At 65.8% G+C, this 55712-nt stretch carries 49 protein-coding genes and 2 pseudogenes (2 of these 51 running past the window's edge); 23 read left to right on the forward strand and 28 right to left on the reverse strand.

Annotated features, from left to right (window positions below; translation table 11 throughout):
- From AC25MA_RS06675 to AC25MA_RS06685, 3 genes and pseudogenes are all read left to right on the forward strand, one after another.
- Window positions 1–1143: the 3' portion of a CoA-acylating methylmalonate-semialdehyde dehydrogenase gene (locus AC25MA_RS06675; protein ID WP_486971895.1), read on the forward strand. 354 nt of this gene lie to the left of the window's left edge; only the last 1143 of its 1497 coding nucleotides appear in the window; its start codon lies off the left edge, out of view; it ends in the stop codon at window positions 1141–1143.
- A gap of 302 nt (window positions 1144–1445) precedes the next feature.
- The gene (locus tag AC25MA_RS06680; protein WP_486971896.1) at window positions 1446–3080 is read left to right on the forward strand and encodes a BCCT family transporter; all 1635 of its coding nucleotides are present in this window, start codon (window positions 1446–1448) and stop codon (window positions 3078–3080) included.
- Between the two features lie 100 nt (window positions 3081–3180).
- Window positions 3181–3336, forward strand: a pseudogene (locus AC25MA_RS06685) (transposase); the annotation flags it as partial.
- A 327-nt stretch (window positions 3337–3663) separates the two neighbouring features.
- Here AC25MA_RS06685 and AC25MA_RS06690 read toward each other — a convergent pair.
- Together AC25MA_RS06690 and AC25MA_RS06695 are read right to left on the reverse strand one after the other, a co-directional pair.
- Complete coding sequence (locus tag AC25MA_RS06690; protein ID WP_062364360.1) at window positions 3664–4320, reverse strand: response regulator transcription factor; 657 nt, start codon at window positions 4318–4320, stop codon at window positions 3664–3666.
- Entirely contained in the window at window positions 4317–5741 is a 1425-nt protein-coding gene (locus tag AC25MA_RS06695; protein ID WP_036985830.1) for a sensor histidine kinase, read from the reverse strand. Before AC25MA_RS06695 ends, AC25MA_RS06690 begins: the two co-directional genes overlap by 4 nt.
- A gap of 181 nt (window positions 5742–5922) precedes the next feature.
- Here AC25MA_RS06695 and AC25MA_RS06700 point away from each other — a divergent pair, with 181 nt between their 5' ends.
- Window positions 5923–7545, forward strand: coding sequence for an acyl-CoA synthetase (locus tag AC25MA_RS06700; RefSeq protein WP_062364358.1), 1623 nt, complete (start codon window positions 5923–5925; stop codon window positions 7543–7545).
- 99 nt (window positions 7546–7644) lie between these two features.
- Window positions 7645–9414 carry an acyl-CoA dehydrogenase C-terminal domain-containing protein gene (locus AC25MA_RS06705; RefSeq protein WP_028689349.1) on the forward strand — a complete coding sequence of 590 codons (1770 nt, stop codon included), beginning with the start codon at window positions 7645–7647 and terminating at the stop codon, window positions 9412–9414.
- Between the two features lie 147 nt (window positions 9415–9561).
- Here AC25MA_RS06705 and AC25MA_RS06710 read toward each other — a convergent pair.
- Window positions 9562–10428, reverse strand: a pseudogene (locus tag AC25MA_RS06710) (tyrosine-type recombinase/integrase); the annotation flags it as partial.
- 153 nt (window positions 10429–10581) lie between these two features.
- Complete coding sequence (locus tag AC25MA_RS06715) at window positions 10582–11496, reverse strand: LysR family transcriptional regulator (RefSeq protein WP_028689350.1); 915 nt, start codon at window positions 11494–11496, stop codon at window positions 10582–10584.
- Between the two features lie 207 nt (window positions 11497–11703).
- On the opposite strand from AC25MA_RS06715, the gene AC25MA_RS06720 reads away from it, so the two are divergent.
- The 6 genes from AC25MA_RS06720 to AC25MA_RS06745 all read left to right on the forward strand — a co-directional run bounded on the left by AC25MA_RS06720 (window position 11704) and on the right by AC25MA_RS06745 (window position 21136).
- Window positions 11704–12726, forward strand: coding sequence for a zinc-dependent alcohol dehydrogenase family protein (locus tag AC25MA_RS06720; protein ID WP_062573758.1), 1023 nt, complete (start codon window positions 11704–11706; stop codon window positions 12724–12726).
- A 191-nt stretch (window positions 12727–12917) separates the two neighbouring features.
- On the forward strand, window positions 12918–14318 hold the full coding sequence (locus tag AC25MA_RS06725) for a hypothetical protein (RefSeq protein WP_028689352.1): 1401 nt from the start codon (window positions 12918–12920) through the stop codon (window positions 14316–14318).
- Between the two features lie 116 nt (window positions 14319–14434).
- Window positions 14435–16090, forward strand: coding sequence for a VRR-NUC domain-containing protein (locus AC25MA_RS06730; protein ID WP_486971897.1), 1656 nt, complete (start codon window positions 14435–14437; stop codon window positions 16088–16090).
- The gene (locus tag AC25MA_RS06735; protein ID WP_486971898.1) at window positions 16087–18342 is read left to right on the forward strand and encodes a helicase C-terminal domain-containing protein; all 2256 of its coding nucleotides are present in this window, start codon (window positions 16087–16089) and stop codon (window positions 18340–18342) included. The genes AC25MA_RS06730 and AC25MA_RS06735 overlap by 4 nt, the downstream gene beginning before the upstream one ends.
- Window positions 18343–18421: 79 nt before the next feature.
- The gene (gene pgm / locus AC25MA_RS06740) at window positions 18422–20059 is read left to right on the forward strand and encodes a phosphoglucomutase (alpha-D-glucose-1,6-bisphosphate-dependent) (protein WP_062364347.1); all 1638 of its coding nucleotides are present in this window, start codon (window positions 18422–18424) and stop codon (window positions 20057–20059) included.
- A gap of 189 nt (window positions 20060–20248) precedes the next feature.
- On the forward strand, window positions 20249–21136 hold the full coding sequence (locus AC25MA_RS06745; RefSeq protein ID WP_486971899.1) for a pirin family protein: 888 nt from the start codon (window positions 20249–20251) through the stop codon (window positions 21134–21136).
- 95 nt (window positions 21137–21231) lie between these two features.
- On the opposite strand, the gene AC25MA_RS06750 is transcribed toward AC25MA_RS06745, so the two are convergent.
- Together AC25MA_RS06750 and AC25MA_RS06755 are read right to left on the reverse strand one after the other, a co-directional pair.
- The gene (locus AC25MA_RS06750) at window positions 21232–21648 is read right to left on the reverse strand and encodes a RidA family protein (protein WP_028689357.1); all 417 of its coding nucleotides are present in this window, start codon (window positions 21646–21648) and stop codon (window positions 21232–21234) included.
- The gene (locus AC25MA_RS06755) at window positions 21648–22964 is read right to left on the reverse strand and encodes a flavin-containing monooxygenase (RefSeq protein WP_069017755.1); all 1317 of its coding nucleotides are present in this window, start codon (window positions 22962–22964) and stop codon (window positions 21648–21650) included. The genes AC25MA_RS06750 and AC25MA_RS06755 overlap by 1 nt, the downstream gene beginning before the upstream one ends.
- A 286-nt stretch (window positions 22965–23250) precedes the next feature.
- Here AC25MA_RS06755 and AC25MA_RS06760 point away from each other — a divergent pair, with 286 nt between their 5' ends.
- On the forward strand, window positions 23251–23928 hold the full coding sequence (locus AC25MA_RS06760) for a DUF1028 domain-containing protein (protein WP_486971900.1): 678 nt from the start codon (window positions 23251–23253) through the stop codon (window positions 23926–23928).
- On the forward strand, window positions 23921–25081 hold the full coding sequence (argE, locus tag AC25MA_RS06765; RefSeq protein WP_486971901.1) for an acetylornithine deacetylase: 1161 nt from the start codon (window positions 23921–23923) through the stop codon (window positions 25079–25081). Before AC25MA_RS06760 ends, argE begins: the two co-directional genes overlap by 8 nt.
- Before the next feature lie 55 nt (window positions 25082–25136).
- Here argE and AC25MA_RS06770 read toward each other — a convergent pair whose 3' ends face one another.
- Window positions 25137–25574, reverse strand: coding sequence for a carboxymuconolactone decarboxylase family protein (locus AC25MA_RS06770; protein WP_062364339.1), 438 nt, complete (start codon window positions 25572–25574; stop codon window positions 25137–25139).
- 196 nt (window positions 25575–25770) lie between these two features.
- Here AC25MA_RS06770 and AC25MA_RS06775 point away from each other — a divergent pair, with 196 nt between their 5' ends.
- Together AC25MA_RS06775 and AC25MA_RS06780 are read left to right on the forward strand one after the other, a co-directional pair.
- On the forward strand, window positions 25771–26229 hold the full coding sequence (locus AC25MA_RS06775; RefSeq protein WP_028689362.1) for a nucleoside deaminase: 459 nt from the start codon (window positions 25771–25773) through the stop codon (window positions 26227–26229).
- A complete protein-coding gene (locus AC25MA_RS06780; protein ID WP_028689363.1) occupies window positions 26226–27419 on the forward strand; it encodes a cyanate transporter in 1194 nt (397 codons plus the stop codon). The genes AC25MA_RS06775 and AC25MA_RS06780 overlap by 4 nt, the downstream gene beginning before the upstream one ends.
- On the opposite strand, the gene pdxR is transcribed toward AC25MA_RS06780, so the two are convergent.
- From pdxR to AC25MA_RS06830, 10 genes are all read right to left on the reverse strand, one after another.
- Complete coding sequence (pdxR, locus tag AC25MA_RS06785) at window positions 27412–28845, reverse strand: MocR-like pyridoxine biosynthesis transcription factor PdxR (RefSeq protein ID WP_028689364.1); 1434 nt, start codon at window positions 28843–28845, stop codon at window positions 27412–27414. The genes AC25MA_RS06780 and pdxR overlap by 8 nt on opposite strands.
- Window positions 28846–28996: 151 nt before the next feature.
- On the reverse strand, window positions 28997–29338 hold the full coding sequence (locus AC25MA_RS06790) for a hypothetical protein (protein WP_279152971.1): 342 nt from the start codon (window positions 29336–29338) through the stop codon (window positions 28997–28999).
- Window positions 29339–29503: 165 nt separating this feature from the next.
- Window positions 29504–30760: a glycolate oxidase subunit GlcF gene (gene glcF, locus AC25MA_RS06795; protein WP_307945434.1), complete on the reverse strand. Its 1257-nt coding sequence runs from the start codon at window positions 30758–30760 to the stop codon at window positions 29504–29506.
- A gap of 9 nt (window positions 30761–30769) precedes the next feature.
- A complete protein-coding gene (gene glcE / locus AC25MA_RS06800; protein WP_247284425.1) occupies window positions 30770–31816 on the reverse strand; it encodes a glycolate oxidase subunit GlcE in 1047 nt (348 codons plus the stop codon).
- Window positions 31816–33315 (reverse strand): glycolate oxidase subunit GlcD, encoded by a 1500-nt coding sequence (gene glcD / locus AC25MA_RS06805; protein WP_232853316.1) that lies wholly within the window; start codon window positions 33313–33315, stop codon window positions 31816–31818. Before glcD ends, glcE begins: the two co-directional genes overlap by 1 nt.
- A 6-nt stretch (window positions 33316–33321) precedes the next feature.
- Complete coding sequence (locus AC25MA_RS06810) at window positions 33322–34542, reverse strand: M20/M25/M40 family metallo-hydrolase (RefSeq protein WP_028689368.1); 1221 nt, start codon at window positions 34540–34542, stop codon at window positions 33322–33324.
- An 82-nt stretch (window positions 34543–34624) separates the two neighbouring features.
- Window positions 34625–35275, reverse strand: a complete 651-nt coding sequence (locus AC25MA_RS06815) for a TIGR04211 family SH3 domain-containing protein (protein WP_028689369.1) — start codon at window positions 35273–35275, stop codon at window positions 34625–34627.
- A 216-nt stretch (window positions 35276–35491) separates the two neighbouring features.
- Complete coding sequence (gene ppnN / locus AC25MA_RS06820; protein WP_028689370.1) at window positions 35492–36865, reverse strand: nucleotide 5'-monophosphate nucleosidase PpnN; 1374 nt, start codon at window positions 36863–36865, stop codon at window positions 35492–35494.
- 154 nt (window positions 36866–37019) lie between these two features.
- Window positions 37020–38219 (reverse strand): nicotinate phosphoribosyltransferase, encoded by a 1200-nt coding sequence (gene pncB / locus AC25MA_RS06825; RefSeq protein ID WP_028689371.1) that lies wholly within the window; start codon window positions 38217–38219, stop codon window positions 37020–37022.
- The gene (locus tag AC25MA_RS06830) at window positions 38216–38866 is read right to left on the reverse strand and encodes a nicotinamidase (RefSeq protein WP_028689372.1); all 651 of its coding nucleotides are present in this window, start codon (window positions 38864–38866) and stop codon (window positions 38216–38218) included. Before AC25MA_RS06830 ends, pncB begins: the two co-directional genes overlap by 4 nt.
- Window positions 38867–39009: 143 nt before the next feature.
- On the opposite strand from AC25MA_RS06830, the gene AC25MA_RS06835 reads away from it, so the two are divergent.
- The gene (locus tag AC25MA_RS06835; RefSeq protein ID WP_028689373.1) at window positions 39010–39711 is read left to right on the forward strand and encodes an NUDIX hydrolase; all 702 of its coding nucleotides are present in this window, start codon (window positions 39010–39012) and stop codon (window positions 39709–39711) included.
- 57 nt (window positions 39712–39768) lie between these two features.
- On the forward strand, window positions 39769–40164 hold the full coding sequence (locus AC25MA_RS06840) for a hypothetical protein (RefSeq protein ID WP_028689374.1): 396 nt from the start codon (window positions 39769–39771) through the stop codon (window positions 40162–40164).
- A gap of 3 nt (window positions 40165–40167) precedes the next feature.
- Here AC25MA_RS06840 and AC25MA_RS06845 read toward each other — a convergent pair whose 3' ends face one another.
- A complete protein-coding gene (locus tag AC25MA_RS06845; RefSeq protein ID WP_028689375.1) occupies window positions 40168–40785 on the reverse strand; it encodes a LysE family transporter in 618 nt (205 codons plus the stop codon).
- Window positions 40786–40873: 88 nt separating this feature from the next.
- On the opposite strand from AC25MA_RS06845, the gene AC25MA_RS06850 reads away from it, so the two are divergent.
- Complete coding sequence (locus tag AC25MA_RS06850; protein ID WP_088852099.1) at window positions 40874–41140, forward strand: Pathogenicity locus; 267 nt, start codon at window positions 40874–40876, stop codon at window positions 41138–41140.
- An 80-nt stretch (window positions 41141–41220) separates the two neighbouring features.
- Here AC25MA_RS06850 and AC25MA_RS06855 read toward each other — a convergent pair whose 3' ends face one another.
- From AC25MA_RS06855 to AC25MA_RS06875, 5 genes are all read right to left on the reverse strand, one after another.
- A complete protein-coding gene (locus AC25MA_RS06855) occupies window positions 41221–42636 on the reverse strand; it encodes an efflux transporter outer membrane subunit (protein ID WP_279152976.1) in 1416 nt (471 codons plus the stop codon).
- Window positions 42633–45812: an efflux RND transporter permease subunit gene (locus tag AC25MA_RS06860; protein ID WP_279152977.1), complete on the reverse strand. Its 3180-nt coding sequence runs from the start codon at window positions 45810–45812 to the stop codon at window positions 42633–42635. Before AC25MA_RS06860 ends, AC25MA_RS06855 begins: the two co-directional genes overlap by 4 nt.
- 12 nt (window positions 45813–45824) lie before the next feature.
- Window positions 45825–47066 carry a multidrug efflux RND transporter periplasmic adaptor subunit MexE gene (gene mexE, locus AC25MA_RS06865; protein ID WP_069017747.1) on the reverse strand — a complete coding sequence of 414 codons (1242 nt, stop codon included), beginning with the start codon at window positions 47064–47066 and terminating at the stop codon, window positions 45825–45827.
- Window positions 47067–47239: 173 nt separating this feature from the next.
- On the reverse strand, window positions 47240–47833 hold the full coding sequence (locus AC25MA_RS06870) for an eCIS core domain-containing protein (RefSeq protein ID WP_062364313.1): 594 nt from the start codon (window positions 47831–47833) through the stop codon (window positions 47240–47242).
- The gene (locus AC25MA_RS06875) at window positions 47820–48383 is read right to left on the reverse strand and encodes a TetR/AcrR family transcriptional regulator (RefSeq protein WP_028689381.1); all 564 of its coding nucleotides are present in this window, start codon (window positions 48381–48383) and stop codon (window positions 47820–47822) included. The genes AC25MA_RS06870 and AC25MA_RS06875 overlap by 14 nt, the downstream gene beginning before the upstream one ends.
- Before the next feature lie 89 nt (window positions 48384–48472).
- Here AC25MA_RS06875 and AC25MA_RS06880 point away from each other — a divergent pair, with 89 nt between their 5' ends.
- Both AC25MA_RS06880 and AC25MA_RS06885 read left to right on the forward strand, forming a co-directional pair.
- A complete protein-coding gene (locus tag AC25MA_RS06880) occupies window positions 48473–49204 on the forward strand; it encodes an SDR family oxidoreductase (RefSeq protein ID WP_028689382.1) in 732 nt (243 codons plus the stop codon).
- A gap of 27 nt (window positions 49205–49231) precedes the next feature.
- Window positions 49232–49831 carry a 2-hydroxychromene-2-carboxylate isomerase gene (locus AC25MA_RS06885; RefSeq protein ID WP_062364310.1) on the forward strand — a complete coding sequence of 200 codons (600 nt, stop codon included), beginning with the start codon at window positions 49232–49234 and terminating at the stop codon, window positions 49829–49831.
- Between the two features lie 120 nt (window positions 49832–49951).
- Here AC25MA_RS06885 and AC25MA_RS06890 read toward each other — a convergent pair whose 3' ends face one another.
- The 4 genes from AC25MA_RS06890 to AC25MA_RS06905 all read right to left on the reverse strand — a co-directional run bounded on the left by AC25MA_RS06890 (window position 49952) and on the right by AC25MA_RS06905 (window position 53437).
- Window positions 49952–50497, reverse strand: coding sequence for a cupin domain-containing protein (locus AC25MA_RS06890; RefSeq protein WP_062364308.1), 546 nt, complete (start codon window positions 50495–50497; stop codon window positions 49952–49954).
- Between the two features lie 79 nt (window positions 50498–50576).
- Entirely contained in the window at window positions 50577–51782 is a 1206-nt protein-coding gene (locus tag AC25MA_RS06895) for an MFS transporter (RefSeq protein ID WP_028689385.1), read from the reverse strand.
- A gap of 78 nt (window positions 51783–51860) precedes the next feature.
- A complete protein-coding gene (locus AC25MA_RS06900) occupies window positions 51861–52394 on the reverse strand; it encodes a cytochrome b (protein ID WP_182322649.1) in 534 nt (177 codons plus the stop codon).
- Window positions 52391–53437, reverse strand: a complete 1047-nt coding sequence (locus AC25MA_RS06905) for a catalase family peroxidase (protein ID WP_486971902.1) — start codon at window positions 53435–53437, stop codon at window positions 52391–52393. The genes AC25MA_RS06900 and AC25MA_RS06905 overlap by 4 nt, the downstream gene beginning before the upstream one ends.
- Window positions 53438–53570: 133 nt before the next feature.
- On the opposite strand from AC25MA_RS06905, the gene AC25MA_RS06910 reads away from it, so the two are divergent.
- Window positions 53571–54089 carry a sigma-70 family RNA polymerase sigma factor gene (locus AC25MA_RS06910; protein ID WP_028689388.1) on the forward strand — a complete coding sequence of 173 codons (519 nt, stop codon included), beginning with the start codon at window positions 53571–53573 and terminating at the stop codon, window positions 54087–54089.
- On the forward strand, window positions 54086–54838 hold the full coding sequence (locus AC25MA_RS06915; protein ID WP_241411048.1) for an anti-sigma factor family protein: 753 nt from the start codon (window positions 54086–54088) through the stop codon (window positions 54836–54838). Before AC25MA_RS06910 ends, AC25MA_RS06915 begins: the two co-directional genes overlap by 4 nt.
- A gap of 34 nt (window positions 54839–54872) precedes the next feature.
- On the opposite strand, the gene AC25MA_RS06920 is transcribed toward AC25MA_RS06915, so the two are convergent.
- Window positions 54873–55106, reverse strand: coding sequence for a hypothetical protein (locus AC25MA_RS06920; protein WP_028689390.1), 234 nt, complete (start codon window positions 55104–55106; stop codon window positions 54873–54875).
- A 415-nt stretch (window positions 55107–55521) separates the two neighbouring features.
- Between AC25MA_RS06920 and AC25MA_RS06925 the strand changes: the two genes are divergently transcribed.
- Window positions 55522–55712 carry the beginning of a LysE family translocator gene (locus AC25MA_RS06925; protein WP_062364300.1) on the forward strand. 442 nt of this gene lie beyond the right edge of the window, so only the first 191 of its 633 coding nucleotides appear in the window; it begins with the start codon at window positions 55522–55524; the stop codon falls past the right edge of the window.

Here is a 55712-nt window from a genome sequence, read left to right on the forward strand (position 1 = left end):
AAAGGTGAACACAGCAAGAATGTCGGCCCGAACATCGATGCCTGGAGCGAGTTCCAGCCCCTGGGCGTGGTGGCAGGTATCACGCCGTTCAACTTCCCAGTGATGGTGCCGCTGTGGATGATCCCGGTGGCCATTGCGGCGGGCAACTGCTTCATCCTCAAGCCTTCCGAACGCGATCCAAGCTCCACGTTGTTCATTGCGCAACTGCTGCAGGAAGCGGGCCTGCCCAAGGGTGTACTTAATGTGGTGAACGGCGACAAGGAAGCGGTCGATGTCCTGCTGCGCGACTCGCGCATCCAGGCAGTCAGCTTCGTAGGTTCGACCCCGGTGGCCGAGTACATCTACGCCACCGCTACGGCTCACGGCAAACGCTGCCAGGCACTGGGTGGGGCGAAAAACCACGCCATCGTCATGCCTGACGCCGATATCGACAATGCGGTGAACCAGCTGCTGGGCGCGGCGTTCGGTTCCTCCGGTGAGCGTTGCATGGCCCTGTCGGTCGCCGTTGCGGTGGGTGACGCGGCAGCCGATGCGCTGATCGCTAAGATGAAAGAAGCCATGAAGAACCTGAAGGTAGGGGCTTACAACGACAGCACGAACGACTTTGGCCCGGTGATTACCCGCCAGCATCAGCAGAAGGTGGTCGGCTACATCGACAGCGCCGAAGAGCAGGGTGCTACGGTGGTTGTCGATGGTCGTCAGCCAAACGTTGCGGGCTATGAGGAAGGCTTCTTCGTCGGCGGCACCCTGATCGATCACGTCACCCCAGACATGCAGAGCTACAGGGAAGAGATCTTTGGTCCGGTTCTGCAGGTCGTGCGTGTCAACAGCATGCAGAAGGCCATGGCGTTGATCGACAAGCACGAGTACGGCAATGGTACGTGCATCTTTACCCGTGACGGTGAGGCTGCTCGTTACTTCTCCGACAACATCAAGGTGGGCATGGTCGGCATCAACGTGCCGCTGCCAGTACCTGTCGCGTACCACAGCTTCGGCGGTTGGAAGCGCTCGCTGTTCGGTGACTTGCATGCCTACGGGCCGGATGGCGTGCGGTTCTACACCCGACGCAAGACCGTTACCCAACGCTGGCCGTCGTCAGGTGTTCGCGAGGGCGCTGAATTCTCCATGCCGACCATGAAGTAACGCATGTACAGGAGGTGTGCCTGGCTGCCGCCAAGCACACCGTTTCGTATGACACCGATGATCAATGATCGTCGTACTGCCGAGTGATGGTGTGCTGTTTTGTGGTGCCGCTGAAATAATAATTAGATAAAGCTAGAGGCGAATATGAATAATAAGCACAATATATGTTCGGGAAAGGCGGGTGGCCTTTCATTTCTTCAAGGGACGAGGTCTGTTCGAGCAAGGTTTGCAGTTCGTGCTTGACCTATTTGTATTCAACAGGTGTTTGGTGTTGAGTCGAACGTTCTGAGGAGGTATGCCAAATGAGTACGTTGAAAGAAGGTGCGTCGATGGATGGGCGGGTGTTTTGGCCATCCATTGCAGTGATACTTGGCGTCACCGTTCCGCTTATTGCATTTCCCGAGGCTGGAAATGCAGTGATCAATCAAATGTTTGCGTTTGCCACCGGAAAGTTTGGCTGGCTCTACTTGGTTTCAGGCCTGATGACGGTCGCGTTTCTGCTGTGGATGGCGTTCGGGCGCTATGGAAATATACGCCTTGGACGAAAGAGCGATGCGCCAGAATTTTCCTACTTCAGTTGGGTCGCCATGATTTTTTGTGGCGGTATCGGCATCGCCATTGTCAACTGGGCCTGGGTTGAGCCGATTTATTATTTCAACGGCCCTCCTTTGAATGTCGCGGCTCACAGTCGGGAAGCGGCAGAGTGGGCGTTGACTTACGGACAGTTCCATTGGGGCCTGACCCCGTGGGCATTCTATTGCCTGCCAGCCTTGCCGATTGCCTATTCGATGTATGTACGGCGCCAGCCAGGGGTGAGATTGTCCGTGGCTGCCCGTGGTGTGCTGGGTGAGAAGTCCAACGGGTGGCTGGGCCTTACACTGGATACGGTGGTGGTGTTCGGGATCGTGGGTGGCGTGGGCACCTCCCTCGGCCTGGCCGTTCCGCTGGTTTCGACCTTGGCGGGCGACATCTTCGGTATTCAGCAGTCCTTCGCATTCGACATGGGGGTCCTGGCACTCTGGACACTGATGTTCGGCATGAGTGTGTGGTTCGGGCTGAGCAAAGGGATCAAGATACTCAGTGATATCAACGTCTACCTGGCGTTTGCACTGCTGTTGTTCGCGGCCGTCGTGGGTCCCACGCTGCTGCTGATCAATGGCTGGGCAAACAGCTTGGGCCTGATGATCAATAATTTCATTCACATGAGCTTGTGGACGGATCCGGTTGCTAAGGGTTCGTTCCCTCAGGACTGGACAATCTTCTATTGGGCCTGGTGGATTGCCTATGCACCCATGATGGGCTTGTTCGTCGCCCGAATTTCCCGGGGGCGAACGATCAAGGAACTGATTCTGGCCGAGCTTGTGTGGGGCAGCCTGGGGTGCTGGGTATTCTTCGCAGTCTGGGGCGGGTACTCACTTAATCTGCAACTCAGTGGTGAGTTGGACATCAGCGCTATCTTGACCGCGCAAGGTATCCCTGCGGCGGTGCTCGCCATTTTGAAAACCATGCCCTATTCGGGTATTGCTATTGCAGCGTTCGTGCTCCTTTGCTTTGTGTTCCTGGCGACAACGCTTGATTCGGCGGCCTATGTGCTTGCTTCGGTGACATCGAAAGAACTCAGTGGTTATGAGGAGCCTCAGCGCTGGCTGCGAATTGTATGGGCGCTGTTGCTGGCGGTCATCGGCATCGGGCTTCTCAAGGTGGGCGGGTTGAAGGCTGTGCAAACATCTACCATCGTCGTCGCACTGCCATTGATTCCCGTACTTGGCGTACTGGCTTGGTCACTGCTTCGCATGATTCGTGCAGATCTTGGGCATGCACTAGGAACGACCGAAGTTGTTTTGGACGACGCGCTGACGCTTGACAAGACTCCTGAAATGGACATGCGACAGACTGCTGATACTGTTTTGATTACGATACACCCAGAGGCTAGATAGCAAGGTTTCTATTTTTCTGCTTACTAGGAAGAACTCAGAATTTTCTGGGCTCTTCCTTTCCACCCAGCGTATGTATGCCGGACTCTAAGAATTCTGTTAACAGCAGCGGAACGCTATCGAACGGCTATTTGGTTGGTTGAAGGAGCTCCGCCGCCTGGGTACACGCTATTGCAAGCTAGCGGAAGGCTTCGTAGTGATAATTATGTTGGCTTGCTGGCGGCGGTGTTTACGACATTACTTTTCGTACAGCGCATAACAAGCGTGCGCGAAGCCCCTAAAGACTTTCAGGGTCGCCGAAGAACATTTGGACAGGTCTCTAGCGCGGGTTTTGCGGGTAGAAAAATCAGAAATTTACCCCCAAAAATACCCGCGATACCCCCAGTAGAATGCGCGATCGAGAATGGCGATTTCTGACAACTTTCGTACAGGCGCTCGCTGGACTTCAGTGTACCTCCACGGTTGAGTGGTCGAAGACGGGACAAGGCGGAATTCCTATTGGAATGCATTTCACGAAGGGCTGCTATCGACCCTTTGCAGCTGTTCGGGGTATCTACGAAACCGAGGTCGATTCAGTTTGTACAAATCATCCGAGCTCACTGATATTCTCGTCTGGCTTGACACGAAGACTGAGTGCATCGATCTGCCCACAAGCAATGGCCATACCGACAAGCGCTGGCAAGCTCTCGGCCTGCATTCGTTTCATCACGCGGCTTCGATAGAGATCGATGGTCTTGGTGCTGACATCGAGGTGTTCGGCAATCTCCCGGTTGCTGAACCCCTGCACCAGCGGGATGAAGACATCCTGCTCTCGCGGGGTGAGGGCGTTGATGCGCTCCTGAACCGAGGCAAGCTCCGTCATGCCAGCCAGTGAGCTCCCTGCTTGCTGCAGCGCTGCCTGAACGCTGTCCAGCAACAGTTGATCGTTGTAGGGCTTTTCGATGAAGTCGCAGGCACCGGATTTGAATGCGCGCACGACAATCGGCACATCGGCATGGGCGCTGACAAAGATGACCGGGGTCTTGATATCACGTTTTTGCAGCGCTTCCTGTACAGCCAGCCCACCCATGCCAGGCATGCGCACATCAAGCAGTACACAAGCCGGCCCGCTCAGGTCTGCCGCATCCAGAAAGGCCTGGCCGTTCGTGAAAGGCACGGCCTCGAGGCCTACCGACTCCAGCAGCCAGACCGTCGAGTCGAGCATGCCCTGATCATCGTCGATCACATAAACCCTTGGCTTCATCGCCGGTTGTCGCTCCTGAGGTTATTGGTCGGCAGGCGGCAGCACAGCACCAGACCACCTGACTCATAGGCACGCGCATGCAGGTTGCCACCAAAGCCTTCGACAATACTTCGGCTCATCGACAGGCCAAGCCCAAGCCCCTCGGGCTTGCTGGTGATAAACGGGGTGAAGATCTCATCGAGGCGTTCAGCAGGGACACCGCATCCCTGATCTGCCACTTCGATCTGCAGCCAATCGCCTTGGCGCTCTGCCGTGAGAAATATACGTGATGGTTGGCTGGAATGCTGCTCACGATTGGCCTCGATGGCGTTGCGCAGAAGGTTGAGCAGGACCTGCTCCAGCAGTACCCGGTCGGCGTTCACCCTCGGCAACTGCCCGCCCAGGCGTTGCTCGATACGCACCTGCGCGCCAGCCGCTTCCCAGGCGCACAGGCGCATGGCTTCCTCGATCACTTCGCCAATCTCCAGTGCCTGCAGCTGGCGTGGACCCTTGCGCAGGAAGGCGCGCAGGCGACGGATAACCTCGGCGGCATGGGTGGCCTGGGCGTTGATGCGCTGTAGCCCCTGCTCGACCCGGTCCCGCGCCTGGGGATCGTGCTCCAGGTTGCTCAGGTAGCGCAGGCTGGCATTGCTGTAGTTGAGCACCGCGGCCAGTGGCTGGTTGATCTCGTGGGCGATACCCGAGGCCAGCTCGCCCAGGGTGGCGACCCGGGCGCTGTGGGCCAGGGTTTCCTGGGCCTCGATGCGCAGAGTGATGTCGCGGGACACGGCGACGATCTCCACCACGGCGCCGGTGTAGGTCTCGCGGATCGCCCTGCAGGCGATTTCGAACCAGCGATAGCGGCCATCGGCATGCCGCACGCGACAGGTCATGGTGTGGTAGCCGTCCGCGTCCAGCGCGGTGCCGGCCTGCAGCAAGGCCTGGAGGCGCTCGCCCGGGTGCAGAAGACCACGCACGAGGCTGCCGCGCAGTTGTTCGGGCCACAGCCCGAGCAGGCGGAACGCGGCAGGGGTGGCATCGAGAAAGCGTCCGTCCGGGCTGTGCCGCGAGATCAGGTCGGTGGTGTTCTCGGTGATCAGCCGGTACAGCCTTCGCGCGCGACTGGCTTCGCGCTCGCCACCGCGTTCGGCGCTGGCGTCGCGGCAGCGCGCCAGTACCTGTTGGTGTTGGTCATCGGGAATGAAGGTCCAGAGCAGGATGCGCCCGTTGGCCTCGGCCTCGACCTCGCTGATGGCCCGGCCTTGCTTCAGGCTGGCGCGTACCAGCTCGACATGGTTGGCGGGCAGCCATTGCGCCAGGGGCGGCCCCTGGCGAACCAAGGCCTCGCAGGCAGGATTGAGCTGCACGGGGCTGGCGTCAGCGGCCAGCAGCAGGCTGGGTTGTGGGTCCAGGGCGAGCAGGGGAGAGCAGGTGGCGATCACGATAAAAGGCTCTTTTATAGTAGTTTTACCATATTGCTATAGTCGATCTTCCAGATACGATAGCGGTTCGCGTAAAAAAGCGACAGGGAGGAAAACGCCTCCCACACCCTGATCAGAGCTAACAATCAGCCACCGGGGGCTTGCGCACAGCGCGCGCCTGCCTCCACTACAGGACCCGCGCATGTCGATATTCTCCCAGGGCCTGATGCCCGCACCGGTCAACCACGTCGCCCTGACGCCACTCAGCTTCATCGAACGCACCGCCGCAGTGTATGGCCAGTACCCGGCCGTGATCCATGGCGCCATCCGCCGCGACTGGGCCGCAACCTATGCCCGTTGCCGGCGCCTGGCCAGTGCCCTGCAGGGCCGTGGCGTGGGTCGCGGCGACACGGTGGCGGTGATGTTGCCGAACATTCCCGCCATGCTCGAAGCGCACTTCGGCGTGCCGATGATCGGCGCCGTGCTCAACACCCTCAACGTTCGCCTGGACGCCGAGGCCATTGCCTTCATGCTGCGTCATGGTGAGGCCAAGGTGCTGATCGGTGATCGCGAGTTCCACGGCGTCATCAAGGACGCCCTGGCCTTGCTCGAACACCCACCTCTGGTGATTGATGTGGACGACCCGGAATATGGCGAAGGCCAGCCGGTCAGCGACCTGGACTACGAGGCCCTGCTGGCCGAAGGCGACCCCGAGTTCGCCTGGGAATGGCCCGAGGACGAATGGCAGGCGATCTCGCTCAACTACACCTCCGGCACCACCGGCAACCCCAAGGGCGTGGTCTATCACCACCGTGGCGCCTACCTCAACGCCATCGGCAACCAGATGACCTGGGCCATGGGCCACCGCCCGGTGTACCTGTGGACCCTGCCGATGTTCCACTGCAACGGTTGGTGCTACCCCTGGACCATTACCGCCCTGGCCGGCACCCATGTGTTCCTGCGCCGGGTCGATCCGCAGAAAATCCTCACCCTGATTCGCGAGCACCGGGTCAGCCACCTGTGCGGCGCACCGATCGTGCTCAACGCCTTGGTCAACATGCCCGAGAGCGCCAAGGCCGCCATCGAGCACCCGGTTCAGGCGATGGTTGCCGGCGCGGCGCCACCGGCCAAGGTGATCGGCGCGGTTGAGGAGATGGGCATTCACATCACTCACACCTATGGTCTGACCGAGGTTTACGGCCCGGTGACGGTGTGCGCCTGGCACGCGCAATGGGATGCCTTGACCCTGGAAGAGCGGGCGCGGATCAAGTCGCGCCAGGGCGTGCGCTACCCGACCCTGGACGGCCTGATGGTCGCCGACCCGCAGACCTTGGAACCGGTGCCGCGCGACGGCAATACCCTGGGCGAGATCTTCATGCGCGGCAATACGGTGATGAAGGGGTACCTGAAGAATCCCGAGGCCACCGCCGAGGCCTTCCGCGGCGGCTGGTTCCACACCGGTGACCTGGCGGTGTGGCATGCCGACGGCTACGTCGAGATCAAGGATCGACTCAAGGACATCATCATTTCCGGCGGCGAAAACATCTCCACCATCGAGGTCGAGGACGTCCTGTACAAGCATCCCGCCGTGCTCGAGGCCGCGGTGGTCGCCCGCCCCGACGAGAAATGGGGCGAGACGCCCTGCGCCTTCGTCACCCTCAAGAACGGCCACGGTGCCACCCGCGAAGGCGAGATCGTCGCCTGGTGTCGCGAACACCTGGCTGGCTTCAAGATGCCCAAGACCGTGGTGTTTGGCGAATTGCCCAAGACCAGTACCGGCAAGATCCAGAAGTACGTGCTGCGCGACCGCGCCCGGGCGCTCTGAGCGTTCAGCCACAGCGGCCAGTGCGGCCGCATCGCCGGCTTGCCGGCGATGAGGCCGGGCCTGCCAACTCAAAACCCAAAGCCTAACCGCGAGCCTGAGATGACCACCTACACCGCCCCCCTGCGTGACATGCGCTTCATTCTCAAGGACGTCTTCCACGGCCCTGCCTTGTGGGCCCATCTGCCGGCCCTGGCTGAGCGGGTCGACGCCGACACCGCCGACGCCATCCTCGAAGAAGCCGCCAGGCTAACCGGCCAGCTGATCGCCCCGCTCAGCCGCAACGGCGATGAACAGGGCGTGCAGTTCGCCAACGGCCAGGTGCGCACCCCCGACGGTTTCCGCGAGGCCTGGCGCACCTACCGCGAAGGCGGCTGGGTGGGCCTGGGCGGCAACCCCGAGCACGGCGGCATGGGCATGCCGAAGATGCTCGGCGTGCTGTTCGAGGAGATGATGTACGCCGCCGACAGCAGCTTCAGCCTGTACTCGGCCCTCACCGCCGGCAGTTGCCTGGCCATCGACGCCCATGCCAGCGCGAGGCTCAAGGCCACCTTCCTGCCGCCGCTGTACGCAGGCCGCTGGGCCGGCACCATGTGCCTGACCGAACCCCAAGCCGGCACCGACCTGGGCCTGATCCGCAGTCGCGCCGAACCCCAGGCCGACGGCAGCTACCGCATCAGCGGCAGCAAGATCTTCATCACTGGCGGTGAGCAGGACCTTACCGAGAACATCGTCCACCTGGTGCTGGCGCGGCTGCCGGATGCGCCGGTCGGGCCCAAGGGCATTTCGCTGTTCCTGGTGCCCAAGTACCTGGTGAACGACGACGGCAGCCTGGGGGCGCGCAATCCGGCCCACTGTGGCTCGATCGAGCACAAGATGGGCATCAAGGCCTCGGCCACCTGCGTGATGAACTTCGACCAGGCCGAGGGTTACCTGGTCGGTGAGTCGAACAAGGGCCTGGCCGCGATGTTTACCATGATGAACTACGAGCGGCTGTCCATTGGCATCCAGGGCATCGGCTGCGCCGAGGCCTCTTACCAGAGCGCTGCGGGCTATGCCAACGAGCGTCTGCAGAGCCGCTCGGCGGCCGGTGTGCAAGCCCCAGAGCGCAGCGCCGACCCGATCATCGTGCATGGCGATGTGCGGCGCATGCTGCTGACTATGCGCACCCTCACCGAGGGCGGCCGCGCCTTCGCCGTGTATGTCGGCCAGCAGTTGGACATCGCCCGCTACGCCGAGGATGCCGGCGAGCGCGAACGGGCGCAGCGCCAGGTAGCGTTGCTCACGCCAGTGGCCAAGGCGTTCTTCACCGACAATGGCCTGGAGAGCTGCGTGCTCGGCCAGCAGGTGTTCGGCGGCCACGGCTATATTCGCGAGTGGGGCCAGGAGCAGCGAGTGCGGGACGTGCGCATCGCGCAGATCTACGAGGGCACCAACGGCATCCAGGCGCTCGACCTGCTCGGGCGCAAGGTGCTGGCCGACGGCCGCCAGGCCTTGGCTGGCCTGGCAGCGGAAATCCGTGCCTGGTGCGTCGATGCTCCGCTGCACCGGGAAGCGCTGTTGGCAGCACTGGTGCGCCTGGAGCGCGTCAGCCAATGGCTGCAGGTACAGGCAAGTGACGAACCGAACCTGGTCAACGCCTCGGCGGTGGAGTACCTGCACCTGTTCGGCCTGACCGCCTACGCCTACATGTGGGCGCGCATGGCCAACACCGCGCAGGCGCTGCAGGCCGAGGATCCGGCTTTCCATGGCGCCAAGCTGGCGTGCGCGGAGTTCTTTTTCCAGCGGTTGTTGCCTCGTACCCAGGCTCTGGAGGACAGCATCAAAGCGGGTAGCCAGAGCTTGTATAAAATGTCGCCCGAGCAGTTCTGAGGCGTGCTTGGAGTGGAAATTGCCAGCGTCCGGGTTGCCCTGAGGCAGGGCGACCCGGACGCTGGCAGTGCGACTTAGAACGCCGTAACGGGCAAGGCCATGATACTGCTGGCGCCATTGATGATCGTGTCATGCTGGCCGTGGATTGCTCTTGTCTAGGTGCCGCGTCTTGCTGACCACGTAGCGCCAGTCGGCGCTGATCAGATCGACATCCTCCCAGCGCATTTTGACAAGTTCGCCCGGGCGCACTGGCAGCATCACCAGCAGGCGCATTGCGGTGGTCACGCTGCTCGCATCTAGTTCATCCAGGCGCAACAGGAACTGACCCAAATCTGCCGGTCGTTCGATCGCTGGATTGCTGGTGACTACGTGGCGGATCTTGAGCTCCTCGGTGTTGCTCAGCGCCACGTTGCGTTCCACCCAGCCCCTGCCTTCAGCGAAGCCGAGTACGGCGCGAATGATGGTGCGAACGCGCTTGGCCATGGCCATCGTCCGAGCACGGCGCAGCGTATTGATGATCGAAGTGATGTGTTCAAGTCTGATCTCGGTGACTGGTTTTTCGCCGATGGCCGGCAAGATGTGATTGCGCAGTGCGCCGCGAAACCCTGCAATGGACTTGCTGACCAAATCCGGAGATTTGAAATTCATCCACTCTTCGGCCACGTAGGCAAACGTACGCGCCTCGTTGAGCCATTGTGCCTCGATCTTGGCTTTTTTTGCTTTGAGTGGGTCGATGTGATTGGCCACGCTATTGCGCGCTGTCCGGGCGAGCTCACGGGCTTCCTTCAAGCCCACATCCGGATACCTGCCGATCACGAATACGTTTTCCTTGCCGCGAAGACGGTACTTCAGTCGCCAGTGCCGGGAGGGTGACTTGCCAGGCTTGAGCGAGGCAAGCACCTGTAGATACAGACCCGGTACGTCGCCATCGGCGTACTTTCCTGGTGTGGTCAGCGAACGGATGAAGGCATCGCTGAGCTTTGGAAGGAAAGGAGGTGGTTTGTCGGGGGGCATGGTGTGGGGATATCTTTTTTAATCTGGGCTTGATGTACCCCCGAGATACCCCCAGTCAAGCTGGAATTGAGTGGATTCTGACGGATGGCTATGGATGGAGAATATTTCTAACTATATGAATTTAAAGGCTTTATGGCGCTTGGGGGAACTCGGTCAGAGACTGTCGGGGTCGCCGAAAAACATCTGAATCCGCGAGCGTAACCACCGTTCCGCCGGGTCATTGTCCTGCGCCCCGCGCCAGGCCATGTGCAGCTCGAAGCTGCGCACCTCCAGCGGCAGGTCTTCCGCGCGCAACCCACCCGCCGCGGTCAGCGCATCGGCGGTGTAGTCCGGCACCGTGGCGACGATATCGGTCCCCGCCAGCAAACTCCCCAATCCGTTGAACTGCGGCACCGCCAGCACCACATGACGCTTGCGGCCGATCTCGTCCAGCGCCTCGTCGATGAACCCCGAGAGGTCGCCGGCGAATGACACCAGGGCATGGGGGCGGGCGCAGAAGTCATCCAGGGTGATGCTGCCGGGCATGCTGTCGGCGCGTAGCAGCTTGGGCATGCTGCGGCGCAGCACCTTGCGCTTGGCGTTGGCGGGGAGTTCACTGGTGTAGCTCACGCCCACCGAGATCTCGCCCGAGGCCAGCAGGGTGGGCATCAGCAGGTAGTTGACCCGGCGCACCACCAGGACGATGCCGGGGGCTTCGGCGCGGATGCGCTTGAGCAGCTGCGGCAGCAGGGCGAATTCGGCGTCGTCCGACAGACCGATGCGGAACACCGCGTTGCTGGTCGCCGGGTCGAACTCGGCGGCGCGGCTGACGGCGGTGGAGATCGAGTCCAGCGCCGGCGACAGCAGGGCGAAGATTTCGTGGGCCCGTGCCGACGGTTCCATGCTGCGGCCGGTGCGCACGAACAGCGGGTCGTCAAACAGGTTGCGCAGGCGCGAAAGCGCGGCGCTGATCGCCGGCTGGCCGAGGAACAGTTTCTCGGCGGCGCGGGTAACGCTGCGTTCGTGCATGAGCGTTTCGAACACGATCAACAGGTTGAGGTCTACGCGACGCAAGTCGTTACGATTCATTCGATGCGGCTCGCCAGAAGTGGGGCAGGGGTGAATCTTAAGGCCAAAGGCTGGTACCCTGCACCGATTTCCGGGTGCCAATGCACAGATTTGTCAGGGGCCCAATCAATGACAGGCATGTCGACTATTAACAGCCACTGATGGTCCAACCGTGAAAGCCCGGATAAAGTCCGTGGTAATACGAGATTCACACAGGCGAGGTATGCGATGTCCCGCATGATCCGTTTCCACAAGTTCGGCCAGGCCGATGTGCTCCGATGCGAGGAGCAGGCCGAACCGTCCCCGGCTGCCGGCGAGGTGCAGATCCGCGTCGAGGCGATCGGCGTCAGCTGGTACGACGTGCTCTGGCGGCAGAACCTGGCGCCGTCCCAGGCGCGGCTGCCGGCCGGTATCGGCCATGAGATGGCCGGCGTGGTCACCGCGGTGGGCGAGGGTGTGGACGATATCGCGGTGGGCGACCGGGTCGCCAGCTTCCCGGCCACCAGCGCCAACGACCACCCGGTTTACGGCGACGTGATCGTCCTCCCGCGCAGCGCCATCACCCGTTACCCGGATGTGCTGACCCCGATTGAGGCCAGCGTGCACTACACGCCCCTGCTGATCGCCTATTTCGCCTACGTCGACCTGGCCCGGGCCAAGGCCGGGCAGACCGCGCTGGTCACCGATGCCAGCCACTGCGCGGGGCCGGCCTTCGTGCAACTGGGCAAGGCCCTGGGGTTGAAGGTGATCGCCGCCACCAAGGAGCCCGAGCAGCGCGAGTACCTGCTGGGGCTGGGCGCGGACAAGGTGATCGTCACCGAGGAACAGGACCTGCTGATGCAGATCGGCAAGTACACCGATGGGCGTGGCGTGGACATGGTCCTTGACGGCATGGGTGGCCCACAGATGTCACTGCTCGGCGATGTCCTGGCACCGCGTGGCAGCCTGGTGCTGTACGGCCTGCAGGGCGGCAACCAGACGCCGTTCCCGGCCTGCGCGGCGTTCCAGAAAAACATCCAGTTCCATGTGCACTGCATCGGCAACTTCACCGGCAAGCCGGAGCTGGGCATCGCCCAGGACCAGGTGGCCCTGCAGCGTGCGTTGCGCGACATCAACCAGTTCACCGCCGACCAACTGCTGACGCCGCAGATCATCAAGGTGTATCCGTTCGAGCAGGTGGTCGAGGCGCACCGGCACATGGACGAGTGTCCGTGTGGTGGGCGGGTGGTGCTGGACATGGGGGCGCACTGATCGGGCGATGAAGAAGCTCTCAGGATATTCACGCTCCCGCAGGGGAGCGTGCAGCCTGCAGGGCTGAGACATCAGCCAGTTTTTGCTAAATGTCCTACTGGGGTTTGGGAGGTTTCCTTCAAGCTCGGTTTGCTATTCATCTGCCAGAATCGGACTTCAACTCGAAGCCGTCAGGGAGATGGAGCGATAGCATGACCGAGACTCACGACCAAGCCATGCATTATGTCTACCAGCAAGTCCTGCAGCGCCTGCTGGAGCACATGACCCAGGCCCAGCGCGCCTCGGTGCAGCTGCTGGTCCAGCGATTGCTGGTCGTCGCCGGCGGCCAGGAATACGTCGGTAACGTCCGGGTGCTGGTGCTGCACGGCGTTGACCGACGCAGCGCGCACCTGCTGGCCTGCCTGCGCGCCGCGCAGTTGAGCATCGCCCTGCGCCATGGTGCCACCTTCCGCCTGCGGGTGCTGGCGGCCCGTTTGCCAACCCTCGACGACACCGCCCTTGCCCTTCACGACCGCTGTTTCAGCGCGCTGTTCCTGCACGACGACCCGCGGGTAGAGCTACTGCGTGCGGATGGCGGGCGGCTCGGCCTGTTCGGCGCTCGCCAGGCCTGCTCGGCCGAACAACTGACCGAGACGGGCAACGCCTGGCTGCTGTTCGGTCATCTGGTCGGCGGTCAGCCGGACGCGCTGCTCGGTGCCAGGGGTTACCTGGAGCTGGCTAACGGCTTGGGCCAGGCACTGATGGAGGAGGCCGGCGAGCAGATCCTGATCAGCGCCGAGCCGTTCGCCCAACGCCATCGCCTGCTGGCCTGGGGGCGGCGCTGCCTGCGCCATACCGTGGAAGTGGCCCACGCCCTGACGCCCCACAATGTGCTGGCAGCGGGCCTCGAGCAGTTAGGCAAGGTGCTGGCCGATCCCTGGCAACCGCCGACTTCACCCGTGCTGCGCCAGCCTGGCGGCGAGCCGCGGCTGGTGATGGTTGAGGACCTGTTGCGCCACCCGGACGACGGTGAGCTGCTGGACCGCATGCTCGGCCGGCAGGACGCCATGGGCAGGCACGCCCAGGGGCCGTCAGGGCTGTTCGATCCCTTGCCGTTGGCCCACCTGCATGGGCTCAAGGCGCAGTACCTGAATCAGCGCAGCTATCGCGAAGGCACGCAGGCGTTCTTCCAGCGTTTTGGCCAACCGTCGGTTGCCTGGCCACAGGGGCGGGCCTTGCGCAGCGAGGCACAGGCACGCCTGGCTGGCGCCTATGACGTGAACGAGGCGCAACTGGTCTGCCAGCTGTTCACCCCGTTCGAGGCGCAGGGGCACAACTTAGAGACCTTTGTGCTGCGCTGTCATCCAGGGATGCGTGTCGCGCTGCCGTATCTGCACCGCGCCTTGCAGGGGCTCCCTTGCCCGGAACCGGTTAGCCAGTGGCTGGTTGAAACCAGTGGCCTGCAGCTCACGCAACTGCGGGGGGTGTATGCTGGCACGCTCAGCCTCCACGCCCGGCGCCTGTTCCAGCTGTTGGGCCGGCGCGATCAGTGGTTGCGGCCCCTGTCAGCCAGCCCGAGCGGCGGCTTTGCGCCATTGCGCGCGGTCGATTAGTCCTGTTGTCGTGGCGAGCACGAGTACTGATCGCGTGACCGTCGATCCAGCGCGCTTGCCCACGACTGCGGTCTGTATGTATAACCAGTGCTTGTTCATCACACCCGACTTGCACCGTGATCGCCCACTCCGTCGATGATCCCCTGTACTACCTGCACAACTTTCGCCAGGTCCTGAGCTGGGTCGGGCAGCGTTATGCCGACCTGCTGGACCGCGATGAGCATGGATTCATCCAGGTTTTCAGCCAACTGCCGGTACCCAGCCAGGCTGTGCTGGTGCGCATGGTCATGCGCAAGGGCGAGCTGTTTCGCAGCGACAAGCTCGCCTATGCCGAGATCGGAGAAACCGAGGCGGCTCTGGCGCCGTTGCAGGTGCTGGGCTGGGTGGTCGACGATGCGCCAGTGACGGTGGAGCAACTGTGGGCGTTGCTGCGCAAGGACGAGCTGGCGACATGCTTCGCAGGGCGGCTTCCCCGCCCGCGCGCTGGCAAGGGCGACTTGCTGGAGCAGTTGCAGGCCCTGGGCTTGCCGGCAGGCCCGCTGACCCAGTGGTGTCCCGGTTTCCCGGTGCGGATCCTGCACTGGCGCCGACAGCCGTTGTGCGACCGTCTGCGCCTGCTGTTCTTCGGCAACCTCTACCAGAGCTGGTCGGACTTCGTGCTGGCCGACCTGGGCGTGTTCCGCTATGAACAGGTGGCGTTCAGCGACGACTCGCGGGCCTTGCGCCAGCGCTCCGAGGTCGATCTGGCCATCGCCCTGCACCAGTGTGCCGAGCGCCTGGAGCAGGGCGCCGCGCCTGCCGAGCTGCTCGCGGCGCTGGACGGATTCGACGACAGCAACCCCTGGCTGGCCAGGCGCCGGGCGCGCCTGCTGTTCAGCCTCGGCCAGCAATGCGAGCGCCTGGGGGACTGGGACTTGGCACTGGGGATCTACGCCGAGTGCGCGCACCCCGAGGCACGTATCCGCCAGGTCCGGGTCTACGAGCGCAGCGAGCAATGGCCGCAGGCTCACGCTTTGGCCCAGCATATGGCCCTGGCACCCGCCAACGCCCTGGAGCGTCAGGCCCTGGAACGCCTGCTGCCACGTCTGGTGCGCAAGCTGGGTGGTCCGGCACAGCCGCGCCGGCGCAGCGAGGCGGTGATGCTGATCGAACTGGAACTGCCGACGGAACTTGCGTCACAGGGAGTGGAAGAGGCGGTGCGTCAGCACCTGGAGCAGGAAGGCGGCAGTGTTCACTATGTCGAGAACTCCCTGTTCAACAGCCTGTTCGGCCTGCTGTGCTGGGAGGCGGTCTTCGCCCCGGTGCCGGGGGCGTTCTTCCACCCGTTCCAGAGCGGGCCTCAGGACTTGCACGACGTCGACTTCCAGCAGCGCCGCGCGGCGCTGTTCGACGTCTGCCTCGGGCGCCTGGACGATGGCAGTCATCGCCAGGCCATCCTTGACTGCTTCCAGGCCAAGAAGGGCCTGCAGTCGCCTTTCGTGTTCTGGCAGATGCTCGATGAGGCGCTGCTCGAACAGGCACTCGACTACCTGCCGCCCGCGCACCTGAAGGCCTGCTTCCTGCGCCTGCTGCAGGATATCCGCGCCAACCGCGCCGGCATGCCTGACCTGATCCAGTTCTGGCCGGGGCAGGGCGGTTACCGCATGGTTGAGGTCAAGGGGCCGGGCGATCGCCTGCAGGACAACCAACTGCGCTGGCTCGAGTTCTGCCATGCCCACGGTCTGCCGGTCGCGGTGTGCCATGTGCGCTGGAAGGGGGGCGTATCGGTATGAGCTACACCGTGGCCGTGCGCGCACTGTGTGAGTTCAGCGCCAAGGTCGGCGACCTCGACCTGCGTTTCACCCCGTCGCCCACCGCCCAGGAGGGCATCGCCGGGCACCGTCGGGTGGTGGCGCGGCGCGCCGCTGGTTATGAGTCGGAGGTGGCGCTGGAGGGCGAGTACCAGGGGCTGCGGGTACGCGGCCGCGCCGATGGCTACGACCCGGCGCGCAACCGTCTGGAGGAAATCAAGACCCACCGCGGCGACCTGGCCCGGCAGCCCGACAACCATCGTCAACTGCACTGGGCCCAGGCCAAGGTCTACGCCTGGTTGCTGTGCCAGGCCCGGCAGTTGCCGGCGATCGATGTGGCGCTGGTCTATCTCGATGTCGACAGTGATGGCCAGACGCTGATCAGCGAGGGTTATCAAGCCGATGACCTGAAGCGCTTCTTCGAGACCCAGTGCCAGCGTTTTTTGGCCTGGGCGCAGGCGCAAGAGCAGCGGCTGAGCGAGCGGGACCGGGACCTTGGCGCGTTGACATTTCCCTATCCCGAATTCAGGCAGGGCCAGCGCCAACTGGCCGAGACGCTGTACAAGGCCGTGAGCACCGGCCGCTGTCTGATGGCCCAGGCCAGCACCGGTATCGGCAAGACCCTCGGCACCCTGTTTCCGCTGCTCAAGGCCGTGGTGCCGCAGCAGTTGGACAAGCTCTACTTTCTCACCGCCAAGACCCCGGGCCGGGCCCTGGCCCTCGATGCACTGCGCCAGATCACCCGGGCGTCGCCGCAGCCGGCGCTGCGCAGCCTCGAACTGATCGCCCGCGACAAGGCCTGCGAGCACCCCGAGAACGCCTGCCATGGTGAGTCCTGCCCCTTGGCGCGGGGCTTCTACGAGCGGCTGCCGGCCGCCCGCGAAGCCGCCGCCCAGGTGCCGCTGCTCGACCGCGCCAACCTGCGCGAGGTGGCCCTGGCGCATCAGGTCTGCCCCTATTACCTGGCCCAGGAAATGGCGCGCTGGGTCGACCTGCTGGTGGCCGACTACAACTACTACTTCGACGCTCATGCCCTGCTGTTCGGCCTGGCCCAGGCCAACCAATGGCGCACGGCGGTGCTGGTGGACGAGGCGCACAACCTGGTGGAGCGGGGACGGCAGATGTACAGTGCCAGCCTTGACCAGGGCCAGTTGCTGGCACTGCGCCAGAGCAAGCCGGCCGGACTCGGCAGTGCCCTCGACCGACTCAACCGGCAGTGGAACGCGCTGTACAAGGCCCAGGTGGCGCCGTATCAAGCCAGCGAACAACTGCCGGACGCCTTCCTGCGTGCCCTGCAGCAATGCATCGGGCTGATCCAGGAACGCATGAACCAGGCGCCCGCCGAGGTCGAGCCCAAGGTGCTGGAGTTCTTCTTCCAGGCCCTGCAGTTCAGCCGCATCGCCGAGCTGTTCGATGAGCACTTCCTGTTCGATATCAGCCCGCGCAACGGCCCACGGGGGCGGTGCCTGGCCACGTTGTGCCTGCGCAACGTGGTGCCGGCGCGGCTGCTGGGGCCGCGCATGAGCGCGGCGCGCAGCGTCACGCTGTTTTCCGCCACGCTCAATCCGCGGCACTTCTACAGCGACCTGCTGGGCATGCCCGCCGACACGGCCTGGCTGGAGGTCGCCGCGCCGTTCCGCGCCGAGCAGTTGCAGGTGCACATCGTCAGCGAGGTGTCCACCCGCTACCAGCAGCGCCAGGCGTCGCTTGCGCCGATTGTCGAACTCATCGCCGCCCAGTTCACCCGCCAGCCGGGCAACTACCTGGCCTTTTTCAGCAGTTTCGAATACCTGGAGCAGGTGGCGCGACTGCTGGCCGAGCGCTATCCGGTACTGCCGATCTGGTGCCAAGAGCCCGGCATGGACGAGGCCGGGCGCGAGGCTTTCCTGGCGCGGTTCGTGGAGCACGGGCAGGGGGTGGGCTTCGCCGTGCTCGGCGGCGCCTTCGGCGAGGGCGTGGACCTGCCCGGCACGCGCCTGATCGGCGCCTTCGTCGCCACCCTCGGGCTGCCCCAGGTCAACCCGGTCAACGAGCAGTTCAAGCAGCGCCTGGGCCGCCAGTTCGGCGCCGGTTTCGACTACGCGTACCTGTACCCGGGCGTGCGCAAGGTGATCCAGGCCGCCGGCCGGGTGATCCGCGGCGACCAGGACCGTGGCGTGCTGATGCTGATCGACGAACGCTTCGCCGAGCCCCGGGTGCGGCAGATGTTCCCCAGCTGGTGGCAACTGGGGTGAACGCCGCCATCGCCTGGCGCTGAAACTCCCAGTACACTGCGCGTTCCAACACCTACTTCTGTTGATTTCGAGGTTCCGCATGACGCTCAGTCCTTTGGCAGGCAAGCCGGCTCCGGCAAGCGTGCTGGTCGATATTCCCCGCCTGTTGACCGCCTACTACACCGGCCGTCCCGACGCCGCGGTTGCGGCCCAGCGCGTGGCCTTCGGCACCTCGGGCCACCGCGGCACGTCGTTCGATCTGAGCTTCAACGAGTACCACGTGCTGGCGATCACCCAGGCTATCTGCCTGTATCGCCAGGAAAAGGGCATCGATGGCCCACTGTTCATCGGCGCCGACACCCACGCGCTGTCGGCGCCGGCCGCGGCCAGCGCCCTGGAAGTGCTGGCCGCCAACGGCGTGCAGGTGATGCTGAGCCAGGATGACGAGTACACCCCGACCCCGGCGGTGTCCCACGCTATCCTCTGCTACAACCGTGGCCGCCAGCAGGGCCTCGCCGACGGCATCGTCATCACACCGTCGCACAACCCGCCGCAGAGCGGCGGCTTCAAGTACAACCCGCCCAACGGCGGCCCGGCCGACAGCGACGTGACCAAGTGGATCGAGGCCAAGGCCAACGAGCTGCTGGCGGCGAACCTGGCCGGTGTCAAGCGCATGGACTACAAGCAGGCGCTGGCGGCACCCACCACCCAGCGTCACGACTACGTCAGCAGCTACGTCGCCGACCTGGAAAACGTCATCGACTTCGAGGTAATCCGTGGCGCCAACTTGCGCCTGGGCGTCGATCCACTGGGCGGCGCCGGGGTGCGCTACTGGTCGGCCATCGCCGAGCGCTACCAGCTGAACCTGGAAGTGGTGAACACCGAGGTCGACCCGACCTTCCGCTTCATGACCGTCGACTGGGACGGCCAGATCCGCATGGACCCATCCTCGCCGTACGCCATGCAGGGCCTGATCGGCCTGCGCGAGCGCTTCGACGTGGCTTTCGCCTGCGACCCCGACCACGACCGTCACGGCATCGTCACTGCCGATGGCCTGCTGCAACCGAACAACTACCTGGCCGTGGCCATCGACTACCTGTACCGCAACCGCCCGCAATGGCGCAGCGACGCGGCCGTGGGCAAGACCGTGGTCTCCAGTGGCCTGATCGACCGGGTCACCGCCGCGCTGGGCCGTGACCTGTACGAAGTGCCGGTGGGCTTCAAGTTCTTCGCCCAGGGCCTGTTCGACGGCTCGCTGGGCTTTGGCGGCGAAGAGAGCGCCGGCGCCTCGTTCCTGCGCAAGGACGGCAGCGTCTGGGCCACCGACAAGGACGGCCTGATCCCGGCGCTGCTGGCGGCCGAAATGACCGCCCGCACTGGGCGCAACCCGAGCCAGATCTACGCCGACCTCACCGCCAAGCTGGGCAAGCCGTACGCCACCCGTGTCGAGGCCAAGGCCGATGCACGGCAGAAGGCGCTGCTGAGCAAGCTGGCGCCGGAGCAGGTCAAGTCCACCGAGCTGGCTGGCGAACCGATCCAGCAGATCCTCAGCCATGCGCCGGGCAACAACCAGGCCATCGGCGGCCTGAAGGTGATGACCGAGAACGGCTGGTTCGCCGCCCGTCCTTCGGGCACCGAGGACATCTACAAGATCTACGCCGAGAGCTTCATCGACGAGGCGCACCTTAAGCGCTTGGTGGCCGAAGCCCAGGTGCTGGTGGACGCGGCGATCGCCTGATCGTCCGTTGAAGCCAATCGCGGGGCAAGCCCGCTCCCACAAGGCCCATGTACGTTGGCCTTGTGGGAGCGCGCTTGCCCCGCGATGCCTTTGATTGTTCCGTTTGTGGAACGAGCAGTGCTGTTTTTGCTGCCTACCGAATCATTAGTCTCATCTGTAAGGTGATAGCCATCAAACAGGAGGCTTCTCATGAAAAACATCCAGGGTATCCACCGCAGCCCCCACGCTCACTGGGTGGGCGACGGCTTCCCGGTGCGCAGCCTGTTCACCTACGACCACCAGGCCCGGCACATCAGCCCGTTTCTGCTGCTGGACTACGCCGGCCCCCACGACTTCACCCCGACCACGGCCAGGCGTGGCGTCGGCCAGCATCCGCATCGCGGCTTCGAGACGGTGACCATCGTCTACCAGGGCGAACTGGAGCACCGTGACTCCACCGGCGCCGGCGGCCTGATCGGTCCGGGCGATGTGCAATGGATGACCGCCGGGGGCGGCATCATCCACGAGGAGTTCCATTCCCCGGCCTTTGCCCGTAGTGGCGGCACCCTGGAGATGGTGCAACTGTGGGTCAACCTGCCGGCCAAGGACAAGCGTGCCGCGGCGGGTTACCAGACGCTGTTGGCCAACGACATTCCCGTGGTGGCGCTGGCAGGCGAGGCGGGCAGCCTGCGGGTGATTGCCGGACGCTACCTGAATCATCAGGGGCCGGCGCGCACCTTCACCGAGATGGACGTCTGGGACCTGCGGCTGAAGGCCGGCGCGACACTGCAACTGCCCTTGGCCGCCGGGCGCAATGCCGCGCTGGTGGTGCTGCGCGGCAACCTGCGGGTCAACGACGAGCGCGAGGCCGGCCCGGCCAGCCTGGTGCTGCTGGAGCGCGATGGCAGCGATGTGCGCCTCGAGGCGCTGGAGGAGGTCAGCGTGCTGCTGCTCAGCGGCGAGCCGATCGACGAACCCATCGTTGGCTACGGGCCGTTCGTGATGAACAGCCAGGCGGAAATCGCCGAGTCGTTCGATGATTTCCAGGCCGGGCGGTTCGGGCAGATGGGCGGCGTCGAGCGCGGCGCCCGACAATAACAAAGCGTTGACTCCAATCGCCGGCAAGCTGGCACCCACAGGATCTGCGCGATCCCTGTGGGAGCCGGCTTGCCGGCGATTGCTTTTTCAGGGGATCACGGCTGATCCGGCACCACCGCGATCACGTCGATTTCCATCAGCCACTCAGCCTGGGCCAACCCCGCCACCACCAACCCGGTGGAAATCGGGAACACCCCCTTGAGCCACTTGCCCACTTCCTTGTACACCGGCTCGCGGAAGCGCGGGTCGGTGATGTAGGTGGTGGTCTTGACGATATGCGACAGGTCCGAGCCCGCTTCTTCGAGCAGCTGCTTGACGTTCTTCATCGCCTGCTCGGCCTGGGCCCGTGGGTCGCCCAGGCCCACCAGCCGGCCTTCGAAGTCGGTGCCGACCTGACCGCGCACGTAGATGGTGTTGCCGGCCCGCACAGCCTGGCACAGGTCGTTGTCCAGGGTCTGGTTGGGGTAGGTGGCCTTGGTGTTGAACATGCGGATGCGAGTGTGGGTAGGCATCAGAGGGCTCCGAAGGTGCTGACGTTGCTGATCGAGGGTTGCTGCTCATCCGCCGCGCGCTGCTCGCGGTCGCGGTAGGCCAGGTAGGTGCGCTGGGTGGCGATGTGGCCGGCGACGTGCTTGGCGTCGTGCCACACGCCCCAGATGAATGACGAGCCGCGGCGCGACAGCCAGGGCAGGCCGAGGAAGTACACGCCCGGCTCCTTCGACACGCCGCGTTGGTGTTGCGGCTTGCCGTTGGCGTCGAAGGCGTCCACCTGCAACCAGCTGAAATCCACGCCATAGCCGGTGGCCCAGATGATGCTCCTGACGTTGGCCTCGGCGAGGTTGAGTTCCAGCAGCGGCTGGCTGACGCAGGCCGGGTCGGGCAGGCGCTTGCGGGCCTCGGGCTCCTCCGGCAGGTCCAGACCGTTGCGTTCGATATAGGCGTCGGCGGCGTCCAGCAGGGCCAGGTAGTTCTCGTCGCCGCGGTTGATGTTCTCGGCCAGGTTGTCCTGGAAACGGGCCACGCCGCCCTCGAACGACTGGGTCAGGCCGACCAGGGTCATGCCCTGGTGGGCGAGGGCGCGAAAGTCCACGGTGTGGCCGCCGCGGGCGCCGGACACGGCGATGGTCACGTGCTCGCGGCCGGGCTTGGCGATCTCCGCGTCCCACTCGCCGAGCACGCCCAGCCACCAGCAGAAATCGCGGTTGCGGTAGCTGCGCGGCGGACGGTCATGGGCGCCGACCGACAGGTACACCTGGCGCCCGGCACGCATCAGTTCCTCGGCGATCTGCACCCCGGAAGAGCCGGCGCCGACCACCAGCACCGCGCCCTCAGGCAGTTGCTGCGGGTTGAAGTAGGCGGCGGAGTGGATCTGGTGCAGGCCTTCGTCCTTTGGCGCGATGGCCGGGATCACCGGGCGCTGGAACGGGCCGGTGGCGGCCACCACGCGGTTGGCGCGGATAACGCCCTGGTTGGTGTCGATGGTGAAGCCCGGGCGGTCGGCGTTGCGCACCACCTTCCTCACCTCGACCCCGGTGCGTACCGGCAGGTTGTACTTGCGCACGTACTGCTCGAAGTAGTCGGCGACCTGGTCCTTGCCGGCGAAGGCGTCGGCGTCGAGGTCGAATTCCAGGCCCGGGAAGCGGTCGTGCCAGACCGGCCCGTTGGCCACCAGCGAATCCCAGCGTCCGGTGCGCCAGGCCTCGGCGATGCGCTTGCGCTCCAGCACCAGGTGTGGCACGCCGAGCTTGCTCAGGTGTTCGCTCATGGCCACGCCGGCCTGGCCGGCGCCGACCACGAGGGTGTCGATTTCGATGTTGTTCAGTGTCATGTCCCAGCCCTTCTTCAGCGGCGTTCTTGTTCAGGTCGGTGGGGACCGCCTTTGCCTGGGGCCAGACTAGGGATGGGCGGGAAATCGCGAAAATAGTATTTAGTTGGGGCTTGCCGATAAATTGGCGAAGGCTCTGCTGGCAATGGGCTGCAGCGGTTTCTAGGGATTGCGCAGGACCCTGTGGAGCGGCCTTAGTTTTTTCCTGCCCAGTGCCGAGGAAAATGTTGGTTTCGCAGCTCCCGGGGCCCACCGAGAATGCCGGTAACCCCAACACAGGAGCTGCACCATGACCTTCTCCATCATCGGCCGCTGCCAGGAAACCGGCCAGGTCGGCATCGCCATCAGTTCATCGAGCATCGCCGTCGGCGCCCGCTGCCCATGGGTGCGGGCCGGGGTCGGTGCCGTGGCCACCCAGAACATCACCCTGCCGGCCCTGGGCCCGCAGATCCTCGACGCCCTCGAGCAGGGCCGGCTGCCGCCCGCCGCGGCACTGGACCGGGTGCTGAGCGCCAATGGCTGGAGCGAGTATCGCCAGGTCACGGTGATCGACAGCCAGGGCCAGGTAGCGTTGTTCACCGGCAAGGAGGCCCTGGGCGTGCACAACGCCGTGGCCGGCGAACAATGCGCCGCGGCCGGCAACCTGCTGTCGTCGCGGGCGGTGATCGAGGCCATGGTGGCTGCGTTCGAACAGGCCGGCGGCCACCTGGCCGACCGCCTGCTGGCGGCGATGCACGCGGCCATGGCCGCCGGTGGCGAGGCGGGGCCGGTACACTCGGCGGCGTTGAAGATCGCCGGCGAGCTGACCTGGCCGCTGGTGGACCTGCGCGTGGACTGGACCGAGCACGATCCCATCGCCGAGCTGGACAACCTCTGGCAGGCCTACCGCCCGCAGATGCAGGACTATGTGACCCGCGCCCTGAACCCGACCGCCGCGCCGAGCTACGGAGTGCCGGGCGATGAATGAGGTTTCCAGCCGTGCGCTGTTGGAGCGGTTGGTCGGGTTCGCCACCGTCAGCCGCGATTCCAACCTTGAGCTGATCGCCTTCATCCGCGACTACTTGGCTGGGCTTGGTGTCGCCAGCGAGCTGTTCCACAACGAAGAGGGCACCAAGGCCAATCTGTTCGCCACCATCGGCCCCGACGACCGTGGCGGCGTGGTGCTCTCCGGGCATACCGATGTGGTGCCGGTGGAGGGCCAGGCCTGGAGCGTCGAACCGTTCCGGCTGACTGAGCGCGAAGGGCGCCTGTACGGTCGCGGCACGGCCGACATGAAGGGCTTCATCGCCTCGGTGCTGGCGACGGTGCCGGCGTTACTCGCTCAGCCGCTGAAGCTGCCGGTGCACCTGGCGTTTTCCTATGACGAAGAAGTCGGCTGCCTGGGCGTGCGCTCGATGCTCGCCGCCCTGGCGCAGCGCCCGCACAAGCCGCGGCTGTGCCTGATCGGTGAGCCCACCGAACTCAAGCCGGTGCTAGGCCACAAGGGCAAGCTGGCCATGCGTTGCCAGGTACATGGCGCCGCTTGCCACTCGGCCTATGCCCCCTACGGCGTCAACGCCATCGAGTACGCGGCGCGGCTGATCGGCAAGCTGGGCGAGATCGGTGACGACCTGGCGCGTCCCGAGTACCACGACGAGCGCTTCGACCCGCCGTTCTCCACAGTACAGACCGGTGTGATCAAGGGCGGTCGTGCCCTGAACATTGTCCCCGCCGAATGCGAGTTCGATTTCGAGGTGCGTGCCTTGCCCGGCTTCGAGGCGCAGGTCGTGACTGATCGGCTGCAGGACTACGCCGAGACACAGTTGCTGCCGCGCATGCGCGCGGTGAGTGGGGCGAGCGATATCCGCCTGCGACCGTTGAGTGCCTACCCTGGCCTGGCCACGCCTGCCGACAGCGAGGCAGCGCGCCTGGTGGCCTTGATCAGTGGTTCGAGCGACTTTGGCACGGTGGCCTTCGGCACCGAGGGCGGCTTGTTCGACCAGGCCGGCATCCCCACCGTGGTGTGCGGGCCGGGGAGCATGGAGCAGGGGCACAAGCCCGACGAGTTTGTCAGTCTCGAGCAGCTACAGGGATGCGATGCCATGTTGCGTCGGCTGGTGGAGCATCTGCGACAGGATTGACAGCGCATGCCCATCCGCTCCCACCCAAGGGGCAGGCGCGGGCGTCGTTGGCGGCTTATGCCGGCACCATCGCAAAGCCTACGCCGAAACGGTTCCAGGCATTGATGGTGGCGATGGCCAGGGTCAGGTTGGCGACCTCCTTGGCGCTGAAGTGCTCCAGCAGCGCCTGGTACTCGTCCTGCGGCGCGCCACGCTCGGCCAGGCGGGTCAGGCTCTCGACCCAGGCCAGGGCGGCCCGCTCGCGCTCGCTGAAGTAGCGTGTCTCGCGCCAGACGCTCAGGGTCTGCAGGCGCGCCTCGGTTTCGCCGGCCTTGCGCGCATCGTTGGCGTGCATGTTGACGCAATAGGCGCAGCCATTGATCTGCGAGGCGCGCAGGCGGATCAGCTCGAGCAGCGAGTGCTCCAGGCCCGAGGCGACCAGCGCCTGTTCGAGGCCGATCATGGCCTTGTAGGCTTCCGGCGAGTGTTTGGCCCATTCGATACGGTCGTGCATGGTGAGACTCCAGGTCGGCAAGAGGTAAGTGGCACTACCTTAGCGCCAGGCCGCGCCGCACCGAATAGCCAATCCCGCGCTTTGCCAGGAGGCCAATCGGTCATTCGGATGAGCACTGACAGGCATCCAATCTCTTCATTTCTGCCAGGGCGGTCGAGTCGGGATAATGGGCGGGTCAACACCTGAGAACCGCTTCATGTCCGCAGATCGATTCATGCGCGAGGCCCTTGAGCTTGCCCGCGCCAATATCCAGGCCGGTGGCCGCCCCTTCGGCGCCGTGCTGGTCCATCAGGGGCAGGTGATCGCCCGTGCCGTCAACGAGATCCACAGTACCCAGGACCCGACCAGCCACGCCGAGATGCAGGCCATCCGCCAGGCCGCCCAGGTGCTCGGCCGGGCGCGCCTGGACGGCGCCGAGATCTACGCCAGCGGCCATCCGTGCCCGATGTGCCTGGCCGCCATGCACCTGTGCGGCATCGAGCGCGCCTGGTTCGCCTATGACAACGACGAGGGCGAGCCCTATGGGTTGTCCACCGCCGCGGTGTATGCGCAGATGGCCCGCCCGCCTCGGCAGCAGAGCCTGCCCCTGCGCCCGCTGAAACCGGCGGGTGAAAGCGGCCTGTACCGTGAATGGCAGCAGGTCGGCGAAGCATGAGAGGCACGTTGAACCTGTTGCTGGTAGTGCTGCTGGCGTTGAACCTACGGCCGATCCTCACCAGCATCGGCCCGCTGCTCGAACCGATGCGCCATAGCACTGGCCTCGGCTACCAGCAGGCGGCGCTGCTGACCGCGTTGCCGGTGCTGTGCATGGGCCTGGTGCCGCTCCTGCAACCCTGGCTGCGGCGCTGGTTGAGCGAGCATGGCGGCATGCTGGCGGGGCTGGCGGCCATCGCCCTGGCATGTCTGTGGCGCCTGCAACTGGACAGCGCCTGGGCGCTGATCGCAAGCGCGGTGGTCGCCGGGCTGGGCGTCGCCGTGGTGCAGGGCATGATGCCAGGCTTGGTCAACCGCTGGTTCCCCGGCCGCCTGGCAGCGACCATGGGGCTGTATTCGGCGGCGTTGATGAGTGGCGGTGGCCTGGCGGCGGTGTTGGGCCCATCGATCACCGCGCACTTTGGCCATTGGCAGTTCGGCCTTGGCCTGTGGGCGCTGCCGGCGCTGCTGGCTATCGTGGCGTGGGTCGCCCTGCGCCCGCGCCAGGACACGCCGTCCCTGGCCGGTGGCGGCGGCGGGCACTGGTTCGGCAACCGTCGGGCCTGGCTGCTGGCGCTCTACTTCGGGCTGATCAACGGCGGCTACACGAGCATGGTCGCCTGGTTGCCGGCCTATCACCTGGAGCACGGCGGCACGGCCCAGAGTGGCGGCGAGCTAGTCGGGTTGATGACCATCTTCCAGGTCTGCGGCGCCCTGGGCCTGCCGTTGCTGCTGCGGCGCCTGGCCGATCGCCGGCCGGGGCTGTGGCTGGCCTTGCTCATCCAGCTGGCGGGCTTTCTTGGCTTGCTGCTGGCGCCGACCAGCGCCATGGGCCTGTGGGTGGCGCTGATCGGCCTGGGTCTGGGCGCGTGCTTCAGCCTGAGCCTGACGCTGACCCTGGAGCACCTGCGCACGCCCGGTGAAGCCGGCAGCTTGGCGGCTTTTGTCCAGGGCGTGGGTTTCATCATCACCGGTATCGTGCCGTACATCACCGGCTGGCTGCGTGATGTCAGCGGCGACTTCCAGGCGTCCTGGACCCTGCTGACCTGCACGGTGCTGGCGATGCTGCTGGTGACCGTGCGTTTCGCCCCCAACGGTTATGCCCGGGCCATCGCCGGTGAGCGGCGAGCGCCTGCGGCGGCGCTCAACTGAGGCGTTGCAGGGTATCGCCGACCCGGTCCAGTGCCGGGTCGATGTCCAGCAGTTCGATGGCACCGAAGCCGAACAACAGGCCTGGCCTGACCGGCGCTTCGCTGAAGAATGGCGCCAGGGAGTAAAGACCGACCTCCACCTTGCGCGCCAGGTTGATCAGCAGCTCGACGTCCACCCCGGGCTTGGCCAGCGCGCTCAGGTGAAAGCCGGCGCTGGCCGGCACCGCGTCGAACCACGGCGCCAGGTCGCCACCCAGGCGTGCCAGGATCCGTTCGCGGCGGGCGCTGTACACCTCGTGGCAACGGCGGATGTGCTTGTTCAGGTGACCTTCGCTGATGAACCGCGCCAGCGCCCACTGCTGCAGGCTAGGGCTGTGCCAGTCGCTCAGGTGCTTGGCCACGCAGGCGGCCTGCAGCACGGTCGGCGGCAGCACCGCGTAACCCAGGCGCAGTTCCGGCAGCAGGGTCTTGGAGAAGGTCCCGACATAGGCCACCAGGCCATGTCGATCCAGGCGCTGCAGGGCTTCGGCGGCCGGCCCCTGGTAGCGGAACTCGCAGTCGTAGTCGTCCTCGATGATCAGCGCGCCAAGCTCCGCGGCCCGCGCCAGCAGCGCCTGGCGCCGTGGCTCGGCCATGGGCATGCCCAGCGGAAACTGGTGCGAGGGTGTCACGTAGATCAGCCGGGTGCCGTCCTCGATCTGCTCGACGCACAGCCCCTGGTCGTCCACCGGCACCGACTGCAGGCGCGCGCCGAGGGCCAGGAATAGTTGGCGTGCCGGTGGGTAGCCCGGGTCCTCCATGGCCACCTTGCAGCCGGGTTCGACCAGTACCCGGACGATCAGGTCCAAGGCCTGCTGGGCGCCATTGCACACCAGCACATCGCTGGCCGCGCACTGGATGCCGCGGGTGAAGGCGATCTGGTGGGCGATGGCCTCGCGCAGCTCCGGCAGGCCCTGGGCGGAAAACTGCCGGTCGGGGTGGCGCTGGCTGCGGCGCAGGGCGTAGTTCATGCAACTGCGCCAGTGGTCGTAGGGGAACTGCGCCTTGCTCGAGGCGCCGCCGATGAAGTCATAGCGCGACGGTGCGTCCAGCGCCCGCCGGCCCAGCACCGTGGCGCGCTGGCGCCAGCGTTCGAGGGTGTCGGCGGCGGCCAGCGGGATGTTGTCGCAGTCGCTCTGGCGCGGCGTGTGGCGCGGGGTGATGAACGTGCCGCGACCGACCACGCCGCTGAGCAGGTTGTCATAGGTCAGGCGCGAATAGGCTTCGGCCACGGTCTTGCGCGAAACCCCCAGTTGTTCGGCCAAGAGACGCGTGGGTGGCAGCTGGGTGCCGGCGGCCAGGTGGCCGCTGTCAATACCGGCGCGCAGTTGCTGGTAGAGCTGTTCGGCCAGGCCTTTGCGGCCTTCGAGGCGGATGTGCAGTTCCATCGGGGGAGGGTGTCCGAAGCGCAGGGGGATAAAAGCTTCGGGGTTTATTGCGTTGGCTGCAAGGGGACCGCTCTGCGGCCCATCGCCGGCAAGTCGGCTCCCACAAGGACCGTGTTCACCCTGTGGGATCTGGCTTGTCGGCGACGAGGAGTCAAAGTCGGGCGGTACTGATGGTGATGTAGCCTTTTTCCGGCAGTGCGATGCGGATCACCGTCTCGTCTTCGCAGGCCTTGCGTTTCTGCTGGATGCACACGCCGTCCACCGCGGCTTCGCGCATGCGGGCTGGGATGGCGCGGCCCTTGGCATCGAAGAAGGCTTCGCTGGCGAGCAGCTCGACCCGCTCGATCAACTGGCGGGTGTGCTCGTCGGTGGCACAGAAGAACCGCACCCCGGACAGGTGCGGATTGTCATCGGGGTTGCTGACCTTGTGGGCCAGCAGTTGGCGCAGGGTATGGCGCAGTTCACGGGTAGGGTGATCAGCGTTTGCGGGCATGGCATGGCCTCGTCTGGATGGGGTTGGCCGCGCCGGGGCGGCGGTCACGTCTCCAGGTCGGATGATGTTTTGCCGAAGGTGTGGCAACAATCTAGAAGCTTCCGTGTTTTCGGTAGGAGGGTTCCGAAATTACAGGTGCCAGGTTGAACATCGCCTTGATCCGCGTCAGGGGCGGGGCACAATTTCCGTCGCCTCGACAGCGCCGGGCTCAAGCGCCGCCTCGACGATTTCGATCCAGTGCCGCACCGGCGTGCGCCCGGCACCGCCGAGGTGCAGCTGGCAGCCGATGTTGGCGGTGGCAATGAGCTGCGGGTTGCCGCTTTCCAGGGCGTTGAGGCGGTTGTCGCGTAGCTGGCGCGCCAACGTCGGCTGGGTCAGCGAATAGGTGCCGGCCGAGCCGCAGCACAGGTGGCCATCGGGCACCTGGGTGAGGTGGAAGCCCAGGCGCTGCAGCAGGCCTTCCACCGCTCCGCCGAGCTTGAGGGCATGCTGTAGGGTGCAGGGGCAGTGGAACGCCAGGCGCTGCTCGGTGCAGACACCCAGTCGCTCCAGTGGCTCGGCCTGCAGCACCTGCACCAGGTCGCGGGACAGGGCACTGACCGTGGCGGCCTTGGCGGCGTAACGCGGGTCTTGTTCCAGCAGGTGGCCATAGTCGCGGACGAACGCACCGCAGCCGCTGGCGGTCTGCACGATGGCCTCTGCGCCGGCCTCGATGGCCGGCCACCAGGCGTCGATGTTGCGCCGGGCACGGTCGAGGCCACGCGCCTGGGCATCCAGATGATAGTCCACGGCGCCGCAGCAGCCGGCCTCATGGACCGGTTTGACGCTGATGCCGAGCCGGTCAAGCAGGCGCGTGGCGGCGGCGTTGGTGTTGGGTGAAAGGGCCTGCTGCACGCAGCCTTCGAGCAGCAGCACATGTCGGGCGTGGCGCGGTGTCAGGCGTTGGCGTGGGGCTACAACATGCGCCGGCAGCTTGTCCTTGAGGCTGGCCGGGAGCAGGGGGCGCAGGGCCTGGCCGGCGCGCACCAGGGCCTCGAATGCGCCAGGCCGTGGCACCACGGCGCGCAGGCCGGCGCGCAGCAGGCGTTGCCCCGGTGGTCGGGGGACTTGCCGGTCGACCACGGCGCGGCCGATGTCGAGCAGGTTGTGGTACTCCACCCCCGACGGGCAGGTGGTCTCGCAGTTGCGACAGCTCAGGCAACGGTCCAGGTGCGCCTGGGTGCTGGTGCTCACCGGCTCGCCTTCGAGCACCTGCTTGATCAGGTAGATGCGCCCGCGAGGCCCGTCCAGTTCATCGCCGAGCAACTGGTAGGTGGGGCAGGTGGCGGTGCAGAACCCGCAGTGCACGCAGGCGCGCAGGATACGTTCGGCCTCGTCGGCGCGGGGCAGTTGGCGGGCGGAGTCGCTCAGGTGTGTGTGCATGCCGTGGTCTCACAGGTCGGCGTACAGGCGGCCAGGGTTGAACACGCCCTGGGGATCGAGTTGGCGTTTGAGCGCCTGGTGATAGCGCAGCGTCAAAGGATCAAGCGGGGCGCTGCTGTCATCACCGGGCCGGTAGGCGGTGGCATGACCGCCGGCCTCGGCCGCCAACGCCCGGATGACGGACGCCGGGGCATCAGACTTCAGCCAGCGCTGGGCGCCGCCCCAGTCGAGCAACTGACGCCCCGGAAGGTCGAGGGCGCCGCAGGCAAGGGGCAGGGAAAGCCGCCACAGCGTCGCGGGTGCGGCGAAGAAGGCCAGGCGCTGCTCGCGCAGGTCGTGCCAGAAGTTCGTGTCGAGCGCTTCGCCACCCAGGCGTTCGCGGGCCGAGCGCACCGAGCCTTCGCCGCCTTCCAGGCGCAGGTGCAGCGTCTCGCCGTCATGGCAGGCAGCGCTGATCGGCAGCGCTTGCCGGCCCCATTCGACGAGTTCGGCCAGGGCCTGACCTACGTTCATCTCCAGGCGCAGGCCCAGGCACTGGCGTGGTCGCGGCAGCACCTTCAACGACACCTCGGTGAGCAGCCCCAGGCAGCCGAAGCTGCCCGCCATCAGCCGCGATACGTCGTAGCCGGCGACATTCTTCATCACCTCGCCGCCAAAGCGCAGGTGCTTGCCGTGGCCGGTGATCAGCCGGGTACCGAGGACGTAGTCACGCACCGACCCGGCCCAAGGCCGCCTTGGCCCCGACAGCCCGGCCGCGACCATGCCGCCCAGCGTTGCCTCGGGGCCCAGGTGTGGTGGTTCGCAGGCCAGCATCTGCCCGGCCTCGTGCAGTGTCGCCTCGACCTCCCGCAGCGGCGTGCCGGCGCGGGCGGTGAGTACCAGTTCGGTGGGGTCGTAGCCGACGATGCCCCGGTGGCCGCGGATGTCGATGACCTGCCCGGTTACCGGGCGACCGAGCATGGCCTTGCTGTTGCCGCCCTGGATGCGCAGCGGAGTGCGCATCTCCAGCGCCTGGTTGACCTGCTCCCGCAGGTCCTGGCTCAAGTCCCTGTCCATCAGAAACGCTCCAGGTCGGGGAAGGGCAGTTGCCCGTTGTGCACATGCAGCGCGCCGAACTCGGCGCAGCGCTGCAGGGTGGGGATGTTCTTGCCCGGGTTGAGCAGGCCCCGTGGGTCGAAGGCGGCCTTGACCGCGTGGAACAAGGTGATCTCGTCGCTGTTGAACTGCGCGCACATCTGGTTGATCTTCTCCCGGCCCACGCCGTGTTCGCCGGTGATGCTGCCGCCGACGGCCACGCACAGTTCGAGGATCTTGCCGCCGATGGCCTCGGCGCGCTCCAGTTCGCCGGGCAGGTTGGCATCGAACAGGATCAGCGGGTGCAGGTTGCCGTCGCCGGCATGGAACACGTTGGCCACCCGCAGGCCGTACTGCCGGGAAAGCTCGCTGATGCCCTTGAGCACCCGTGGCAACTCCCGGCGCGGGATGGTGCCATCCATGCAGTAGTAGTCCGGGGAAATGCGCCCCACCGCCGGGAAGGCATTCTTGCGCCCGGCCCAGAAGCGCGCGCGCTCGGCTTCGTCACAGGCCAGGCGCACCTCGCGGGCGCCGGCCCTGCGCAGCACGGCATCGACCCGTGCGCAGTCGTCCTGCACGTCGGCCTCGACACCGTCGAGCTCGCACAGCAGGATCGCCGCCGCGTCCAGCGGGTAGCCGGCATGGATGAAATCCTCGGCGGCGCGAATCGCCAGGTTGTCCATCATCTCGAGTCCAGCCGGGATGATCCCGGCGCCGATGATTTCGGCCACCGCGCCCCCGGCATCCTCGACGCTGTCGAAACTGGCCAGCAGTACCCGTGCCACCTGCGGTCTGGGCAGCAGCTTGACGGTGACTTCGGTGACGATACCGAGCATGCCTTCGGAACCGGTGAACAACGCCAGCAGGTCGAATCCGGGGCTGTCCAGGGCATCGCTGCCCAGCACCAGGCGTTCGCCTTCGACGGTGAGGATTTCCACCTTGAGCAGGTTATGCACGGTCAGGCCGTATTTCAGGCAATGCACGCCACCGGCATTCTCGGCGACATTGCCGCCGATCGAGCAGGCGATCTGCGAGGACGGATCGGGCGCGTAGTACAGCCCATGGGGCGCCGCCGCCTGGGAGATCGCCAGGTTGCGCACACCAGGCTGGACCCGGGCGAAGCGGCCCTGGGGGTTGACCTCGAGAATGCGCTTGAAGCGCGCCATTACCAGCAGGATGCCCTGGCTCAACGGCAGGGCGCCGCCGGACAGGCCGGTGCCGGCGCCGCGGGCCACCACCGGCACGCCGCGCTGGTGGCAGAGCCGCAGCAGCGCCTGCACCTGCTCGATACGCTCGGGCAGCGCCACCAGCAGCGGTAGCGTGCGGTACGCCGAGAGGCCGTCGCACTCGTAGGGCCTGAGGTCTTCGCCGCGGTGCAGGATCTCCAGGTCGGGCAGGGCCTCGCGCAGGGCGGCCAGCAGTGCCGGCTTGTCCACGGCTGGCAACGGTCCGTCGACACGTTCGTCGTAAAGGATATTCATGAAGACTTACTGCGCCAGGTGCCGGATCATCGCCACCGTCAGGTACAAGCGTGGCGCCACGCTGGCGATCTCCATGTATTCGTCGTCGCCATGCAAGCCGGCGCCGACCACGCCGAGGGTCTCCAGCACCGCCGGCTTGTCGTTGTCGGGCACGTAGGCGTAGCCGGCGTCGGTGCCGAAGCGCATGGCGATCGGCTGCAACTGCCGGTCGATCTTGCTGTAGAGCTGCCGCGCCGTTTGCGCAAGTTCCGTGGAGGCGTCGTTCCTGGCCAGCGGCGGACGGCCTTTTTCCATGACCAGCTCGACCTGGGTATCGGCCACCAGCTGTTTCTTGATGATCCGCAGGGCATCCTCCTGCACCCGCTCGGTCTCGCTCAGGTCGGAGTAGCGCATGTCGGCCTCGGCGCTGGCCTGGGCGGGAATGATGTTGGCTTTTTCCCCGGCCTTGGCCAGGGTCCAGTTGACGGTGGTGCCCTTGCTCTTGTCGCCGAGGTTGTTCAATTGCAGCAACTGGTGCGCCAGCTCCAGCAGCGCGTTGCGCCCGGCCTCCGGGGCGGAGCCTGCGTGGGAGGCGCGGCCCTTGACCTCGAGCTTGAGGCGATTGATGCCGTTGGTGGCGACGGTGACCGCGTCCTTGTCGGGCGGCTCGTAGGAGAAGACGAAGTCATGCTTGCGCGCCAGTTCGGCAATCAGCTGCCGCGAGCCGGTCGAGCCCATTTCCTCGTCCGGGTTGAACAGCACGGTGAGGGTGCGGTATCCCTTGTACTGCTGGTCCTGCAGCAGTTTCAGCGCATGCAGGATCATCGCCACGCCGCCCTTGGCATCGGCCACGCCGGGGCCGTAAGCGCGGTCGCCGTCGATCCGAAACGGGCGCTTGGCCACGGTTCCGGGGCCGAACACCGTGTCGTAGTGGACCATCAGCAGGAAGTCCTTGTCGCCACTGCCCTTGAGCGTTCCGACGATGTTGTCGCCCACCGAAGGCGTGGCCGGCTGCGTCGTGACCTTGGCGCCGAGAGCCTCCAGTCGTTTCACCAGTTCGTTGCCAACCTGCTTCAGGCCGGGCTCGGTACCGGTGCCGGTGTCCACGGCCACCAGGGTCTTGAGGGTTTCCAGGTAGTGAGGCTGTTCGGCCTGGGCCTGGCTGAACAGGGCCTGGGGCGTCGGGTCGGCGGCCTGGGCGGTGGCGCAGGCCAGGGCAAGGGCCAAAGAGCAGAGTCGCAAGGGCATGGGCAGGGATCTCGTTGTCGTGAACCCTTTAGCGTAGACCCTGTCACGCAATCATCGCCAAGGCCAGACCGTGCCCCGTTGCTCAGAACCAGCGGTCGTTACGTTTGCGGCCACGGGTCAGCGCCGGCAGGATCAGCCCCGCCAGCAGCCCGGCGCCGGCGATGCTGCCGCCATACACCATGTAGCGCATCATCACCTGCTTGTTCTCGTCACCCAGGCGTGCTTGGGTGTCGCGCAGGGTCGACTGGCTCTGCTCGAGCTGTTCGTTGAGTGCCTTGTTGCGGCTTTCCAGCTCGTCGATCAGCGCCTTGCGCGAGTCGAGGGTCTCCTGCATGCCCTGCACGCGGTTCTTCCAGCTGTCGTCGATGGTCTTGAGCTGGCCGGACAGTTCGGCCACCTGGGCGTCGAGCTGCGGCAGGCGCTCGCTTTGGCCGGGCACCGCCTGCAAGTCGCTGGTGAGGATCCACACCAGGTCGCCGCTCTGCCCGCGTACCTGGCTGTAGTTGCCCTGGCTGGTGACCAGGGTGACCTTCTGCCCCGACTTGAGCGTGCCGACGATGCGGTGGCCGTCGGTGGGGCCGCTGCGGACATAGGTGCTCAGGCTGTCGCTGACCCAGCGCGCATCGCTGGCCGGCTCTTCGGCGTGGGCTGGGGCGGCAAGGGCGATCAGGGCGGCGATCAGGCCGCCGCGCAGGACGGTGAGGGCAGGAGGAACGGGCTGGATGTCTGGCATGCTGGTCTTCGCTGAAACAGGACGAATGAAGGCCCGATGACTGGGCCGGCGATCCGGTCGGGTGGATTGACCGTCAGCGAAAGACCGTTTTTTTGTAGGCAGGTTCACTGCCTGGCTTGGGAAATGTCTGCAGGATGTTGCGGTAAGTGGTGTGTAGCTTGCCCCTGTGAGCGCCGGCCTGCCAGCAAAGGGGCCGCAAGGCGGCCCCCCGAGGTCTCAGGCCACCACCTCATAACACGGCACATATGCCGCCCCGCCGGGCAGCTTCATGCGGTGCTGGTCGACGAACGCCTGCAGCAGGCGCCCGAGCGGGTCGAGGATCGCCGCGTCGCCACGGATCTGGTACGGCCCGTGCTCCTCGATCAGGCGAATGCCCTTGTCCTTGACGTTGCCGGCGACGATCCCGGAGAACGCCCGGCGCAGGTTGGCCGCCAGTTCGTGGGGCGGCAGGTTGCGGCGCAGGGCCAGGTTGGCCATGTTCTCGTGGGTCGGGTCGAACGGGTGCTGGAAGCCTTCGTCGATTTTCAGCAGCCAGTTGAAGTGGAAGGCGTCGTTACGCTCGCGGCGGAACTGCTTGACCGCCTTGAGCCCCTCGACCATCTGCCGGGCGACTTCGGCCGGATCGTCGATGATGATCTGGTAATGACGCTGGGCGGCCTCGCCGAGGGTGGCCCCGACGAAGGCGTGCAGTTGCAGCAGGAAGGCTTCTGCGCTGCGCGGCCCGGTGAGCACGACCGGGAACGGCAGGTCCTGGTTTTCCGGGTGCATGAGGATGCCGAGCAGGTACAGGAACTCCTCGGCGGTGCCGGCGCCGCCGGGGAAGATGATGATGCCGTGGCCAACGCGGACGAAGGCTTCCAGGCGCTTCTCGATATCCGGCAGGATCACCAGTTCGTTGACGATCGGGTTGGGCGCCTCGGCGGCGATGATGCCCGGCTCGGTCAGGCCCAGGTAGCGGCTGCCGTGCATGCGCTGCTTGGCGTGGGCGATGGTGGCGCCCTTCATCGGGCCTTTCATCACGCCCGGGCCGCAGCCGGTGCAGACATCCAGCTTGCGCAGGCCCAGCTCGTGGCCGACCTTCTTGGTGTACTGGTATTCCTCGCTGCTGATCGAGTGACCGCCCCAGCACACCACCATCTTCGGCTCGACGCCCGGGCGCAGGGTGCGGGCGTTGCGCAGCAGGTGGAAGACGTAGTCGGTGAGGCCCTGGGAGCTCTCGAGGTCGATGCGCTGGCTGGCCAGCTCGCTCTCGGTGTAGACGATGTCGCGCAGGGCGCTGAACAGCATCTCGCGGGTGCTGGCGATCATTTCGCCGTCGACGAAGGCGTCGGCCGGGGCGTTGAGCAGTTCCAGGCGCACGCCGCGGTCCTGCTGGTGGATGCGTACCTCGAAATCTTTGTAGGCCTCGAGGATGGTCTTGGCGTTGTCGACATGGGCGCCGGTGTTGAGGATGGCCAGGGCGCACTGGCGGAACAGGGTGTAGAGGCTGCCGGTACCGACTTCGCTCAGTTGCTGGACTTCACGTTGCGACAGCGTCTCCAGGCTGCCCTTGGGGCTGACGGAGGCGTTGATGACATTGCGTTGGGGCATCTGGTCTTTCCTGTGCGGGTAAAACATCCTTCTTGGACAACACCATACAAGCAAATGTGCGTGGCAACGAGGGCCTTGGTGAAAAACCTTGGACGCAGTGCCTACCCTGTGGGAGCCGACTTGCCGGCCAAAGGGCTGCGTAGCAGCCCCGGGGTTATTGGACGTTGAACACATGCCGCAGGTACGCCACGAAATTCTCGTCCCGGCACTGGGTCTTGCCCGGACTGTCGGAGATCTTCGCCACCGGCGCGCCGTTGCAGGCGGTCATCTTGATCACCATGTTCATCGGCCTGACCCCGGGGATGTCGCAGGTCAGGTTGGTACCGATACCGAAGCTGACGTTGATCCGCCCGTGCAGGGCGCGATAGAGCATCAGCATCTTCTCGAAGTCCAGGCCGTCGGAGAAGATCAGCGTCTTGCCACGTGGATCGATGCCCAGTCGCTGGTAGTGGGCGATGGCTTTCTCGGCCCAGGCCAGCGGCTCGCCCGAGTCATGCCGTAGGCCGTCGAAGAGCTTGGCGAAGTACAGGTCGAAGTCCTTCATGAATGCATCCATGCCGATGCAGTCGGTCAGGGCGATGCCCAGCTGGCCACGGTACTCACGTACCCAGCATTCCAGCGCGGCGGCCTGGCTGTCGACCAGGCGCGGGCCGAGCTGCTGGTGGGCCATGAACCATTCGTGGGCCATGGTGCCGATGGGCTTGATCTGGTATTCGCGGGCCAGGTGCACGTTGCTGGTGCCGACGAAACGCCCAGGGAAGTCGCGTTTGAGGATATGCACCACCTCTTCCTGTACCCGATAGGAGAATCGCCGGCGGGTACCGAAGTCGGCCAGTTGCAGACCGGCCAGTTCGTCGTCGCTGGCTTCTGCCTTGAGCCAGTCGAGCTTCTGGTACAGGCGCTCGCCGACCTGTTCGATCAGCACCTCGCGATAGCGGTAGCGGTTGCGTACCTCACTGATGATCGCCAGCAGCGGGATCTCGAACAGGATCACGTGCAACCACGGGCCGCGCACGCGGATCGCCAGTTGCCCGGCATTGTCCAGGCCGACCTGCACATAGCGCAGGTTGAAGCGGAACAGGCTGAGGAAGCGGATGAAGTCCGGCTTGATGAACGGGATCTTTTCCAGGTAGGCCAATTGGTCGTGGGTGACCGAGACATCGGCCAACTGCTCGACCTGGTAGCGGATCTCGGCGAGGTAGGGCGCCAAATCCTCGTCATTGCGGCAGCGGAACTCCCATTCCACTTCGGCGTTGGGGTAGTTGTGCAGCACCGCCTGCATCATGGTGATCTTGTAGAAGTCGGTGTCCAGCAGGTTCTGGATGATCCGTGGGCCGAAGACGCTGTCGCTCATGGGTGGTCCTCCTTGAGTAAGTCGAGCCGGGTATCGAGGGCCTGTTCGTCGGCACACAGATGGATGCCGGTGCTGGCCATTTCATCGCAGGCCGCCTGTGCGCCCTCGGTGCTCAGGGCGCGGCAGGCCGGCAGGTACAGCAGCACCTCGAAGCCGGCGCGGCGCAGCTGCAGGGCGGTGGTGCGCACGCAGTAGTCCAATGCCAGGCCACCGACGATGATCGCCTGCACCTGTTGCACCTTGAGGAACTCGATGACGCCGGTAGAGCGGCGCTCGGCCAGGTCGTGGTAGCACGCCCCATAGGGGTGCAGGTCAGGCTCGACGCCTTTCCAGACAAAGTAGTCGTAGTCGATGGGAGCGGGCAGGCCGGGCAGCAGCTCGAAGCCCGGCGTACCGGGGACGCAGTGGCTGACCCAGGTCAGGTCGGCATTGGCCAGGGGCAATGCTTGCAGCATCTGGCCCGGCTCGGCGACCACCCAGGCGGCGTTGGCCGGGTGCGCGTCCTTGCTGCCCAGGCGCAGCGAGGCGCGTTGGGCCATGGCGTTGAGCGCAGGGGCGATCAGGTGGCCGCCGGGCACCGGCAGCTCCTGGGGGGCGTTGGCGGTGAAGCCGTTCTGCGCGTCGACATCGAAACTGGCGATTTTCATTGGAGGAAACTCCTCGGCTGGAATGGCTATATATTCCACCTGGTGAATTAAGTGTGTCAAGGTCATTTTATCCAGGGGTTCAGGGTTGCTCTATTTAATCGCTCTGATGGAATATAGGCGTATGTTGATTAAGGATCCGTTCCGTGAGCACAGCTGAAGTACTGGCCAGTGTCGATATCGTCACCCTGCGCCTGTCACCCCACAGCCAGCGCCTGGAGGTGTTGCTGTCCCCGCGCGAACGCGAGCCCTACAAGGGGCAGTGGGCCTTGCCGGGTGTCATCGTCAATGGCAGTTCCGCGGACAACAACCTGGATGCCGCCGCCTGCCGGGCGCTCTCGGAAAAGGCCAAGGTGCGCCCGCGCCACCTGGAGCAGGTCGGCACCGAGGGCAATGCTTCCCGCGACCCTCGGGGCTGGACCTTGAGCACTTACTACCTGGCGTTGCTCGATCCTGCGGTTGTGGTCGAGGACCCGCAGATTGCCTTTTTCGATCTGCAACGCGTCCTGGACAACGAACCGCCGTTGCCGTTCGATCATCGCCTGCTGGTCGAGCGTGCCCATGAACGGCTGGTGGCCAAGGCCGTGTACACCAACCTGCCGTTGTACCTGGCACCCGAGCGGTTCACCGTGCTGGATGCGCTGGCCGCCGCGCAGGCGTGCCTGGGGCAGCCGGTCAACAACACCTCGATGCGCAAACGTCTGGAGCGCATGAAGCGCGAAGGCTGGGTGCAGGACACCGGAGAAAAGAACCAGCCCAGGCTGGGGCGTCCACAGCAACTGTACCGGCATACCCCGCAGGGGAGCGGGGCGTTCATGTTCGACCGGAGTCTGCTGGCGGGAGGATAGTCAGGACCGATCGCGGCCTCTTCCTGCAGTTGTCGAGTAGCGACTATCCTTGCCCCCATGACCAACCTGCCTCCTTTACGCCATCCTTGTCCACCGGGCGCCTGCGACTGCGGCCGCGAACGCCTGGCCGACGGCCCCGAGCGACGCATCCTGCTGCTCACCCGCGAGGAGGAGAAGCGCCTGGTCGAACGCCTGGAAAACCTCAAGGATCTGGAGGACCTGCAGCGCCTGCAGTCACGCCTCTACGAACAGCTGGGCATCCGCGTGCATATCGCCCCAGGCTTCAACGAAGTGCGCACCATGCGCGGCATCGTCATCGAGCTTGCGGCGCAGCCGGGCCTGTGCCGCAAGACCCGCCAGTCGATCCCCGCCGCTATCCGCCGGGGACTGGAGCGCAATCCGCAGGTGGCCTTCCGCCTGCTCGACGCCCATGACCTGCTGCGTGATGCCTGAACATCAACGCATTGCCGCCAGCTTGATGCCGAAGCCTACCAGGCAGGCGCCGGCCAGGCGTTCGAGCAGGTTAGTGATGCGCGGGCTGGCGCGCATGCGCTCGGCCAAGCGGTGGGTGAGCAGCACCGCCACCAGGCCGTAGAGCAGGGTCAGGCCAGCCACGGTCAGCGCCATGAAAGCGAAGGTCACCACGCCCTGGTGGCGCACCGGGTCGATGAACAGCGGGAAGAACGCCATGTAGAACATGATCGCCTTGGGGTTGAGCAGGGTGATCATCATGGTCTGGCGCAGGTAGCGGCCGCTGGCCATGCCGCTGTCGCGCGGCGCGCCGCCGGGCTTGCTCAGCACCATGCGCAGGCCGAGCCAGGCCAGGTAGGCGGCGCCGGCCCACTGCACCACATGGAAGGCGGCCGGATAGGCGGCCAGCAGGGTGGCGACGCCCGCCACCGCCAGCCACATCAGCACCTGGTCGCCGAGGATCACTCCGAAAGTAGCGGCCAGGCCGCCCTTGATGCCGCCCTTGCCGGTGGCGGTGATCAGGGCGAAGTTGCCGGGCCCGGGGATCGCCAGGAGGATAAGGAACGCGATCACGAAAGCGCCGTAGTCGGTCACGCCGAGCATGGGTAGTCTCCTGGGGAGGGCGGGCTGATCAGGATATATGCCATTATTCGCAACACTTGCAAAGCCACGACGGCACAGGGAGGTGGAGATGGCGTTCAATGCGCATGAGCGGGCAGTGTTGCTGGCGGTCAAGGGCGTGGGGCCGACCGTGGTGCAGCGGCTCGAGCAGTTGGGTTATGACTCGCTGGCGCGACTGGCCGGGGCCGACGCCCTGCAGATCGTCAGCGAGGCGGCCGGTCTGGTGGGCAGCAGTTGCTGGAAGAACAGCCCCCAGGCGCGAGGGGCAATACAGGCGGCGATTGCCCGGGCCAGGGAGCATGTCCTGCAGGGCACCTGTCCCGCCAATGGCACATAAAAAAGCCCCGAAGACCAAGGCCTTCGGGGCAAACGGTTGGGGGAGGAACCAACCAAAGGAGTCTTCACATCAGGGGGCGGTCAGCGCGAGCTGGCCACCACGTCGGGTTGCCAGCCGCCGCCCAGCGCCTTGTAGATCGCGACGATGCCGCTGTACAGCTCGACCTCGCCCTGGGCCTGGGCGTCTTCGGCGCTCAGGCGCTCGCGTTCGGCGTCGAGCAGCACCAGGTAGTCCACCGTGCCTTCGCGATAGCGCACCGAAGCCAGTTCCGCCGCCTTGCGGCTGGCGTCGCTCTGGCGCATCAGCGCCAGCAGGCGCTGTTGGCGCTTGCCATAGTCGCTGAAGGCGTTGGAGGATTCCTCCAGGGCCAGCAGCACCTGCTGTTCGTAGTTGGCCAGGGCGCCCTCGGCATCGGCCTTGGCCCCGCGCAGGCGGGCGCGCACGCTGCCCAGGTCGAAGGCCGCCCAGGTGATGCTCGGGCCCAGCGCCCAGGCGTTGGCCGCTGAGGAGCCGATCTGCGAGCCGCGCGCGGCGGTGAAACCGAGGAAGCCGCTGAGGCTGACCCGCGGGAACAGGTCGGCGGTGGCCACGCCGACGTTGGCCGTGGCCGCGGCCAGCTGGCGTTCGGCGCTGCGGATGTCCGGGCGGCGACGCAGCAGCTCGCCGGGGTCGCCCACCGGCAAGGCCTTGGCGATGGCCGGCAGGGCCTTGGGCGCAAGATCGACGCCCAGGGCGTCCGGACGCTGGCCGAGCAGGGTGGCGATGCGGTTCTTCGCCCGCACCTGTGCGGCCTGCAGCTGCGGCACGGTGGCTTCGACACCCGCCAGGCGGGCGTCGGCGCGGACCACATCGAGTTCATTGCCGACCCCGGTGTCGCGCAGGGTCACGGTGATGTCCCGCGACTGCTGCTGGGTCTTGAGGTTGGCCACGGCGATCTGCTCGCGCAGCTGGGCGCCGCGCAACTGGCCGTAAGCGTCGACCAGCTCGGCGATCAGGCTGACCTGCAGTTGTTGCAGGTCGGCTTCGGCGGCGGCTTCCTGGGCTTCGCTGGCCTCGATCTGGCGCTGGATGCGGCCAAACAGGTCGAGCTCCCAGGCCATGTCCAGGCCCAGGTCATAACGCTCGCTGTTGACCCGGCGTTCAGTTTGGCCGGGCACCTGGCCCTTGCCCAGATCGCTGCTGGCGCGGCTGGTGACCACGGGGATCTGGTCATTGGACACGTCCTCGCGAATCGACCGCGCCGCTTTCAGGCGGGCAAAGGCCACGCGCAGGTCGCGGTTGCCGTCCAGCGACGCCTGCACCAGTTGGTTGAGCACCGGGTCGTCGAACTGCTTCCACCACACGCTTTCGAAGCGGCTGCGGTCGAAGGCCTTGGCCTCCAGACCGCTGTCCAGCTTGGCCGGCGCGGTGTCCGGCGTCTTGTAGTCCGGGCCCACGGCGCAGGCCGCCAGGGCCAGTGCCAGCAGGCTCGGGGTCAGGTGTTTGAGCAACTTCATGCGTGGGTCTCCAGCGCGACGGCGTGCTCGGCCTTGCGGGCCTGGCGACGCTCGACGAAACGGCGGATCAGGAAGAAGAACACTGGGGTCAGGAACAGGCCGAACACGGTCACCCCGATCATCCCCGAGAACACCGCCACACCCATGGCGTGACGCATTTCCGAGCCGGCGCCGGAGCTGAACACCAGCGGCACCACGCCCATGATGAAGGCGATAGAAGTCATCAGGATCGGCCGCAGGCGCAGACGGCAGGCTTCCAGTACCGCGGCCAGCGGGTCGAGGCCCTTGGCCTGTTCATCCTTGGCGAACTCGACAATCAGGATCGCGTTCTTGCACGCCAGGCCCACCAGCACGATCAAGCCGATCTGGGTGAAGATGTTGTTGTCGCCACCGGAGATGATCACCCCGGTAATGGCCGACAGCAGGGTCATCGGCACGATCAGGATCACCGCCAGCGGCAGGCTCCAGCTTTCGTACTGGGCGGCCAGCACCAGGAAGGCCAGCAGCACGCAGAGCGGGAACACGAACAGCGCGGTGTTGCCAGAGAGGATCTGCTGGTAGGTCAGGTCGGTCCATTCGAAGGTCATGCCGTTGGGCAGTTCTTCATTGAGCAGCTTCTCGATTGCCGCCTCGGCCTGGCCGGAGCTGTAGCCGGGGGCCGCGGCACCGTTGATCTCGGCGGTGATGAAGCCGTTGTAGTGCATGACCCGGTCAGGCCCGGAGGTGTCGCTGACCTTGAGGAAGGTCGCCAGCGGGATCATCTCGCCCAGGTTGTTGCGCACCTTCAGCTGGCCGATCTGCTCGGCGTCGAGGCGGAACTGCTGCTCGGCCTGGACGTTGACCTGGTAGGTGCGGCCAAAGCGGTTGAAGTCGTTGGTGTACAGCGAGCCCAGGTAGACCTGCAGGGTGTCGAAGATGTCATTGATCGCCACGCCGTGGGTCTTGGCCTTTTCCCGGTCGATGGCGGCATCGACCTGCGGCACGTTGACCTGGTAGCTGGTGAACAGGCCCGCCAGTTCCGGCACGTTGTGGCTCTTGGCGATGATGTTCTGGGTCTCTTTGTACAGCGCTTCATAGCCCAGGTTGCCGCGGTCCTCGATCTGCAGGCGGAAGCCGCCGATGGTGCCCAGGCCTTGAACCGGCGGAGGCGGGAAGATTGCGATGTAGGCGTCCTGGATATCGGCGAACTGGGCGTTCAGGGCTGCGGCGATGGCCGCCGCCGACTGACTCGGGTCCTTGCGCTCGTCAAACGGCTTGAGCGGGGTGAACACGATGCCGCTGTTCGGGCTGTTGGTGAAGCCGTTGATCGACAGGCCAGGGAAGGCCACCGAATCGGCCACGCCCGGTTGCTTGAGGGCGATCTCGCTCATCTTCTTGATCACAGCCTCGGTACGGTCGAGGCTGGCGGCGTCAGGCAACTGGGCGAAGGCCACCAGGTACTGCTTGTCCTGGGCCGGGACGAAGCCGGTCGGGGTGGACGAGAAGCCCAGGTAGGTCAGGCCCATGAGCCCTGCATAGACGAACAGTGCGATGCCGCTGGAGCGGATGACCCGGCGCACGCCGCCGACATAGCCATGGCTGGCGCGGTCGAAGAAGCGGTTGAACGGAGCGAACAGCCAGCTGCCCAGCAGCTTTTCCAGGAACCGCGAGAAACGGTCCTTGGGCGCATGGTGGTCCTTCAGCAGCACGGCGGCCAGGGCCGGCGACAGGGTCAGCGAGTTGAACGCCGAGATCACGGTGGAGATGGCGATGGTCAGCGCGAACTGCTTGTAGAACTGCCCGGTAAGCCCCGAGATGAACGCGGCGGGTACGAACACGGCGCACAGCACCAGGGCGGTGGCGATGATCGGGCCGGTCACTTCGCTCATGGCCTTCTGCGTGGCTTCCAGCGGTTTCAGGCCAAGCCCGATGTTTCGCTCGACGTTCTCCACCACGACGATGGCGTCGTCCACCACGATACCGATGGCCAGCACCAGGCCGAACAGCGATAGCGCGTTGAGCGAGAAGCCGAACAGGTGCATCACCGCGAAGGTGCCGATCAGCGAAACCGGCACGGCCATCAGCGGGATGATCGAGGCGCGCCAGGTCTGCAGGAACAGGATCACCACCAGCACGACCAGGATCAGCGCTTCGAACAGGGTGTGTACCACCGCTTCGATGGAGCCACGGACGAACACGGTCGGGTCATAGACGATGCTGTAGTCCATGCCTTCCGGGAACTCTTTCTTCAGCTCGGCCATTTTCGCCCGCACTTCGTCGGAGATCTCGATGGCGTTGGAGCCCGGGCGCTGGAAGATCGGGATGGCCACCGCCGGCTGGTTGTTCAGCAGCGAGCGCAGGGCGTACTGGCTGGAGCCGAGCTCGACCCGAGCGATGTCCTTCAGGCGGGTGATCTCGCCGTTGGCGCCGGCACGGATGATGATGTTCTCGAACTCTTCCTCGTTGACCAGGCGGCCCTGGGTGTTAATCGACAGCTGGAAGCTGGTCGAACCCGGGGCGGGCGGGGCGCCCAGCTGGCCGGCGGCGACCTGGCGGTTCTGCTCGCGAATGGCGGCCACCACGTCGCTGGCGGTCAGGTTGCGCGAAGCGGTCTTGTTCGGGTCGAGCCACACCCGCAGCGAGTAGTCGCCCATGCCGAACAGCTGCACGTCACCCACGCCACCCAGGCGCGCCAGCTCATCCTTGATGTTGAGGATGGCGTAGTTGGACAGGTAGAGCATGTCGTAGCGGTTGTCCGGCGAGGTCAGGTGCACGACCATGGTCAGGTCGGGCGAGGCCTTGTCGACGGTAATGCCGATACGGGTGACTTCCTCCGGCAGCTTGGGCTGGGTGCGGGTCACGCGGTTCTGCACCTGCACCTGGGCGTTGTCCAGGTCGGTGCCGAGGGCGAAGGTGATGGTCAGGGTCAGCTTGCCGTCGGCGGTGGACTGCGAGGACATGTACAGCATGTTCTCGACACCGGTGATGGCTTGTTCCAAGGGCGCTGCGACGGTTTCGCCGATCACCTTGGGGTTGGCGCCGGGGAAGTTGGCGCGCACCACCACGGTGGGCGGCACCACTTCGGGGTATTCGCTGATCGGCAGCTGGAACAGCGAGATGGAACCTGCGATCAGCAGCACCAGCGACAGCACCGCGGCGAAGATCGGCCGGGTAATGAAGAATTTCGAAAAGTTCATCGGTGTTGTCCCTTAACCGCGCGGCGCTTGGGCGCTGGCGACTTTGACATTGGCGCCGGCAACCTTCGGCGCCGGGTTGCTGGCCTCCAGGGCCTGGCGTTGCTGGGCGAGGGCGGCAAGGGTCTGTTCGCTGGCCATCGGCGTTTCCTCCGGGGTGACCGGCGAGCCCGGGCGCACGCGCTGCAGGCCCTTGACCACGATGCGGTCGTCCTTGCCCAGGCCGCTGCGCACAATGCGCAGGCCTTCGAGCTTGGGCCCCAGTTCCACGGCGCGATAGGCGGCCTTGTTGTCCTTGTCCATGACCAGCACGAACTTCTTGCCAAGATCGGTGCCGACCGCTTCGTCGTTGATCAGCACGGCGTCGTACTGGGCGCTGCCGACCAGCTTCAGGCGCGCGTACAGGCCGGGGGTGAACTGGCCGTCACGGTTGTCGAAAACGGCACGGCCACGAATGGTGCCGGTGCGCGGGTTGACCTGGTTGTCGACGAAGTTCATCTGGCCCAGGTGCGGATTGCCGGTCTCGTTGGTCAGGCCCAGGTACACCGGGGTGCTCTGGCCGCGCTGGCCGTCGCGGGCGAGCTGGCTGTACTTGAGGTACACGCGCTCGTCAGCGTCGAAATAGGCGTAGACCTTGTCGGTGGAGACCACGCTGGTCAGCGGGGTGACATCGGCAGTGACGATGTTGCCGGCGGTGAACTGGGCACGGCTGACCCGGCCACTGATCGGCGCGGTGACACGGGTGAAGCTCAGGTTCAGGCGGGCCAGGTCGAGCTGGGCCTGGATCGCGTCGACTCCGGCACGGGCCTCGGTGGCGGCGCTGCTGCGCGACTCGGCCAGTTCGGCAGAGATGGCGTTGCTGTCGCGCAGGCGTTCGCCGCGGCGGGCTTCGTTGGCGCTGCGGATGGCGGTGGCCTTGGCTTGTTGCAGCTGGGCTTCGAGACGGCGGACTTCTGCCTGGAACGGGCGCGGGTCGATCTGGAACAGCAGGTCGCCTTTCTTCACCTGGGCGCCTTCGGTGAAGGCCACCTGGTCGATCTGGCCGGACACCCGTGGGCGCACTTCGACGGTTTCCGGCGCTTCCAGGCGGCCGGTGAACTCGTCCCATTCGTTGATCGGCTGTTCGATTACCTTGGCTACGCTGACCTTGGGCGCGGCGGGAGCCTGCACGGCGTCGGGGGTGCGACCGCAAGCGCTGAGCACCACCACTGCCAGGGCAGCGAGGGGAAAGCGCAAGGGTTTGAGTGAGTGATCCATGGAGAACTCCGCCAATGTATTAGTAGTGGGCGGAGTGTGAGTGTCTTGCGCGTGGCGCACGAATCAAACGGAGCGAAGGTCATTATCACGCGCAATGATATGTCGGGTGCCGTCATCGATCCGGACGCATGATTTCAAGGCAGCTCCCACAGAGGGATGGTGTAATTCGGCAGTCAGCGTGGCCCGCCGGATGCCTTTTCGCGCAACGCCTTGGCCACCTGCGCCTCGATCTCGTAGGCCGGCCCCTCCAGCGCCTGGTAATCCCGGGTATAGCGCTTGGCGAATTCCTCCACCCCCAATTCCTGGTACTGCTGCACATGCTTGAGTTCATGGGCCCACAGCGCCACGTTGTCCTCGGCATCGGCGCTGCGGCGGAAGATGATGGTGTCGATCAGGGTCACCGCGTTGACGTCCGGGTTCTGCAGCAACGCATTGGCGGCGCTGATCTGCTGTTCATCGCCCACCCGGTACCGCGCCGCGTCGAGCACGGCGAAGTCGTACCAGGGTTCGAGCTGGGCGCGGATATGCAAGGGGATCGGCTGGCTGCCGCTGGCGGTCGCCTCGTCGCGGGCCTGGCGCAGGGCGAACACCAGGCTGCTGGTGGCCATGCGCTCGACATCCTGCAGCACCTGGCCGCTCTGGTTGGGGTCGACGGGCGCGCAGAAACACACCACCAGGCACACTTGGTATTGCCCGGTCGGGCAACTTTCCTGGGCGAAGACGGGCAGGGTCAACATCAGTCCGAGCAGCGTACTAGCGAACTTCATCGAAGACCCGTCCGACCAACTGGAGGCTGGCGTCCAGCACCTGCGCCTGCACCGGCTCGCTGGCCAGCATGCGGCCCACCACCAGCGCGCCGACGCACTGGCTGAGCAGGGCCCAGGCCAGCTCGGAGTTGTCGAGGGTCTCGCTCCACGCCTGGTGCAGCTCCACCAACCAGTGCTCGGCCTGTTCGCGCACCGGTCGCTCGGCGCGGGCGATCTCCACCCCCAGCGGCGGCAGCGGACAGCCGCCCTCGGCATTGTGCAGGTGGGCCAGGCTCAGGTACTGCTCGAGCAGGCGCCTGAGCCGGGGGCGGTCGGCGCCGCGCTCGACCAGGCGCGCCAACGGGCTGTTGGCCAGCTCGCGGCGGACGATCTCGCTGAACAGGTCGTCCTTGGACGGGAAATGGTTGTAGAAGGCGCCGCCGGTCAGGCCGATGGCCTTCATCAATCCGGCCACGCCGGTGGCGGCGAACCCACCGCGTTTGGCCAGGGCGCCGCTGCTGGCCAGCAGCTTCTCGCGGGTTTGTTGCTTGTGGTCGGTGCTGTAGCGCATGCGCGGAACCTCTTGGCGCGGGCTTGACGTTCAGCTGATCGTAGCATAGCGTTCGTTTACTAAACGATCATTCATCAATGGGGCGGTCCATGGCAGAACAACAAAAGGTCGTGCTGGTGATCGGCGCGGGCGACGCCACCGGTGGCGAAATCGCCAAGCGTTTCGCCCGTGAGGGGTATGTCGCCTGTGTCACCCGGCGTCAGGTGGACAAGCTGCAGCCGCTGGTCGATGAGATCCGCGCCGCAGGCGGTCAGGCTCATGGTTTCGGGTCGGATGCGCGCAAGGAAGAGGAGGTGGTAGAGCTGGTCGAGACCATCGAGCGCGATATCGGCCCGATCGAAGCATTTGTCTTCAACATCGGCGCCAATGTCCCGTGCGGCATCCTCGAGGAAACCCCGCGCAAGTACTTCAAAATCTGGGAAATGGCCTGCTTCGCTGGTTTTCTCACCGCCCAGGCAGTCGCCCGGCGCATGGTGACCCGCGAGCGCGGCACCCTCCTCTTTACCGGTGCCACCGCTGGTACCCGTGGCGCGGCCGGTTTTGCCGCCTTCGCCGGGGCCAAGCATGGTTTGCGCGCCCTGGCCCAGAGCATGGCGCGCGAGCTTGGGCCGCGAAACATCCATGTGGCTCATGTGGTGGTCGACGGGGCCATCGACACCGCGTTCATCCGCGACAGTTTCCCCGAACGCTATGCGCTCAAGGACCAGGACGGCATCCTGGACCCTGTACACATTGCCGACAGTTACTGGTTCCTGCACGCCCAGCCACGGGACGCCTGGACCTTCGAACTTGACCTGCGCCCGTGGATGGAGCGCTGGTAAGTCCCATCCTCATACAAGGAACGAATCATGAGCAAGACCGTCGAGTTCTTCCTGGACCTGGGCAGTCCGGCCACTTACCTGGCCTCGACCCAGCTACCCGCCCTGTGCGCGCGCCACGGGGCGCAGTTGGTGTACAAACCGATCCTGTTGGGCGGGGTGTTCCAGGCCACCGGCAACGCCTCGCCGGTCATGGTGCCAGCCAAGGGGCGCTACATGCGCATCGACCTCAAGCGTTATGCCGATCGCTATGGGGTGCCCCTGACCTTGCCGCCCGGGTTTCCGGTCAACACCCTGAACCTGATGCGCGGGCTGATTGGCGTCCAGTTGTTTGCCCAAGCGCGGTTCGAGGCGCTGTTGAAGGTGCTGTTCGAAGGGCTGTTCGTGCACGGGCGCAATCTGGCAGACCCGGCGGTGCTGGGTGAAACATTGGCCGCGGGTGGCTTCGATGCCGGGATGTTGCATGAACTGGCCGCCCGGCCCGAGGTCAAGGACGCCTTGCGTAAAGCTACCGAGGAGGCGGTCGAGCGTGGCGTGTTCGGCGCGCCGACGTTCTTCGTCGATGGGCAGATGTTCTTCGGCCAGGACCGGCTGGATTTCGTCGAGCAGGCTTTGGTCAGGCGGGCATGAGGGACAACAAGGTTCTTGCAGACTGCGATTCCAAAAACCTTGGGTGCTATTGCTTCATGGCCTGTACGTCGTCAGGGTTGCAGCGCTCGATCGCGCAGGCGCTGAAACCCTTTTGCCGGATCAGAAGTTCGCCGGGGTATTGGCGCTGATGATCTCGGCCTCGTCGGGGCCGATGTTCTTGAAGCTGTGGGGCAGGGTGGTGGGGATGTAGTAGCCGTCGCCGGCGTTGAGCACGCTGACCTGGCCATCGACCCACAGCTCCATGGTGCCCCGGGTGACCAGGCCGCATTCCTCGCCTTCGGCGTGGACGATCGGCTCGCCGGAATCGGCACCCGGCGCGTACAGTTCGCGCAGCATGCGCATCTGCCGGCCTTCGACGCTGGCACCGACCAGCAGCATGCGCAGGCCGTTGCGGCCCAGGTCGGGCTGCTCTGCGCCACGGAACACGTAGCGCTCCTCGCGCACCGGCTCGTCGAAACTGAAGAATTCCGCCAGGGACATGGGGATCCCTTCGAGCAGTTTCTTGAGGGAACTGACCGAAGGGCTGACCCGGTTCTGCTCGATCTGCGAGATCGTCGAGTTGGTCAGGCCGCTGCGGCGGGCCAGTTCCCGTTGGGAGAGGTTGTTGCGTTCACGCACCAGTTTGAGTCGTGTCCCCGTGTCCATAGCCGCCTTGTTTGCAGAGGTGTCAAAAATAATGGGCGAGGCATTAAAACACACTCTGCAGGCTTGCGCGCTGTGCGTCTCAGTGACGCTGGTCGGTCGCCAACGGCCACAGCCCCACCAGCAACAGCAGGGCACCCACGGCGAGGAACGGCAGGCGCGGGTCGAGGGCATAGACCAGGGTGCCCGCCAGTGGCCCGATCACCGCGCCCATGCCCTGGGCGGCGCCGATCGAGCCCGCAGTGGCGCCTTGTTCGCCGGCCTGCATGGCGTTGGCCGCCAGGGCGGAAAATGCCGGGAATACAAAGCCCATGCCGAACGCGGCGACGAAGAACGCGCCCCACAGCCAGGGCGCTTGGGTGGCCAGCGCTGCGGCGGCAAAGCCCAGCCCGGAGATGCTGGCGCCGATACGGATCATTTTCGCTGGCGGCCACTCGAGCCTGCGCAGGAACACCTGTGCCAGCATCAGCGCCACGCCCACGCAGGTCAGGGCGATGCCCGCGGCCTGGGCGGCGTCGCCGGCCTCCAGGCGCAGGCGGTCGAGGGCGAAGAAACCGACGGCGATCTGCGACACGGTGATGCTCAGCATGGCGCTGAAGGCCACCAACAGCGGGCGGCGCAGGCGTGGGTCGGACAGGCGCACCGGATTGGGCGCATGGCTTTGCGCCAATGGCTGGGGCTTGAGCTTGAACAGCAGCACCACGAACGCCGTGGCCGGCAGCAGCGACATGGCATAGAACGGCAGGCTCAGGCTGTAGCGCGACAGCAGCGCGGCCAGTGCCGGCCCGACCACCAGGCCGACGGCATTGGCCGCCCCCAGCGAAGCCATGGCCCGGGCCCGACGCTGGGGTTCGACATGGTCGGCGATCAGGGCGTTGCCACCTACCGGCAGCGCGGCATAGAAGGCGCCGATCAAGCCGCGGGCCAGCATCAACCCGAAGAACGCCACGCTCGCGCCCGGCAGCCAGCGCAACGCGCCGTCGATGAACAGGCACAGCACCCAGTAGGCCAAGGTGAAACCGCCACTGCCCAGCAGCAGCACGCGGCGTCGGCCATAGCGGTCGGCCAGGCGCCCCCAGGGCCGGGCCAGCAGCACCCAGACCACGCCGGCCACGGTCACCGCCGCGCCGGCCTGCCAGGTGGCCATGCCCAGCAGTCGGGCGATGGGGCCGATCAGGGCGACGAAGGCCATCATCGCCATGGTGCAGGCCATGTTCACCAGCATCAGAGGACGCAGGTCCAAGGTGTTGGCGGGGGTCAATGCGGCAGGGTCCTTTGCAACGTTCATGGGGCAGTCCGGGGCAGTTCGACGAAATGAGCGCCAATGTTAGTAATAATTATTTACATGTGTCGACCCTGGCAATGCTCATTCACTGCGGCGCAACGGGCCTGGCCACATGCTACGCAAGACGCCGTCGCGGCGCACCAGGGCATGCACCAAGGCCGCGCCCAAGTGCAGCAGCACGGTGGCGAACAGCAGGTAGCCCGCCCAGCCGTGGGCCTGGCGCAGCACGGCGTACAGCTGCAGGTCGTGGGGCGCGATGGCGGGCAGTTGCAGGGGCCGTGGATAGCCGCCGGCCGAGAGCATGGCCCAGCCGAGCAGCGGCATGGCCAGCATCAGGCCGTACAGCAACAGGTGCGAGGCGCCGGCGACCAGCCGCTGCAGGCGGGGCAGGTCGCGGGGCAAGGCCGGGTGCGGCAGGCCCAGGCGCAGGGCGATGCGCAGGATCACCAGCACCAGCAGGGCCAGGCCGGTGGCCTTGTGCAGCTCGACCAGCAGCGGATGCCGTGGCGACAGGTCGCCGACCATGTTCACGCCGATGAACAGCATGGCCAGGATCAGCGCGGCCATCAGCCAGTGCAGCAGGCGGGCCAGGGGGTGGAAGGCGGTGGCGGTCATGGGCGGGCTCCTTCGCTCAGCGCTTCGTGGCTGCGGCGGTTGAACGACACCGAATAGGCGGCCGAGCGGGCGGCGAGGATCGGGTCGGCGGATGGTTCGATGCCCTGGGGCAGGATCAGCGGGTCGAAGTTCAGGTCGCGGCAGGCGCCTTGCTCGGGGCCGTCGACCCGTTCCAGCACCAGGGTGCCGGCGTCGATGCTGCGGCGTTCGGCGGGCCAGGGCCGGGCGGGGTCGTCCACCGGGTCGCCGGGCTCGGCCAGGGTCAGGCGCAGGGTCCAGCGCAACGGGCCTTGCGCCAGGCGCTGCTGCAGGTCGTGCTGGAGGAACTGCTTGTCATCGACCTGGGCGGGCAGGGCGGTGAACGCGGTCTGCGGCTCCAGGGCCCAGCGCACCGGCTGGGCGTTGCCGTGGGCATCGATCAGGCGAAAGGCGTTGATGCTGTTGTAGGCGGTGCTGGCGAAGCTGTCGCTGGGCTTGTAGCTGGCCGCCCACTGGCGAAACGCCGCGCTTTCCGGGTGGCTGGCGAAGAACGCCTGCAGTCTGGCCGGGTCCGGCTTGCCGGTGGCCGGGTCGGGGGCCCCGGCCAGTACCTGCTGGTAGAACGCCTCGGGCGTGCTCACCGCCAGCACCGGCGGGTTGTTCATGCCGGTGCGCCAGACCTGTCCGTCATCGCTGCTCAACTGGATGGCCAGGCTGCGTACGGGTATGGCGGTGTCCGGGGCGAACGGGTTGGCGCCGCCGATGGCGAATCGGCCAATCACTGGCACCTGGGCCTGGCTGAAGACGCGGGCGCTGGACAGCGCCGCGGCCTGGCCGCTGGCCTGGAAATAACCGCTGACGCACAGGCCCTTGGCATGGTTCTTCCGGTAACCGGGATAATGACCTGCCTGGGCCTCGAAGGTGTCGATGATGCGCTGCGGGGTCAGCCCTGGCGCGCCGATCCAGCCGGCGGCATAGGCGAAGCCCGCACCCAGGGCGGCGAGGGTGGCGCCGATGGCGGCCAGGCGCAGGGCCTTGGCGGGGCCGTGCAGGGGAGGGGTCATGGGGACGCTCCGGTCAGTTGGAATGAGCCGGTATGACGTAAGGGCGAACGATTTATTCCCGCCGAGGGAATAGATTTCGTGCTGGGCCGTCTGCCCATTACACTGACTGCCCATTGGGGCCTGGAACCCGACCATGCACGATCTGGACGACCAACAATGGCGCGAGCTGCTGCAACGCCTGCGCCGCTTCGCCCTGTGGCTGACCCGCGAGCCCGGCGGCGCCGACGATCTGGTCCAGGCCACGGTCGAGCGTGCCCTGAGCCGCCGTGGCCAGCAGCGCGATGCCGACAGCCTGCGCCCCTGGCTGTTCACCATCCTTTACCGGCTGTTTCTCGACGGCAAGCGCCGTGAGCGCCTGCATGCCCGTTGGCTTACCTGGTTCGGTCGGGGCCAGGCCGAGGAGCCGGCCGGTGGCGAGATCGAGAGCATTGTCCTGGCCCAGGCCGACTTGCGCGCCTTCGCCCGGCTGTCGGCGGAGCAGCGGGCCCTGTTGTTGCTGGTCAGCGTCGAGGGCCTGAGCTACAAGGAGGCGGCCGACACCCTCGGCATTCCCATCGGCACGGTGATGTCGCGCCTGTCGCGCGCCCGCGCCGCCTTGCGTGAACTGACCGAGGGCAACCCCACGCCCCCGGCCTTGCGGAGACTCAAATGACACGCCTGATCCCCACCGAGCACGAGTTGCACGCCTATGTCGACGAGCGCCTGGAGCCGGCGCGCCGGGTCGAGGTCGAGGTGTGGCTGGCGGCCAATCCACAGGAGGCGGCGCGAATCGAGGCCTGGCGCGGCGATGCCCGACGCCTGCGGGCGGCCCTGGCGGGCTTCGGCGAGCAGCCCAGCGACCCGGCGCTGGACCTGGCGCCCTTGCGTCGCCGCCTGCGCCAGCGCCGGCAATGGCGCCTGGCACAGGCGGCGGCGCTGTTGCTGGCGGTAAGCCTGGGCGGCTTGGGCGGCTGGCAGGCGCGTGAGGCGACGCTGTTCGCCGGCATGCTGCCCATGGCCGACGCGGTAGAGGCCCACCGGCTGTTCGCCGACGCGGCCGCGCTGGATATCCAGGCCAGCGATCCGAAGCGGCTGCAGGAATGGCTGGGGCGTCATTTCAACCGTGTCGGCCAGCTGCCGGACCTGTCCGGTTATGGCCTACAGCCGGTCGGCGCGCGCCTGCTGAGCAACGAGGCGGGGCCAGCGGCGCTGCTGGTGTTCCAGGACCGCCAGGGGCAGCGCATCAGCCTGTTCCTGCGTTCGCCCGGCGAGCATTTCGAGCGCATGCCCAGCGGCCAGCGCACCGACGGCCAGTTGCAGGCCCGCTACTGGTCCCATGGCGACTACAACTTTGCCCTGGTCAGCGCGGCGGATGACGCTCGCGGCGAGTCGTTGCGCCGGACGCTGGGTGTCAGCCTGTAGGCAGGTCGAGGCCGGCGCATCGACCTGCACGGTTTCAGACCGTGCGCAGGCGGGCCTTTTCCACTTGCTGCATTTCCACGCCGTCGAGCAATGCCTCGACCACCGCCTTGGCCGCATCCAGCCCGTGATCGTTGCCCAGCAGCAGGTCGTGGCAGGTGCCTGTCGCCAGTTCCATGGCCTTGAGGTTGGTGGCGAACGCGCCCTTGAGCAGGGTGGACAGGTGCACCAGTGCGTCTTCGAAGTCCACGCCTTCGCGCACGGCGAACAGGGAAGGGTGGCTGCATTCGCAGTTGCCGAAGCTGGAGTGCGCCGTGGTGGCGCGGAACGGAGGATCAGGTAAGCCTTTTGTCATTGTGTCGCTCCTTGATTCAATGGAGCCGCCACAGTTCGCTACCAAACGAATGGTGACGGCTGAACGCAGGTTGGTAGACCGGGAATCAAGGAAACCGGCGCGCACGGGGGCGCCCTGCGCACAGCCGCCATTGAACGAAACGGCGGACACAAAAAAGCGCCGACTGAATCGTAGAGCGGGCGCTTGTGCGCCTTGATTGATCGCGGGCTACCAAACCCGGCTGCTGGACTTACAGCAACGCGCAAAGGTTACCGGGCTCGGATAACCGTTTCAAGGCACGTTCATGTATGGATACACTTCGCGTACTTCTACCCACACAAGGATGTGCATGATGCCCGAACCCTCCAACCTGCTGGCCTTCGCCCTGATCAGCCTGGGCATGGTGCTGACCCCGGGCCCCAACATGATCTACCTGATTTCCCGCTCCATCTGCCAGGGGCGTGGTGCCGGGTTGATCTCGCTGGCGGGGGTGGCCCTGGGTTTCGTCTTCTACATGCTCTGCGCCGCGCTGGGCATCACCGC

Source organism: Pseudomonas sp. P65(2024) (assembly GCF_057480955.1).

What these genes read in the sequence shown, in the direction of transcription:
- AC25MA_RS06680 (WP_486971896.1), top strand. Translation starts at nt 1,446, where the DNA reads ATGAGTACGTTGAAAGAAGGTGCGTCGATGGATGGGCGGGTGTTTTGG.
- AC25MA_RS06690 (WP_062364360.1), bottom strand. Translation starts at nt 4,320, where the DNA reads ATGAAGCCAAGGGTTTATGTGATCGACGATGATCAGGGCATGCTCGAC.
- AC25MA_RS06700 (WP_062364358.1), top strand. Translation starts at nt 5,923, where the DNA reads ATGTCGATATTCTCCCAGGGCCTGATGCCCGCACCGGTCAACCACGTC.
- AC25MA_RS06705 (WP_028689349.1), top strand. Translation starts at nt 7,645, where the DNA reads ATGACCACCTACACCGCCCCCCTGCGTGACATGCGCTTCATTCTCAAG.
- AC25MA_RS06715 (WP_028689350.1), bottom strand. Translation starts at nt 11,496, where the DNA reads ATGAATCGTAACGACTTGCGTCGCGTAGACCTCAACCTGTTGATCGTG.
- AC25MA_RS06720 (WP_062573758.1), top strand. Translation starts at nt 11,704, where the DNA reads ATGTCCCGCATGATCCGTTTCCACAAGTTCGGCCAGGCCGATGTGCTC.
- AC25MA_RS06725 (WP_028689352.1), top strand. Translation starts at nt 12,918, where the DNA reads ATGACCGAGACTCACGACCAAGCCATGCATTATGTCTACCAGCAAGTC.
- AC25MA_RS06735 (WP_486971898.1), top strand. Translation starts at nt 16,087, where the DNA reads ATGAGCTACACCGTGGCCGTGCGCGCACTGTGTGAGTTCAGCGCCAAG.
- pgm (WP_062364347.1), top strand. Translation starts at nt 18,422, where the DNA reads ATGACGCTCAGTCCTTTGGCAGGCAAGCCGGCTCCGGCAAGCGTGCTG.
- AC25MA_RS06745 (WP_486971899.1), top strand. Translation starts at nt 20,249, where the DNA reads ATGAAAAACATCCAGGGTATCCACCGCAGCCCCCACGCTCACTGGGTG.
- AC25MA_RS06750 (WP_028689357.1), bottom strand. Translation starts at nt 21,648, where the DNA reads ATGCCTACCCACACTCGCATCCGCATGTTCAACACCAAGGCCACCTAC.
- AC25MA_RS06755 (WP_069017755.1), bottom strand. Translation starts at nt 22,964, where the DNA reads ATGACACTGAACAACATCGAAATCGACACCCTCGTGGTCGGCGCCGGC.
- AC25MA_RS06760 (WP_486971900.1), top strand. Translation starts at nt 23,251, where the DNA reads ATGACCTTCTCCATCATCGGCCGCTGCCAGGAAACCGGCCAGGTCGGC.
- argE (WP_486971901.1), top strand. Translation starts at nt 23,921, where the DNA reads ATGAATGAGGTTTCCAGCCGTGCGCTGTTGGAGCGGTTGGTCGGGTTC.
- AC25MA_RS06770 (WP_062364339.1), bottom strand. Translation starts at nt 25,574, where the DNA reads ATGCACGACCGTATCGAATGGGCCAAACACTCGCCGGAAGCCTACAAG.
- AC25MA_RS06775 (WP_028689362.1), top strand. Translation starts at nt 25,771, where the DNA reads ATGTCCGCAGATCGATTCATGCGCGAGGCCCTTGAGCTTGCCCGCGCC.
- AC25MA_RS06780 (WP_028689363.1), top strand. Translation starts at nt 26,226, where the DNA reads ATGAGAGGCACGTTGAACCTGTTGCTGGTAGTGCTGCTGGCGTTGAAC.
- pdxR (WP_028689364.1), bottom strand. Translation starts at nt 28,845, where the DNA reads ATGGAACTGCACATCCGCCTCGAAGGCCGCAAAGGCCTGGCCGAACAG.
- AC25MA_RS06790 (WP_279152971.1), bottom strand. Translation starts at nt 29,338, where the DNA reads ATGCCCGCAAACGCTGATCACCCTACCCGTGAACTGCGCCATACCCTG.
- glcF (WP_307945434.1), bottom strand. Translation starts at nt 30,760, where the DNA reads ATGCACACACACCTGAGCGACTCCGCCCGCCAACTGCCCCGCGCCGAC.
- glcE (WP_247284425.1), bottom strand. Translation starts at nt 31,816, where the DNA reads ATGGACAGGGACTTGAGCCAGGACCTGCGGGAGCAGGTCAACCAGGCG.
- glcD (WP_232853316.1), bottom strand. Translation starts at nt 33,315, where the DNA reads ATGAATATCCTTTACGACGAACGTGTCGACGGACCGTTGCCAGCCGTG.
- AC25MA_RS06810 (WP_028689368.1), bottom strand. Translation starts at nt 34,542, where the DNA reads ATGCCCTTGCGACTCTGCTCTTTGGCCCTTGCCCTGGCCTGCGCCACC.
- AC25MA_RS06815 (WP_028689369.1), bottom strand. Translation starts at nt 35,275, where the DNA reads ATGCCAGACATCCAGCCCGTTCCTCCTGCCCTCACCGTCCTGCGCGGC.
- ppnN (WP_028689370.1), bottom strand. Translation starts at nt 36,865, where the DNA reads ATGCCCCAACGCAATGTCATCAACGCCTCCGTCAGCCCCAAGGGCAGC.
- pncB (WP_028689371.1), bottom strand. Translation starts at nt 38,219, where the DNA reads ATGAGCGACAGCGTCTTCGGCCCACGGATCATCCAGAACCTGCTGGAC.
- AC25MA_RS06830 (WP_028689372.1), bottom strand. Translation starts at nt 38,866, where the DNA reads ATGAAAATCGCCAGTTTCGATGTCGACGCGCAGAACGGCTTCACCGCC.
- AC25MA_RS06840 (WP_028689374.1), top strand. Translation starts at nt 39,769, where the DNA reads ATGACCAACCTGCCTCCTTTACGCCATCCTTGTCCACCGGGCGCCTGC.
- AC25MA_RS06845 (WP_028689375.1), bottom strand. Translation starts at nt 40,785, where the DNA reads ATGCTCGGCGTGACCGACTACGGCGCTTTCGTGATCGCGTTCCTTATC.
- AC25MA_RS06850 (WP_088852099.1), top strand. Translation starts at nt 40,874, where the DNA reads ATGGCGTTCAATGCGCATGAGCGGGCAGTGTTGCTGGCGGTCAAGGGC.
- AC25MA_RS06855 (WP_279152976.1), bottom strand. Translation starts at nt 42,636, where the DNA reads ATGAAGTTGCTCAAACACCTGACCCCGAGCCTGCTGGCACTGGCCCTG.
- AC25MA_RS06860 (WP_279152977.1), bottom strand. Translation starts at nt 45,812, where the DNA reads ATGAACTTTTCGAAATTCTTCATTACCCGGCCGATCTTCGCCGCGGTG.
- mexE (WP_069017747.1), bottom strand. Translation starts at nt 47,066, where the DNA reads ATGGATCACTCACTCAAACCCTTGCGCTTTCCCCTCGCTGCCCTGGCA.
- AC25MA_RS06870 (WP_062364313.1), bottom strand. Translation starts at nt 47,833, where the DNA reads ATGAAGTTCGCTAGTACGCTGCTCGGACTGATGTTGACCCTGCCCGTC.
- AC25MA_RS06875 (WP_028689381.1), bottom strand. Translation starts at nt 48,383, where the DNA reads ATGCGCTACAGCACCGACCACAAGCAACAAACCCGCGAGAAGCTGCTG.
- AC25MA_RS06880 (WP_028689382.1), top strand. Translation starts at nt 48,473, where the DNA reads ATGGCAGAACAACAAAAGGTCGTGCTGGTGATCGGCGCGGGCGACGCC.
- AC25MA_RS06885 (WP_062364310.1), top strand. Translation starts at nt 49,232, where the DNA reads ATGAGCAAGACCGTCGAGTTCTTCCTGGACCTGGGCAGTCCGGCCACT.
- AC25MA_RS06890 (WP_062364308.1), bottom strand. Translation starts at nt 50,497, where the DNA reads ATGGACACGGGGACACGACTCAAACTGGTGCGTGAACGCAACAACCTC.
- AC25MA_RS06895 (WP_028689385.1), bottom strand. Translation starts at nt 51,782, where the DNA reads ATGAACGTTGCAAAGGACCCTGCCGCATTGACCCCCGCCAACACCTTG.
- AC25MA_RS06900 (WP_182322649.1), bottom strand. Translation starts at nt 52,394, where the DNA reads ATGACCGCCACCGCCTTCCACCCCCTGGCCCGCCTGCTGCACTGGCTG.
- AC25MA_RS06905 (WP_486971902.1), bottom strand. Translation starts at nt 53,437, where the DNA reads ATGACCCCTCCCCTGCACGGCCCCGCCAAGGCCCTGCGCCTGGCCGCC.
- AC25MA_RS06910 (WP_028689388.1), top strand. Translation starts at nt 53,571, where the DNA reads ATGCACGATCTGGACGACCAACAATGGCGCGAGCTGCTGCAACGCCTG.
- AC25MA_RS06915 (WP_241411048.1), top strand. Translation starts at nt 54,086, where the DNA reads ATGACACGCCTGATCCCCACCGAGCACGAGTTGCACGCCTATGTCGAC.